This is a genomic window from Zemynaea arenosa, from assembly GCF_004614185.1.
Classification (GTDB): domain Bacteria; phylum Pseudomonadota; class Gammaproteobacteria; order Burkholderiales; family Burkholderiaceae_D; genus Telluria; species Telluria arenosa.
The window spans coordinates 1-57,671 of record NZ_SPVF01000161.1; the positions used below are offsets into that span (position 1 = coordinate 1).

Here is a 57,671-nt window from a genome sequence, read left to right on the forward strand (position 1 = left end):
GGCGCTGGCGCGGCAGGTGCCGGCGTGGGGTGAACAGGCGCTGGCGCGGCGACAGGTGCCGTCGGTGCCGGTGCCACGGGAGCGGACGCCGGGGCAGCGGTGGGCGGCGTGTATGCGGCAGGAGTCGGTGCCGGGGCTACGGCCGGAGAGGATGCCGCGGGGGCGGGGGCTGGCGCTGGCGCGATAATCGTCGGAGTCTGCGATACCGAAGCCGCAGGCTCACTGGCTTTCGGCTGCGGCGCCACAAAGGGCGTGTCGGCCGGCGTGGCCGGAGCTGGTGCGGCGGATGGCGGGACGGCGGTGTATGGCTCGGCGATCTCGCGCTCTGCCGGCGTAGCGGAGGCGGGCTGCGCGACGGGCGCCTGCGTTGCGGACGGAGCCTGCGGCGCGACGGGCGCCTGCAGTGCGGGTTGCGGGGCAACCGGTGCGCCGCGATCCCCTGCGTCGCTCACCGTTTCGCGCGCAGGCTCCACGGCGGGAGCCGCGGGCTGCTCGTCCGCCGTCTCGCCGCGGAAGAACGCGGTGATCGACGACATGAAGCCGCGCTTTTCAGGTTCTGGGGAAGGAGCGAGGGGTGCTTCAGCAGCGGGAGCGGAAGGCTCAACCTGTGTGGGCACCTGGCTCTCGGGTTCTGCCTTTTTTTTCTTAAAGAAGCTAAACATGAGCGAAAGTGGGAGGTCCTGCGGGACGCGCCCCGGCACAGCGGGGCACTCTGAATCGCGGTATTTTACCAGAGCGGTCCGCGCGCCCGAGGCCCCGGAGCAGTGCCCGAAGCCTCAGCAACACCGTCAGCCCGCCGCCTGGTGCCGTGCGCGCCAGATCGCCACGCAGCCCGCGATATCGTCCAGTCCCACCACGTGCACGCCCGCGAGATGGCGCCGGGCCGCCGCCGCCGACGCGCCGCCGGCCCAGACTTCGACCGCGTCGCCGAGCCGTTGGCGCAGTTCCGTCACGTTTTCGACGGTCGCGCGCACGGAAGTGGACAGGGAAAACGACAGCCCCACCACGTCCGCACGCTGGGAGCGCACGGCCGCCACGATTTCCGCGAGCGGCGTCTGCACGCCGAGCGAAAGCACGTGCGCGCCTTCGAGCACCAGGAGCGCCTCCGCCATCAGCAGCCCGATGCCATGGCGCTCGACTGGCACAGTGGTCAGCAGCACGCGCGGCGAGGGTGCCGCATGGGCCGCCCGTGCCGCCGCAGCGGCGATGGCCGCATGCAGCACCGACTCCAGCGCCTCCGCAAACAGGTGCTCCTCGAAGACCGCGATGTCCCCGGCCTCCCACGCATCGCCCACCATGCGCGCCAGCGGCGCCGCGACGTCGAGCACAAACGCCCGCAACCCGCGCGCCTCGACCGCGTGGCCAAGGCGCTGCCTCAACTCCGGAATCCGATGCGCCTTGAGCAGCTCGATGAAGCCGATGAGTTCCGCCAGATTCTCGGGCGGCGGGGGCGCTGCGGGCGCGAACTTGGCCGCCATCTCCGCCAGTTCGCTGGTCGGGTGATGCATGATCTTCCCCGGCCGGTAGCCGTGGTCGAGCAGCCGTTTCACCAGCCGCAGACGCTCCACGTCCTCGCGCGAATAAATGCGCTCCCCGTGCGGGTCGCGCTGCGGCTTCGGAAAGTCATAACGCCGCTCCCACACGCGCAGCGTCTCCTTCGCGATCGCGCACTCGCGCTCCACGTCGCTGATTGTCAGTTGGTCCATATCCTTCATGGAACGCAATTCTACCGCTTTCCCATTTTGTCCAGTACAAAACCCCCTGGGGTCAGGCACCGCTTCCCCCTTGGGGTCAGACCCCAGCCAGTTATCCACAGCTGGCTTCATTCGGAAAATGGGATATTCACACCCCCCGGGGTCAGGCCCCGGGCGGAAACGGCGAGGCCTGACCCCGGTTGAGGGGGCGCAAGCGGGGGAGGGGTTCCGCTTGCGGGGGATTATTTGGTGGCGGCCTGGGCGGCGGCGCGGAGGGCGTCGAGCGTGGCGTTGGGGGTGATCAGGTTGCCGTCGTAGCGCAGTTCGATCAGGGCGGGGAGGGAGGCGTCGCGGGTGTGCGCCAAGGCGCGCGCCAAGGCGGGGGCGAAATTGGCGGTCGTTTCGACCATCTCGCCGTGGGCGCCAAACGCGCGCGCCAGGGCGGCAAAGTCGGGGTTCGCCAAAGTCGTGCCGGAGACGCGGCCGGGATAGGTTTTCTCCTGGTGCATGCGGATGGTGCCGAACATCGAGTTGTTGAAGACGATGATCACCACGCCGGCCTTGTACTGCACCGCCGTCGCCAGCTCCTGTCCGTTCATCAGGTATTCGCCGTCGCCCGCGAAGGTCACCACGGTGCGCTCGGGGTGCACGATCTTGGCGGCGACGCCGGACGGCACGCTGTAGCCCATCGCGCCGCTGGTCGGGGCGAGCTGGGTGCGCATGCCGCCGTAGCGGTAAAAGCGGTGCGCCCAGGTGGCGTAGTTGCCGGCGCCGTTGGTGATGATGGTGTCATGCGGGACGGCCCGCATCAGCTCCTGCACCACCTGCCACAGGTCCAGCGGCGCGCTGCCGTCCTTGAAGATCGGCGGCTGTTCCTGCCACGCGGCCAGTTCCGCCCGCGCTTCCACGACTGCCGAGCGCCACGCGGAAGCATCCACCGGCTCCATCGCCGCCAGCATCGCGCAGGCCTGCGGTGCGCCGGACGCGATCATCAAATCGGCCTGGTAGACGCGGCCCAGCTCCACCGCGTCCGTATGAATGTGCACCAGCTTCTGCTTCGGCACCGGCGCATCCAGCAGCGAGTAGCCGCTGGTGGTCATCTCCCCCAGGCGCGGGCCGATGGCGATCACCAGGTCCGCGTTCTTCACGCGTGCAGCGAGTTTCGGGTTGATGCCGATGCCGACATCGCCCACGTAGTTGGGGTGGTCGTTGTCCAGCAGGTCCTGGAAGCGGAAGGTGCAGCCGACCGGCAGCGCATTGGCCTCGGCAAAACGGCGCAGGTCCGCGCAGGCCTGTTCATTCCACGTGCCGCCGCCCAGCAGGACGATGGGGCGCGAAGAAGCAGCGAGCATGGACCGCAGCTCCGCCATCTGCGCCGCCGACGGAGATGCCTGCACCGCCTGATAGCGCCGGGTATCGGCAACCGCCGCGCGGTCCACCAGCATGTCCTCCGGCAGGGCCAGCACCACCGGGCCCGGACGCCCGCTGGTCGCGACCTGGAAGGCATGCGCAATATATTCAGGGATGCGGTCCGCGCGGTCGATCTGCGCGACCCACTTGGCCATCTGCCCGTACATGCGGCGGTAGTCGATCTCCTGGAACGCCTCGCGCTCCACGAAGTCCCCGCCGACCTGGCCGATGAAGAGAATCATCGGCGTCGAATCCTGGTGTGCCGTGTGCACGCCGATGGACGCATTGGTCGCCCCCGGTCCGCGCGTGACGAAGCAGATGCCCGGCTGGCCGGTCAACTTGCCGTAGGCCTCGGCCATGAACGCAGCGCCGCCTTCCTGGCGGTTGATGATGAAGCGGATCCCCGAATCGTGCAGCGCATCCAGCACATCCAGGTAGCTCTCGCCCGGCACGCCGAAAGCGGTGTCCACGCCGTGGACCTTGAGTGCGTCGACCAAAATCTGGCCACCGGAGCGGAGCGGATGCGTCATTTCGTTCTACCTCAGGGATCAAGTGATCCGCCATTCTAGCCAGCCGCCCAGGCACCGGCTTTTGAAATAACGACACGCTTTTTCCAAATTCTTCACGGAACTGTTGCCCTCGAATGAGGGCTTTGATAATGTTGCCACCATGAAAGAAGACGATTTCGAAAAGCTGGTGCGCCGCCTGGAGGTGGACGCCACCATCAGCCCGCGCGCCTTCCGCACCAAGGTCGCGCTGATTTCCGTGGCGGCCTATCTCGTCCTGTTTGGCCTCATGGCCGCGCTGGCGACCTATCTGTATCTGTGCTGGACCTTCTTCCAGGGCCACGCGTGGGCGCTGGTTAAGCTCGGGGCGATCGGCCTGGCCGTCGCGATCCCGCTCTACATCGTGGTGCTGCGCGTGCTGTTCATGCGTTTCAAGCCGCCCACCGGGCGCGCCATCACGCGCGCCGAGGCCCCGCGCCTGTTCGAGACCCTCGACAAGCTGCGCGCCAAATTGAAGGGCCCGAAGATCGACCACGTGCTGATCGACCGCGACTTCAACGCGGCCATCGTGCAGCACCCGCGCTTCGGTCTCGCGGGCGGCCACACCAACTACCTGATTCTCGGCCTCCCTTTCCTGCTCGGGATGGCGCCCAACGAAATGCTGGCCGTGATCGCGCACGAATACGGCCACCTGTGCGGGAACCACAGTAAATTCTCGGCCTTCATCTACCGCCAGCGCCACACGCTGGGCGCCCTTCACGCGCAGGTCACGGAGACCAGCGAACCCGAATGGTCCGACCGCATCCTCGCCCGCCTGCTCGGCTGGTACGCGCCGATCCACAACGCCTACACCTTCGTCCTCTCGCGCCAGAACGAGTACGAGGCCGACCGCGCCGCCATCGAGGTGGCCGGGCCGGCCGCACATGCCGGTGGCCTGGTGCGCTCGCAGCTGCTGGGACGCTGGGTCGGGGAGCGCTACTGGTCGCGCATCTATGAAGAAGCCGAGCGGGCGATGCGGCCCGCCTTCATGCCGTATGCGTCGATGCGCACCGCCTTCAAGGCCTGCCACGACGAGTGGTGCACCTCCGAGCGCCTGGCCGAGGAGTGGGAGCGCAAGGCGGGCCTCGTGGACACCCATCCGTCCCTGCGCGAGCGCGTGGACGCCGCCGACATCGCGCCCCAGCTGCCCTCCGTGCCCTCGGTGACCGGGGCCGACGCCTTCCTGGGCGCGAACGCCACCGCCGCTCTCATCGCGGAGTTCGACCAGGACTGGTGGAAGGAAGAGCGCCCGTCGTGGGAAGAGCGCTGCAAGTACGTCACCCGCTCCAAGGCCCGCCTCATGGAGCTGAACGCGGTGCCGTTGACCAGCGTCCCGTTGATGGACCTGCAGGAGTTCGCGTACCTCACCTGGGAGTTCGACGGCGCCAAGGCGGCCAAGCCAATCCTCGAACACCTGATGCGCCAGCCGGGCGGCCCGTTCCCGCGCGCATCCTATGCCTACGGCCGCATCCTGCTCGATGAAGGTGCGCGCCGTGGCCTCGACTACCTGGAAGAAGCGGCCCGCAAGGACCGCACCCTCGCCGAAGCCTGCGTGCGCTCCGGCTGCGAGTACCTGATGGAGAAGGAGGGCCAGGACGCTGCGCAGGAGTGGTTCGAGCGATTCGCCGCCACCGCCACCGCCTGACGCCGCAGGCCCCGCAGCCCGCCGCGGTTTGCGGCGCCCCGTCCCCACGCGGTACAATGCGCGCCGATGCAAGCCAGACAGCCGCTGGCCAGAGCAGCAATGCGATGGCGGGAGGAAGGTCCGGACTCCATAGAGCAGGGTGACGGTTAACGGCCGTCCGCCGAAAGCCTCGCAAGAGGTATAAGGCGAGGAACAGGGCCACAGAGACGAGCGTATTAAGTTACGGTGAAACGCGGTAACCTCCACCTGGAGCAATCCCAAATAGGCACGCGATGAGGTGGCTCGCCGAGCGTGCGGGTAGGGAGCTTGAGCGCCTGAGCAATCCGGCGCCTAGAGGAATGGCTGTCATAGCGGATGCCGCAAGGCGGACGCCGTAACAGAATCCGGCCTATCGGCTTGCTTCACTTTCTTCTCAACGGGATGGGATGACGATGACACGCTATGTGCTCGCCCTCGACCAGGGCACCACCAGCTCGCGCGCCATCCTGTTCGACCTCCAGGGCCAGCCGGCCGGCATGGCGCAGGAGGAGTATCCCCAGCACTTTCCGCAGCCCGGCTGGGTCGAGCACGACCCGCTGGACATCTGGAGCAGCCAGCTGCGCGTGGCGCGCCAGGTCCTCAAGGACGCGCATGTGGACGCGTCCCAGGTCGCGGCCATCGGCATCGCCAACCAGCGCGAGACCACAGTGCTGTGGGATCGCGCGACCGGTGTCCCCGTGGCCCCAGCCATCGTCTGGCAGGACCGCCGCACCGCCGAGGCCTGCGATGCCTTGCGCGCCGCGGGCAAGGCGCCGCGCATCCAGGCCAATACGGGTCTTGAACTCGATGCCTACTTCTCCGCCACCAAGCTCGCCTGGCTGCTGGAGCACGTGCCCGGCGCCCGCGCGCGGGCCGAAAAGGGTGAGCTGTGCTTCGGCACCGTGGACAGCTGGCTCGCCTTCAAGCTCACCGGGCGCCACGTCACCGACGTGTCCAACGCCTCGCGCACCATGCTCTTTAATATCCACCTGCTGCGCTGGGATGGCGAGCTGCTGGACCTGTTCGGCATCCCGGACACGGTGCTGCCCGAGGTGGTGGCATCGAGCGAGGAGGTGGGTCTCACGCACGCACATTTGTTCGGCCACCCGATCCCGCTGACCGGCATCGCCGGCGATCAGCAGGCCGCGACCTTCGGGCAGGCCTGCCACCGGCAGGGCATGGTGAAGAACACCTATGGCACCGGATGCTTCATGCTGATGCACGCGGGCGCGCAGCCGGTGGCGTCGACCAATCGTCTCCTGTCCACGGTCGGCTGGAAGATTAATGGGCGCACCGACTATCTGCTGGAAGGCTCGGTCTTCATGGGCGGCGCCACCGTGCAGTGGCTGCGCGATGGCCTGGGCATCATCCAGCAGTCGGCGGACGTGGAAGCGCTGGCGCTGTCGGTGCCGGACAATGGAGGTGTGTATATGGTCCCGGCCTTCGCGGGCCTTGGCGCGCCGCACTGGGACCCGTACGCGCGCGGCACCCTGGTCGGCATGACGCGCGGGACCACCAAGGGCCACATCGCGCGCGCCGCGGTGGAGGCCATCGCCTATCAAAGCGCGGAGCTGCTGGACGCCATGCGGCGCGATGCCGCCTGCCCCGTGACGGAAATGCGGGCCGATGGCGGCGCGGCCCGCAACGACACGCTGATGCAGTTCCAGGCCGACCTGCTGGGCGTGCCGGTGGTGCGCCCGCGCGTGACCGAAACCACCGCCCTCGGCGCGGCCTATCTCGCCGGTCTGGCGGTCGGCTTCTGGCGCTCGCGCGAGGAAATCGCCGCGCAATGGCAGGCCGAGCGCCGCTTCGAACCCCGTATGGCGGACGACGAACGCGCCGAGCGCATGGCCCGCTGGGCGCGCGCGGTGGAACGTTCCACCGGATGGGCGGCACACGCATAGGCAGCCGCAGACGGCCGAGTTGCCTCCGCACCACGCTGTTGTCTTCGAGTCAGCTTTTCTTTCCCCTCCAGTGATCGCCCTCGGAGCGCAAAACCCATGTGTACACATGAGGTAGCACTTTCAGTCTCTTTCGTAAGTACCTAATTTTACAGCACATTTTCTTGAGCGCTCACTTCACAAAAAGTGTGCTAAGTCCTTGGTTTCATTGAAAATTTTTGTGTTTTTCCCGGGCAAAAACGCTTGACCCTGCCGATGGGTTCCCTTAAAGTGGGCGGACGTGTGAAAAAGTGGTGGATTGTGGGAGGAAGTCCCAGCGCCAACATCGCTTCACTGTACGTACAATCACCTCGGCCAAGGTCCAAAAATCGTGTTTCAAGGCGCATCCGCCATCAATCTCGATGCCAAAGGAAGGATGAGTATCCCTTCCAAGCATCGCGACGCACTGCAAGTCCAGTGCGAAGGACGCCTCACGCTCACGAAACATCCCCACGGTTGCCTGCTGCTGTTCCCCCGCCCGGTGTGGGAGCAGCACCGCGAACAGATCGCCAAATGGCCGATGTCGGCGCGCGCCTGGCAGCGCATCTTCCTCGGTAACGCCTGCGACGTCGAATGCGATTCGGCAGGCCGCATCCTGATCTCGCCCGAACTGCGTGCCGCCGCCGGCCTGGCCAAGGACGTCACGCTGCTCGGCATGGGCTCCCACTTCGAACTGTGGGACTCCGCCAAGCTGGCCGAAGACGAAGCCGACGCCGTTGCGGGCGGCATGCCCGAAGTCCTCTCCGATTTTTCTTTCTAAGAGGACGCGCGATGACCACCCCCGCGATGGCTGGCTTCCAGCATCGGACAGTCCTATTAGACGAAGCCGTGGACGCGCTCGACCTCACCGGTCCGCGCGCCGACGGCATCTACATCGACGGCACCTTTGGCCGCGGCGGCCATTCGCGCCTGATCCTGTCGAAGCTCGGCGCCAAGGCGCGCCTGTATGCCTTCGACAAGGACCCGCAGGCCATCGCCACCGCCCAGCAGATCGCCGACACCCGCTTCGAGATCGTGCATGACTCGTTTGCCACCATGCGCGAAGCGCTCGGCGAGCGTGGCGTGCACGCGGGGCAGGTGGACGGCATCCTCCTCGATCTCGGCATCTCCTCGCCCCAGGTGGACGACGCGGAGCGCGGCTTCTCCTTCCGCCAGGACGGCCCGCTGGACATGCGCATGGATACCACTCGCGGCATCTCCGCTGCGGAATGGCTGGCTACGGCCTCCGAACAACAACTGGAAAAGGTGATTCGCGATTATGGGGAAGAACGGTTTGCTTTTCAGATTGCAAAGGCGATTGTTGCTGGCCGGGCAGTCGAACCAATTCGTGGCACACGACAGCTTGCCGGTATCGTGGCAGGCGCGGTCAAGACACGCGAGAAGGGCAAGGATCCGGCCACACGGACCTTTCAAGCTATCCGGATTTTCATCAATCGGGAGCTTGAAGACCTCGAAGCGGGTCTAGACGCGGCTTACGCGATGCTCGCTCCCGGGGCGCGCCTGGCGATCATCTCCTTCCACTCGCTGGAAGACCGCATGGTCAAGCAGTTCCTGGCCGCCAAGGCCAAGGCCCCGCAGCCGGACCGGCGCCTGCCGATCAAGGCGGCCGATCTGCCGCAGCCGGAGATGAAGCTGATCTCCAAGATGAAGCCCTCGGATGAAGAAGTCGAGGCCAATCCGCGCGCCCGCTCGGCGGTGATGCGCGTGGCCCAGCGCCTGTCCGCAGCTTCGGGAGCCCTGCAATGACGGCCAAGATCAATGCGATCCTCTGCCTGCTGCTGGTGGCTTGCGCGCTGTCGCTGGTGAACGCGCAGTACAAGGCGCGCCACCTGTTCATTGAACTGGAACGCTCCAAGTCGGAGACCAAGAAGCTCGACGTCGAATGGGCCCAGCTCCAGCTGGACCAGTCGACGCTCGGCAAGAACGCGCGCATCGAGGAGATCGCGCGCACGCAGCTCAACATGGTGCCGCTGACGCCCCAGCGCACCCAGTATCTGACGAAAGGCCAGCCATGAAAGCGCGGGTCGCGGCTTCCAAAGGCGTCGCCTTCTCCAAGAGCCCCGTGCTGGCGGTGCGCCTGCCGAACTGGCGTTCGCGCGTCGTGCTGTTCGTGCTGTTCGTGGCCTTTGCCGCGCTGGCAGGGCGCGCCATCTGGCTGGGCGCCGTGACCGACCACTTCCTGCAGAAGCAGGGCGAGGCGCGCTACGCCTTCACCCAGGACCTGCCCGCGGTGCGCGGCAAGATCCTCGACCGCAACGGCCAGGTGCTGGCCTCGTCCACGCCGGTGAAGGCCGTGCTGGCGTTCCCGGAAGACGCGCGCAAGGCCGCGCCGGAAAAGCTGAAGGAACTGGCCAAGCTGCTGGAGATGACGGACGAGGAACTGGCCAAGAAGCTGGAGTCGGTCCGCACCACCTACCTGCGCCGCCAGGTCGAGCCGGAGATCGCCAAGAAGGTCGAGGAACTGGACATCGACGGCATCGAGACCCGCAAGGAATACAAGCGCTTCTACCCGCAGGGCGAAGTCGCGACCCACGTGGTCGGCTTCACCAACGTGGAAGACAAGGGCCAGGAATCGATCGAGCTGTCGATGCAGAAGGTGCTGGCGGGCCAGCCGGGCAGCCGCCGCGTGATCCGCGACCGCCTGGGCCGCATCGTGGAGGACATCGGCTCCATCAAGGAACCGCACGACGGCAAGGACGTGACGCTGGCGCTGGACTCCAAGCTGCAGTACATCGCTTTTACGCAGGTGAAGGAGGCGGTCGAGAAGTACCACGCGAAGGCCGGCGGCGCCATCGTGCTGGACGTGCACACAGGCGAGATCCTGGCGCTGGCCAACTGGCCTTCGTACAACCCGAACGACCGCTCCAAGCTGACCGGCGAGCAGCTGCGCAACCGCGTGCTGACCGATACCTTCGAACCGGGTTCCACCCTCAAGCCGCTGACCGTGGCGCTGGCGCTGGACAAGGGCCGCGTCACGCCGGACACGGTGTACGACACGGCGCCCGGCCGCATCGTCATCGGCGACAAGACCGTGCGCGACTCGCATGCGCATGGCCTGCTGACGGTTGCGCAGATCATCCAGAAGTCCTCGAACGTGGGCATGGCCAAGATTTCGCTGCCGATGCCGTCGCAGGATATGTGGGAGATGTTCACCAAGGTCGGCTTCGGCCAGCAGCCCAAGATCGGCTTCCCCGGGGCGGTCGCCGGCCGGGTGCGGCCCTTCAAATCGTGGCGCCCGATCGAGCAGGCCAACATGGCGTTCGGACAGGGCATCTCGGTGTCGCTGGTGCAGCTGGCGCGGTCCTACATGATCTATGCGCGCGATGGCGACATGATCCCGCTGTCCTTCCTCAAGGTGGACGAGAAGCCGCAGGGCACCCAGGTCATCTCGCCCAAGACCGCGGCCCAGATGCGCGCCATGCTGGAAACCGTGGTGAGCCCGGAAGGCACCGCGCCGCAGGCCCAGGTGCCCGGCTACCGCGTGGGCGGCAAGACCGGCACTGCGCAGAAGGTCATCAACGGCCGCTATTCGCAATCGCATTACATCGGCTCCTTCGCTGGCATCGTGCCGATGTCGAACCCCCGCTTCGTGATCGCGGTGATGGTGGACGATCCGATCGGCCCGATCCACACGGGCGGCGGCGTGGCCGCGCCGACCTTCGCGCTGCTGGCGGCGAACGCGCTGCGCGCGGCCAACGTGCCGCCGGATTCCAGCGTCACCAACATCATCATCCCCGCCAACTCGAACGAGGAGGCGTTCTGATGGCCGCACCCATGAACATCGACCAGATCTGCGCCTGGATCCGCGAGCAGGCCCCGCGCGGCGCACTGGCCTCGGACTCGCGCCGCATTCAGCGCGGGGACGTGTTCTTCGCCTACCCGGGCGATGCGGGCGACGGGCGCGCGTTCATCGAGAAGGCCATCGAATCCGGCGCCGCCGCGGTGGTGTACGAGGAGCGTGGCTACGCGTGGAACACCGAGTGGACCGTGCCGCACCTGGCCGTGCTTGAATTGAAGAAGAACGCCGGCCCGATCGCGCACGTCTGCCAGGGCATGCCGGACAGCGGCATGTTCACCGTCGGCGTCACCGGCACCAACGGCAAGACCTCGTGCGCGGTCTGGCTCGGCCAGGCCCTGTCCCGCGGCGGCGCGCCGGCGGCGGTCATCGGTACGCTGGGCGTGGGCATGTTCCGCGGCGCAGGCGAGGTGGAGTTCGACGTTACCGGCTACACCACGCCGGATGCGGTGCTGCTGGCGCAAAAGCTGGCCGAGGTACGCGATGCGGGGGCCAAGTCGCTCGCCATCGAGGTCTCGTCGATTGGTTTGGTGCAGGGCCGCGCTCTGGGCATGCATTTCGACGTCGCCATCTTCACCAATCTCACGCACGACCACCTGGACTTCCATGGCGACATGGAGAGCTACGAAGCCGCGAAGCGCCAGCTGTTCGACTGGCCGGGCCTCAAGACCGCGGTGCTGAACCTGGACGATCCGGCGGGCGTGCGCTTCGTCGAGCATCTGCGCGCCACGCGCCCGCAGGTGCAGGTGATCGGCTACACGCTGCATGATGTATCCGTGCAGCCGGACCTGGACGGTGTCTGGACCCTGCGCGCGGCGCAGTTCCGCAGCCGCCACGCGGGCACGGAATTCCAGCTGCAGTCGCCGCGCGGCCAGGCCACGGTCAAGACCCAGCTGGTCGGCAACTTCAATATCAGCAATGCGCTGGCCGTGATGGGCGCGCTGCTGGCCAAGGGCATGGCGCTGGACGAGGCGATCGACGCCATCGAAGCGCTGGTGCCCGCGCCCGGCCGCATGCAGCAGGTGGGCGGGCAGGATGCGCCGATGGTCGTCATCGACTACGCGCACACCCCGGACGCGCTGGAGAAGACTCTCGTCACGCTGCGCCAGGTGGCCAAGGACCGTGCCGGGGAACTGTGGTGCGTGTTCGGCTGCGGCGGCGACCGCGATCCGGGCAAGCGCCCGCAGATGGGCCGCATCGCGCAGATCGCGCAGCATGTGCTGGTCACCAGCGACAATCCGCGTAGCGAAGACCCCAACAGCATCATCGAGCAGATCGTCGCAGGCATGGATCCGCAGGCTGAGAACTCATCGTTCCAGGCCATCGAGGACCGTGCCGCCGCCATCCTGCATGCTGTGCGCCAGGCCGCGAAGCAGGATGTCATCCTGCTGGCCGGGAAGGGCCACGAGCCCTACCAGGAAATCAAGGGCAAGAAGCTTCCGTTCTCCGACGCCGACCACGCCGCGCTGGCGCTGGCCGCCCGGGCCACCATGTTGAGACCACACTGATGCACGGCTCCCTCGCACACATGATCGCGTCGCTCGCCGGCGCCCGGATGACGCAGAACGTGGCATTCGATGGCGTCTCGACCGACAGCCGCAGCGCGCCTGCGGGCTCGCTGTTCGTCGCGCTCAAGGGCGAGAACTTCGATGCGCACGACTTCCTGCTGCAGGTGGCACAGCGCGGCGTGGCCGCGGTCGTGGTCACTCATCTGCCGGAGGGCGTGAACCTCCCGGCCATCATCGTGCCGGACACGCTGGTGGCGCTGGGCCAGATCGCCAACTGGTGGCGCAGCAAATACCAGATCCCGCTGATCGGTGTCACCGGCAGCAATGGCAAGACCACGGTCAAGGAGATGATCGCTTCCATCCTCGCCGCGGCGCATGGCGAAAACGACCGCCTCGCCACGACCGGAAACCTCAACAACGAGATCGGCGTGCCGCTGACCGTGATGCGCCTCGAGCCGCACCACAAGTCCGCGGTGGTGGAACTCGGCATGAACCACCCCGGCGAGATCGCGCGCCTGACCGCGATCGCCGCGCCGACTGTGGCGCTGGTGAACAACGCGCAGCGCGAGCACCAGGAATTCATGCACACCGTGGAAGCCGTGGCGCGCGAAAACGGCTCGGTGATCGCGGGCCTGCCCAACAACGGCACCGCCGTGTTCCCGAGCGACGATGAGTACACGCCGATCTGGCGCGAACTCGCCGAACAGCGCGGCCAGCGCCAGGTCATCACTTTCGGCTTCGACGACAGCGCGACCGTAACATGCAACCATTTGGTTGCATATTCTGGCGGCACGCTGCATGTGACGGTGCGCGGTGCGCAGCCTGCGTCCTTCGACGTGACGCTCAACGCCTTCGGCCTGCACAACGTGCGCAACGCGCTCGCCGCCATCGCCTGCGGCCTGGCCGCTGGCATCGGCATCGACGCCATCCAGCGCGGGCTGGCAGCCTTCGCCCCCGTGAGCGGCCGCCTGCAGCGCAAGACCGCGACCAGCGGCGCCACCGTCATCGACGACAGCTACAACGCGAATCCGGATTCGGTCCGCGCCGCCATCGACGTGCTGGCGCAGGCTCCCGCTCCGCGCATCCTGGTGCTGGGCGACATGGGCGAGGTGGGCGACCAGGGCCCTGAATTCCACAAGGAGGTGGGCGACTACGCCGCCGCCCGTGGCATCGACACCGTGTACGCAACCGGGGAGCTGGCGCGCCACCTCACCGGCTCGGGCGCGGTGCACTTTGAGCAGTTCGACGAATTATTGGCAGCACTGGATTCAAGACTGGGCAGCAAATCTGACGCAACTGTGCTGGTAAAAGGCTCGCGCTTCATGAAGATGGAGCGCGTGGTCTCGCACCTGATTGGACTTCAACACACCGGCAAGGATGCCCACTAAATAACATGCTGCTCTGGCTCGCACAGTACTTCCAGCAAGACCTCGGACCACTCCGGGTCTTCAACTACATCACCTTCCGCGCGATGGCGGCGATGATCACCGCGCTGGTCATCGGCCTCGTGTGCGGCCCGCGCGTGATCGCCTACCTGACCCGCATGAAGGTCGGCCAGGCCGTGCGCGCCTACGGTCCGGAGACGCACCTGAAGAAGCACGGCACGCCCACCATGGGCGGGGTGCTGGTGCTGATCGGTATCGGAATCTCCACGCTGCTGTGGATGAACTTCTCGAACCGCCTGATCTGGCCCGTGCTGGTGGTGACCGCCGGTTTCGGCGCGGTGGGTTGGGTGGACGACTACCGCAAGGTGGTCTACAAGGACCCGGAAGGCATGCGCTCGGCCGAGAAGTACTTCTGGATGTCGCTGGTCGGCATCGCCGCTGCGTTCTACCTCGCGTTCTCGGTGTCCGCGGCCACGCCACGCGAAGTGGCGGAACTGATCTTCCAGTGGATCCAGTCCGGCTTCGCGATGAACCTGCCGCCCAAAGCCGACCTGATCGTCCCGTTCTTCAAGACCATCAGCTATCCGCTGGGCGTGTGGGGCTTCATCGCACTGACCTACTGCGTGATCGTCGGTTCCTCGAACGCCGTCAACTTCACCGATGGCCTGGACGGCCTGGCGATCATGCCGACCGTGATGGTCGGCTCCGCGCTCGGTATCTTCGCCTACCTCACCGGTTCGGCCACGTACTCGAAGTACCTGTTCATCCCGCACATCCCCGGCGCGGGCGAGCTGCTGATCTTCTGCGGCGCCATGGCCGGCGCGGGCCTGGCCTTCCTGTGGTTTAACGCGCATCCGGCCCAGGTGTTCATGGGCGACGTCGGCGCGCTGGCACTGGGCGGGGCGCTCGGCACCATCGCCGTGATCGTGCGCCAGGAGATCGTCCTGTTCATCATGGGCGGCATCTTCGTCGCCGAGACGCTGTCCGTGATCATCCAGGTCAGCTGGTTCAAATATACGAAGAAGCGGTACGGCACCGGGCGCCGCGTGTTCCTCATGGCGCCGCTGCACCACCACTTCGAACAGAAGGGCTGGAAAGAAACCCAGGTCGTGGTCCGCTTCTGGATCGTGACCATGATGCTGATCCTCGTTGGCTTGTCGACCCTGAAACTGCGCTAAGCGAATGAACTACACAGGCAAACACGTACTCGTGCTGGGGCTCGGAGAATCCGGGCTCGCGATGGCGCAGTGGCTGCACCGCTGCGGCGCGCGCGTGCGCTTGGCCGACACGCGGGAAGCGCCCGCGCGCCTGGACGCGCTGCGCACCGCGGTGGCGTCGGCGGAGTTCGTGCATGGCGAGTTTGGTCCACATCTGCTGGACGGCGGCATCGACTTCGTGGCCGTGAGCCCGGGCCTGGCGCCGACGCGCGAGCTGGCCCTCATCAACCCGGCGGCGCAGGAGCGCAGCATCCCGGTGTGGGGCGAGATCGAGCTGTTCGCCCAGGCGCTGGCGCACTTGAAAGAGCACGAGCACTACACGCCCAAAGTGCTGGCTATTACCGGCACCAATGGCAAGACCACGGTCACCAGCCTCACTGGCCTGCTGTGCCGCCGCGCGGGCTTGAGCACCAAGGTCGCGGGTAATATCAGCCCCGCCGCGCTGGATGTGCTGCGCGAGGCGCTGGACGCCAACGCGCTGCCGGCGGCCTGGGTGCTGGAACTGTCCAGCTTCCAGCTGCACTCGACCTATTCGCTGAACCCGGACGCCGCCACGGTCCTCAACATCACGCAGGACCATTTGGACTGGCACGGCAGCATGCACGCTTACGCCGCCGATAAGGAGCGCATCTTCGGCGCGGACACCATCCGCATCCTCAACCGCGACGATCCGACCGTGATGCAGATGGCCTTCGGCGCGACCGCGGGCAGCGTCACCTTCGGCACCGACGAACCCACTCTGCCGGAGACCTACGGCCTGGTGTTCGAGCGCGGCGTGACCTGGCTGGTGGAAGCCGTCGGCGCCGACGACGAGGCACCGAAGAAGCGCAAGAAGAACGAGCCGCCGCCGCCGGTCGAAGTCACGCTCAAGCACCTGATGCCGTCCGACGCGCTGCGCATCCGTGGCCTGCACAACGCTTCCAACGCGCTGGCGGCGCTGGCCCTGTGCCGCGCCATCGGCCTGCCGATGGTGCAGCTGCTGCATGGCCTGCGGGAATACCAGGGCGAGCCGCACCGCGTGGAACTGGTCGCGGCCATCGACGATGTCGAGTACTACGACGATTCGAAAGGCACCAACGTGGGCGCCACCGTGGCCGCGCTGCAGGGCCTGGGCAAGTCGTTCAACGCGAACCAGAAGATCGTGCTGATCGCCGGTGGCGACGGCAAGGGCCAGGAGTTCGACCCGCTCGCCGAACCCGTGAGCCGCTACGTGCGCGCGGTGGCCCTGATCGGCCGCGACGCCCCTGCCATCCGCGCCGCCCTGCAGGGCACTGGCGTTGAGCTGATCGACTGCGCCACGCTGCCGGACGCCGTGCAGCGCGCGAAAGAAGCCGCACAAGCCGGCGATGCCGTGCTGCTGTCGCCCGCCTGCGCCAGCCTGGACATGTTCACCAATTACGCGCACCGCGCGCAGGTGTTCGTGGAAGCTGTCCGTGAGATCGCGCTCGAGAAAGGGCAGGAGCTCTGATGGCCTTCCAGATGCCCTTCAAGTTCTCCGGTTCATCGGCCGACGCCACGATCGCCACGCGCGCGCGCCCGTCGCTGATGATGGAATACGACCAGCCGCTGGTCTGGGTGGCGATCATCCTCATGCTGTTCGGCGTGGTGATGGTGTATTCCGCCTCGATCGCGCTGGCCGATTCGCCGCGCTTCGCGGGCTATACCAGCACCTACTTCCTGCAGCGCCAGGTGTTCTTCGTGGTCTTCGCGATCTTTGTCGGTTTCATGACCTTCAAGGTGCGCATGGAGACCTGGCAGAAAATGGCGCCGCTCCTGTTCCTGGCCACGCTGTTCCTGCTGTTCCTCGTGCTCATCCCCGGCATCGGCCTGGTGGTCAAGGGCGGCCGCCGCTGGATCAACCTGCGCGTGTTCGGCCTCCAGCCCTCGGAGCTGATGAAGATCGTGATCGTGCTGTACGCCGCCGACTTCACGGTCCGCAAGCAGCAGTACATGCACAAGCTGACCAAGGGCTTCATGCCGATGGCCGCTGCCGTCGGCTGCGTGGGCTTCCTGCTGCTGATGGAGCCGGACCTGGGCGCCTTCGGCGTGATCACCTGCATCGCCATGGGCATCCTGTTCCTGGGCGGCTTCAACGCCGTCTGGTTTGGCGGCATCGGCGGCGTGCTGGTGATGGTGTTCTCGACCATCATCGCCTTCTCCAAATTCCGCCGCGAGCGTCTGTTCGCCTACCTCGACCCGTGGCAGGAAGAGAACGCGATGAACAAGGCTTACCAGCTCACGCACTCGCTGATTGCCTTCGGGCGCGGCGAGATCTTTGGCGTGGGCCTGGGCGGCAGCCTGGAAAAGCTGCACTACCTGCCGGAGGCGCACACCGACTTCCTCCTGGCCGTGATCGGCGAAGAACTGGGGCTGGTGGGCGTACTGGTCACGATCGCGCTGTTCTACTGGATCGTGAAGCGCGCCTTTGACATCGGTCGCCAGGCGATCGCGCTGGACCTGACCTTCAATGGTCTGGTCGCGAAAGGCATCGGCATCTGGATCGGTATCCAGACCTTCATCAACATGGGCGTGAACACCGGCCTGCTGCCCACCAAGGGCCTGACGCTGCCACTCATGAGCTATGGCGGCACCGGCGTGGTTGTCAACGGCATCGGCCTGGCGATCCTGCTGCGGGTCGACTACGAGAACCGCGTGAAGATGCGGGGAGGCTCGGTATGAAGCGCCTGATGATCATGGCAGCGGGCACCGGTGGCCACATCTTCCCCGGCATCGCGATCGCGCAAACGATGCGCCAGCGCGGCTGGGACGTGTCGTGGCTCGGCACCGCGCATGGCATGGAGCAGGACATCGTGCCGAAGCACGGCATTCCGATGGATGCGATTGAATTCTCGGGTATGCGTGGCAAGGGCTTGGGCCACACGATCTCCGGCGCGTTCAAGCTGGTACGCAGCTTTTTCACCTGCCTGGGCTACATCGGCAAGCGCCAACCCGATGTGGTGCTGGGCATGGGCGGCTACGTGACCGTTCCGGGCGGGATGATGGCGCGCTGGCGCGGCAAGCCGCTCGCGCTCGTGAACGCGGATGCGGCGCTGCTCCTGTCGAACAAAACGCTGGCACCGCACGCGCAGCGCGTGCTGTTTGGCTTCCCGGCCGATTTTGGCGTGGCCAAGGACAAGGCGGTCGTCACCGGCAACCCGGTACGCAGCGAGATCCTGGCCGTGGAACCGCCGCAGACCCGTTTCGACGACCGCAGCGGGCCGCTGCGCATCCTGGTGGTCGGGGGCAGCCTTGGAGCCAAAGCCCTGAACGACGCGGTACCGGCGGCGCTGGCGCTGATCCCGGCGGAGGTACGCCCGGTCGTGACCCACCAGTCGGGCAAGAAGAACATCGACGCATTGCGCGCCGCGTACGCGCAGGCAGGCGTGCAGGCGACGGTGCTGGACTTCATCGACGACATGGCTGGTGAATACGAGCGCGCGGACATCGTGATCTGCCGCGCGGGCGCCATCACCGTGTCCGAACTCACCGCTGCGGGCGTGGCCAGCATCCTGGTCCCGTTCGTAGCCTCGACCACCTCGCACCAGCGCGACAACGCGCAGTGGATGGAACAGCAAAAGGCGGCGCTGCACCTGCCGCAGCAGGCGCTCAACGCGCACGCGCTGGCGCAGACCCTGCAAGCGCTCACGCGTGAGCAATGTCGTGCGATGGCGATCGCCGCGCAGGCCGTAGGCCGCCGCGACGCCAACGAAGCCATTGCCAACGTGCTCGAACAACTCGCCGAGGGATCGGGGAAAGAAAAAACACAATGAAGCACAAGGTAAAGAACATTCACTTCGTCGGCATCGGTGGCAGCGGCATGAGCGGCATCGCCGAAGTGCTGCACAACCTGGGCTACAACGTGTCCGGCTCGGACCTGGGCAGCAATGCGACCACGCAGCGCCTGGCGGACCTGGGCATCACCGTGATGCAGGGCCACGCCGCCGACAACATCGGCGAGGCCGATGCCGTGGTGACCTCCACCGCCGTCAACGAAGGCAACCCGGAAGTGCAGGCCGCACGTGCGAAGAACGTCCCGATCGTCCCGCGCGCGGTGATGCTCGGTGAGCTGATGCGCCTGAAGCGCGGCATCGCCATCGCGGGCACGCACGGCAAGACCACCACCACCTCGCTGGTGGCCTCGGTGCTGGCGCAGGGCGGGCTCGATCCGACCTTCGTGATCGGCGGCCGCCTGAACTCCGCAGGCGCCAACGCCAAGCTGGGCTCCGGCGACTACATCGTGGCCGAAGCCGACGAATCGGATGCGTCCTTCCTCAACCTGGCTCCGATGATCGAGGTGATCACCAATATCGACGCGGACCACATGGACACCTACGAGCACGATTTCGAAAAGCTCAAGATGGCCTTCGTCCACTTCACGCACCGCCTGCCGTTCTATGGCCGCGCCATGCTGTGCATCGACGACGAGCACGTGCGCGCGATTCTTCCGCACGTGACCAAGCCGGTGACGACCTACGGCTTCGCGGCCGATGCCCAGGTGCGCGCCTTCAATGCCCGCGCGGAAGGCATCCAGATGCATTTCTCGGTGCGCCAGGAGGGCTACCCGGACACCGAATTCGTGCTGAACCAGCCGGGCATGCACAACGTGCTGAATGCCTGCTCGGCGATCGCCATCGCCCGCGAGATCGGCATCGAGGACAGCGCGACGCAGCAAGGCCTCGCAGGTTTCACCGGCGTGGGCCGCCGCTTTACTCGCTACGGCGAGGTGACCGCGCCCTCCGGCGCCACTTTCACCCTGGTCGACGACTTCGGCCACCACCCGGTGGAGATCGAAGTCACGCTGGCCGCCGCGCGCGCCGCCTATCCGGGCCGCCGCCTGTTGCTGGCCTTCCAGCCGCACCGCTACACCCGCACGCGCGACCTGTTCGAAGACTTCGCACGCGTGCTCTCCGCGCCGGACGCACTGGTGCTGGGCGAAGTCTACGCCGCCGGCGAACAGCCGATCATCGCCGCGGACGGCCGCGCGCTGGCGCATGCCATGCGCGCCGCGGGCCGCGTGGAACCTGTCTTTGTCGAGGCCATTGCCGATATGCCGCAGACCATCATGAACGTGGTGCGCGACGGCGACGTGGTCCTCACCATGGGCGCGGGCTCGATCAGTGGCGTGCCCGCCAAACTGACCAGTTTCGATAAGGCTTGAACATCGTGAGCGTTATCTCTCCTGAAGAAGCCAAGGCGCTGGGCAAGGTCGGCGTGCTCTTTGGCGGCCGCTCCGCCGAGCGCGAAGTGTCGATCATGTCCGGCACCGGCGTGCTCAATGCGCTCAAGAGCCAGGGCATCGATGCGCATGCATTCGACCCGGCCGAGCGCACCCTGGCCGACCTGGCCGCTGAAAAGTTCGACCGCGTCTTCATCGCGCTGCACGGCCGCTTCGGCGAGGACGGCAGCCTGCAGGGCGCCCTGGAGCAGCTGGGAATTCCGTACACCGGCAGCGGCGTGGCCGCATCGGCGATCGGCATGGACAAGATCGCGAGCAAGAACATGTGGCTCGCGCGCGGCCTGCCAACTGCCAAGTACGTGACCATCGAGCAGGGCGACGATCTGCAGCCGGTCCTGGCCGCACTCGGCCTGCCGCTGGTGGTCAAGGCGCCGCACGAAGGCTCGTCGATCGGCATCACCAAGGTGGAAAGAGCCGAAGACCTGCAGGCCGCCTACGCCGATTCGGCCAAGTACGACGACACCATCCTCGCCGAGCAGTTCATCGCGGGCCGCGAGCTGACCGTGACCATCCTGGGCAAGGGCAAGCAGGCGCGCGCGCTGCCGATCGTGGAGATCGTGGCCCCGGCCGGGAACTACGACTACAACAACAAGTACTTCACCGACGATACCCAGTACCATTGCCCGGCACCGGTCGATACCGCGCTGACCGCCCGCATCCAGAAAATTGCGGTGGATGCCTACAACGCTGTCGGCTGTGAGGGCTGGGCGCGCGTTGATGTGCTGCTGCGGTCCGCGGACAACGAACCGTTCCTGCTGGAGGTGAACACGTCCCCCGGCATGACCGGCCACTCGCTGGTGCCGATGGCGGCGCGCGCGACCGGCATGAGCTACGAAGCGCTGTGCGTGGAGATCCTGCGCTCGGCGTCCCTGAAACTGAGCAAAGGCTGAAGGCAAAGACGATGTGGCATGACGTCCGGCTCCTCAACGCGACTGCGAACACCCTCATGGGGTTGTCGCTGCTCGCGTGCGTGGCTGGCGGCACCTGGTGGGTCGCGCAGCGGCCGATGTTCACGCTGACCGGCATCACCGTGGAAGGGATCGACAACGCGGACCTCAAGCATGTGAACGTGCTGACCCTGCGCGAAGGCGTGGTTGGGAAGTGGAAGGGCAATTTCTTCACCACCAATCTCGAACAGGTGCGCGCCTCGTTCGAATCCGTCCCCTGGGTGCGCCGCGCCTCCGTGCGCCGCGAGTGGCCCAACCAGCTGATCGTCGCGATCGAGGAGCACGAGGCCCTGGGTACCTGGGGCGAAGAGGGCAAGCTGCTGTCCAAGAAGGGCGACGTGTTCACCGCCAACCTGGCCGAAGCCGAGGCGGACGAAGACCACGCGCTGCCCGAGTTCTCGGGCCCGGAAGGCAGCGAGAAGGAAGTGATGGCGCGCTACGCCGACCTGCGCCAGTGGTTCGCGCCGCTCAAGCTGACGCCAGAGGCGGTCGACCTGTCCAAGCGTTATGCGTGGACGGTCCGCTTCGATAACGGCATGAGCGTGGCGCTGGGCCGCGAGCAGGATGGCCGCACCTTGAAGGACCGCGTGGACCGCCTGGTGCAGGTGTACCCGCAGCTGACCCAGATGACACCGAAAATCGACACCGTGGACATGCGCTACCAGAACGGCCTGGCGATGTTCGCGGAAGGGATGAAGATTCAGGACCCCGCCAAGCCGGTGCGGGCCGTCGCAAAGAAACCGGCAAAACCGTCCAAAACCACAAAGCACATCTAAGAAGTAAACATGACTAAAGACGCGAAAAACCTGATCGTCGGTCTCGACATCGGCACCTCCAAGGTGGTGGCCGTGGTGGCGGAGGTGATGCCGGATGGCCGCCACGAGGTGATTGGCCTCGGCCAGCACGAGTCGCGCGGCCTGAAGAAGGGCGTGGTCGTGAATATCGAGGCGACCGTCGAGTCGATCCAGCGCGCCCTGGAAGAGGCCGAGCTGATGGCCGACTGCAAGATCCGCAACGTGTACGCGGGGATCGCGGGCAGCCATATCCGCTCCTTCAATTCGAGCGGCATGGTCGCCATCAAGGACAAGGAAGTCACCGCGACCGACGTGGCGCGCGTGATCGAGACGGCCAAGGCGGTCAACATCCCGACCGACCAACAGCTGCTGCACACGGTGCCGCAGGAATTCATCGTCGACAACCAGGAGGACGTGCGCGAGCCGATCGGCATGAGCGGCATTCGCCTTGAAGTACGGGTGCACATCGTCACCGGCGCGGTGTCCGCGGTGCAGAACATCGTCAAGTGCGTGCGCCGCTGCGGCCTGGAAGTGTCGGACCTGATCCTGCAGCCGATGGCATCGGCCGACGCGGTCCTGACCAACGACGAGAAGGAACTCGGCGTGGTTCTGATCGACATCGGTGGCGGCACCACCGACATCGCCGTGTTCTCGGATGGCGCGATCCGCCACACGGCCGTGATCCCGATCGCCGGCGACCAGATCACCAGCGACGTGGCGATGGCGCTGCGCACGCCGACGGGCGAGGCGGAAGAAATCAAGGTGCGCTACGGCGTGGCCAAGCAGGTCTTGGCCGATCCGGGCGAACACCTGGAAGTGCCGGGCCTCGGCGACCGCGGCCCGCGCACCCTGTCGCGCCAGGCGCTGGCTGCCGTGATCGAGCCGCGCGTGGAAGAGCTGTTCGCGATGGTGCACCAGGTGGTGCGCGAGTCCGGCTACGAGGGCGTGCTCTCGTCGGGCATCGTGCTGACCGGCGGTTCCGCGATCATGCCCGGCATGGTCGAAATGGCCGAAGACATTTTCCTCAAGCCGGCGCGCCTGGGCACGCCGGACTACCGCGGCCAGCTTGCGGACGTGGTGCGCAGCCCGCGCTATGCCACCGTCCTCGGGCTGCTGCTGGAAGCGAAAAAGCAGTATCTGCGCGGGCATATCGTGACGCGCCAGGATGGGTCGATGAAGGCGGTGTGGCAGCGGATGAAGGAGTGGTTCCTCGGGAATTTCTGATTGGGTGGTTGAGCGGTTGGTGGTGGTTTGGTTTTTCGGGTGGCGAGTTAAAACATTTTTTGGAAATACGCAGCAGTTTTCAATCTCCAGGTCTGATGCCTGGGCATGAGGCCTCGAGCTTGAAAACCGCGCTTTTGAATACAGGAGTTCATCATGGAGTTTGATATGGTCGATAACGCAACACTGGGCACGGTGATCAAAGTCGTCGGCGTGGGTGGTGCCGGCGGCAACGCGGTGCAGCACATGATCAACAAGGGCGTGAACGGCGTGGAGTTCATCGCCGCGAACACCGATGCGCAAGCGCTCGCGATGTCGACCGCGCACAACATCATCCAGATCGGCGAGACCGGCCTGGGTGCGGGCATGAAGCCGGAAGTGGGCCGCCAGCTGGCCGAAGATTCGCGCACGCGGATCGAAGACGCGCTGCGCGGCGCGCACATGGTCTTCATCGCGGCCGGCATGGGCGGCGGCACCGGCACCGGCGCCGCCCCGATCGTGGCGGAAGTGGCCAAGGCGCAGGGCGCGCTGACCGTGGCGGTGGTCTCCAAGCCGTTCTCGTACGAAGGCCAGAAGTGCATGGACATCGCCGAGTCGGGCCTGGAAGAGCTGTCCAAGAACGTGGACTCGCTGATCATCATCCTGAACGAGAAGCTGGAAGAGATCTACGAAGACGAGTCGATGATCGACTGGATGAAGCATGCAGACGACGTGCTGAATAACGCGGTGGCAGGTATCGCGGAAATCATCAACGTCCCGGGCCACATCAACGTGGACTTCAACGACGTCAAGACCATCATGGGCGAGCAGGGCAAGGCCATGATGGGCACCGCGACCGCATCGGGCGTGGACCGCGCGCGCATCGCGGCCGAGCAGGCCGTCGCTTCGCCGCTGCTGGACGGGATCGACCTCTCCGGCGCGCGCGGCGTGCTGGTGAACGTGACCGCGTCGCGTGGCCTGAAAGGTAAAGAGATCAAGGAAGTCATGGCCGCCGTGCGCGCGTTTGCGGCACCGGATGCCTCGATCGCACAGGGTATCGCGTACGACGACAACATGGGCGACGAGATCCGCGTGACCGTGGTGGCGACGGGCCTGGGCAAGGCCAAGAAGAACATGCAGCTGGTCCAGACCCCGATGCTGCGCACCGGGACCGACAACGCCCGCATGATGGCCGGCGGCGGCATCTCCAACGGTGCGGGCCTGTCCTCGGGCTTCGCCTCCGGTTCGGGCGACGTGGGCGGCATGAAGCAGCCGGCCGTGTGGCGCCGCGAGCAGGCCTCGGAGCAGGTGCTGGCGATGCAGAAGAATGGCGTTGAGACCTACGATATTCCGGCTTTCCTGCGCAAGCAGGCTGACTAATCCAGTCAATTAAGCCAGACACCGGGTAAGACGGGTGTTGCGTTGGACCGGCCGGGTGCTCCCGGGCCGGTCCTTTTTTTTGTCCGGGCGCGGCGCCTGCAGAAAACCGGAGGATCGGGCATACTGCGGCCCTTATCAACACTTCAAGACTGGGAGACCACCATGACCATCGCTATTGGCGAGCGCCTGCCGGAAGGCCAGCTGTCCGAATTCATCGAGACCGAAACCGCGGGCTGCTCGCTCGGCCCGAACACCTTCAACGTGGCCGACCTGGCCAAAGGGAAGACCATCGCCATCTTCGGCCTGCCGGGCGCCTACACTCCGACCTGCTCCGCGCAGCACGTGCCCGGCTATGTGCAGCACGCCGCCGAGCTGAAAGCCAAGGGCGTGGACGAGATCTGGTGCATCTCCGTGAACGACGCCTTCGTGATGGGCGCCTGGGGCCGTGACCAGAAGGCCACCGGCATCGTGCGCATGATGGCGGACGGGAATGCGGACTACTCCAAGAAGCTCGGCCTGGACGCCGACTTCTCCAAGCACGGCATGGGCGTGCGCTCGAAGCGCTACTCGATGCTGGTGGTGGACGGCGTCGTCAAGCAGCTCAACGTGGAAGAAGGCGGCAAGTTCGAAGTGTCGAACGCCGAAACCATGCTGAAGCAGCTGGGCTGATTTTACGGGGACCGCATGCTGACCATCGCGCAGGAAGATCCACGCCAGCCGGAGGCCATTGCCATGCTGGCGGCGCTGGATGCGTACTGCGCGGCCCTGTATCCGGCCGAGAGCAACCACCTTCTGACGGTGGACGCGCTGGTGCGGCCGGAGGTCAGCTTCTTCGTCGCGCGCGATGCGGCCGGGCGGGCGCTCGGCTGCGGCGCGGGCGTGGACTGCGGCTCCTATCTGGAAGTGAAGCGCATGTATGTGGACCCGGCCAGCCGCGGGCTCGGTGCGGGCCATGCGCTGCTGCGGGCTGTCGCCTCCGTGGCCGCTGCGCGCGGCTGCGGTGCGCTGATGCTGGAAACGGGCATCCACCAGCCGGAGGCCATCGGCCTGTATGAGAAGGCGGGCTTCGTCCGGCGCGGACCGTTTGGTTCCTATGCCGAGGACCCGCTCAGCATCTTCATGGAAAAGTCCCTGTGACTTCGTCCGGCCACGTCATCCAGGACAAGGGCAACCTGCACAGTATCCAGGCGATGCTGTTCGCGGTCGTCATGTTCGCCGGCATGGACGTGTGCCTCAAGTATCTCGCGGCCGGATATCCGGCCGTGCAGGTGGCGGCGCTGCGTGCGCTGGCCAGCCTTCCGCTGATCGCGGCCTACGTGGGCTGGCGGGGCGCATTGAAGGGCATCACGCGCGCGCCGTATGGCATGCATGCGCTGCGTGCGGCGCTGGGTATCGTGTCGCTCGCGCTGTTCGCGTACGGGCTGCGGCAGTTGTCGCTCGCCGAGGCGTACACCATCTTCTTCGTGGCACCGGGATTGATCACCGTGCTGTCCGTGTTCCTGCTCGGCGAGCAGGTGAACGGGGCCCGCTGGGTCGCCATCGTGGTCGGCCTGGTGGGCGTGGTGATCGTGCTGCGGCCCAGCGCCGAGGGCTTCCTGACGCTGGGTGGCCTGGCCGTGCTGGGCGCGGCGGCGGCTTATGCCGTGTCGAATGTCACCGGCCGCATCGTCGCGCGCACCGAACGCGGGGAGCACATGGTGTTCTGGCTGATGGTGCTGACCGCCCTCGGTGCCACCGCGTGCGCGCTACCGGTGTGGGTGCCGGTGCGGATGGAGCATGCGTGGCTGCTGCTCGGCCTCGCGCTGTTCGGCTTTTTCGCGCAGGTCGCGATCACCGAGGCGTTCGCGCATGGCGAGGCCTCGGTGGTGGCGCCGTTCGAGTACACCGCACTGGCGTGGGGCGTGGCGATCGACTTCGCGCTGTGGGGCGTGCTGCCGGACCGCTATACGCTGCTGGGAGCCGCCATCATCATCGGCAGCGGCGTGTATCTGATCCGCCACGAAACCCGGCACGACAGCGCGGATCACCCCTAGACACCGTCTGCGGCGGCGGGGAGAACCCGATATAATCGCCGGATGCTTAAACAGAGAACCATCAAACAGCTGGTGCGCACGACAGGCGTGGGCCTGCACTCGGGGACCAAGGTCGAACTGACTTTGCGGCCTGCGGCACCGGACACCGGCATCATCTTCCGCCGCGTGGACCTCGATCCGGTGGTGGATTTCCCTGCCAGCGCGGGCATCGTGGGCGATACGCGCATGGCGTCGGTGCTGATCAAGGATGCGGCGCGCGTGTCGACGGTCGAGCACCTGATGTCCGCGTGCGCGGGCCTCGGGATCGACAATTTGTATGTCGACGTGAGCGCGGAAGAGATCCCGATCATGGATGGTTCGGCATCGTCGTTTGTCTTCCTGCTGCAGCAGGCGGGCGTGCAGGAGCAGGGCGCGGCCAAGAAGTTCATCCGCGTGCTGAAGGATGTGGAAGTGCGCCAGGGCAGCGGCGACAATGAAAAGTGGGCGCGCCTGACGCCCTATGATGGCTTCAAGCTGGACTTCTTCATCGAGTTCAATCACCCGGCAGTCGATGGCACAGCGCAGCGCGCGGCGGTCGATTTCGGCGACGTCTCGTACGTGCACGATGTGGCACGGGCGCGCACCTTTGGTTTCATGCAGGACGTCGAAAGCCTGCGCGGCATGGGCCTCGCGCGCGGCGGATCGCTGGAGAATGCGATCGTGATGGACGAATACCGGATTTTGAATTCGGACGGCCTGCGCTACGACGACGAATTCGTGCGCCACAAGATCCTCGATGCGATCGGCGACCTGTATCTGATCGGTCACCCGCTGCTGGCCGGTTACACCGCCCACAAGTCTGGCCACGGCCTGAACAACCTCCTGCTGCGCGCCCTGCTGGAGCAGCCCGACGCCTACGAGGTCGTCAGCTTCGACGAGGTCTCCGCCGCCCCCACTTCCTACGTCCGCCAGATGCAGCGCGAGTGGGCGCTCACATAACCCGTCATCGCATCCCCAGCCGGCCCGCGCGCCGGCTTTTTTTTCGCCAACAAAAGTATCGTATTCCGCCACCGGGGTCAGGCACCTTTTTGAGCTTCCTCAACCTCCCGCAGGCGTTTCCCCCTGCCTTGGGCGCCGGTGCCAGACCCCGGTATTAAAAACAGGGGAATTTGATACCGGGGTCAGGCACCTTTTTGATTTTCCTCAACCTCCTGCAGGAGGATTTTCCCGTCGCGGAACTTGGTGCCAGACCCCGGTATTAAAAACAGGGGAATTTGATACTGGGGTCAGGCACCGGTTTGAGGTGGCGCAAAGGGCGGCGGGGGGAATTTTCGGGCGGGGAACTTGGTGCCTGACCCCGGTAGCGCGAGGCGATACCGGAGAGGGCTCAGCGGCGGCGCGCGGCCAGGCGCTCCAAGGCGGCGATCAGGGGAGCGTTGGCGGGAGTGCGGTCGAGGGATTTGCCGAGGTCTTCAAAGGCGTCGACGGCATTCGGGGGCAGGGACAGCTGGCGCGGGACGTAGTCGGGGGCCGGCGGCTGCACCACCTGCACCTTCAGGCGGATCGATTGCACGTCCCAGCCACGCGTCTGCAGCTTGGCCGTCAACCCTTGGATCTGCTGCTTGAGACGGGTGGCGACGGCAGCGTTGGGCACGGCCAGCACCAGCACGCCCCCCTCGCAGGACAGCACCGCGCACGCGGCGGCCACCGACGGCAGCGCGGCGGCGACGTCCTGCTGCAGCCGCCCCATGCGCATCGCGGCCGGGAGCAGGGCGGCCATCCGGTCGTTCGCGCGCAGGAAATCGGTCGCGCCAAACGAGGTTTGCCGGTTGCGTGTGCCAAAAATGGTGTAGGGGCGTTGATGCGGATCAGACGAGTGCATGGCCCACACGATATCACAGGCGGACAGGGCGATTCCAGCGTCTGTACGGCACTTGTTTTGTTCCCAAGCATCCCCATGTCGGAACTTGCCGCGTGCTAGAATCACAGGCTTTTCAGGCGCCGTTGCCCCGTAGTCATATCATTTTGATAATAAAATAGCATGTCTTTCCTGACCAAGATCTTCGGCAGCCGCAACCAGCGGCTGATCAAGCAGTACCGCAAAACCGTCGCGGCCATCAATGCGCTCGAACCGCAGATGGAACAGCTCAGCGACGCCGAGCTCCAGGCAAAGACCCCGGAATTCAAGGCCCGCATCGAGAAGGGTGAAACGCTGGACGACCTGCTGGTCGAGGCGTTCGCCGTCTGCCGCGAGGCCGCCAAGCGCGTGCTGAAAATGCGCCACTTCGACGTCCAGATGATCGGCGGGATGGTGCTCCACTACGGGAAGATCGCGGAGATGGGCACCGGCGAGGGCAAGACGCTGATGGCGACCCTGCCGACCTACCTGAATGCGCTGGCGGGCAAGGGCGTGCACGTCATCACGGTCAACGACTACCTCGCGCAGCGCGACGCCGAGTGGATGGGCCGCCTGTACGGCTGGCTGGGCATGACCACGGGCGTGAACCTGTCGCAGATGGATCACGACACCAAGCAGACCGCGTACGCCTCCGACATCACCTACGGTACCAACAACGAATTCGGCTTCGACTACCTGCGCGACAACATGGTCTATGACCCGTCCGAGCGCGTGCAGCGGACCCTGAACTTCGCGGTGGTCGACGAGGTGGACTCGATCCTGATCGACGAAGCGCGCACCCCGCTGATCATCTCCGGCCAGGCCGAGAACAACACGGAGCTGTACTACAAGATGAACGAGGTGCCCAAGCACCTCACGCGCCAGATCGGTGAAGAGACCCCGGACGGCAAGGGCAACGTGGAAGTCCCGGGCGACTACACGGTCGACGAGAAGGCGCACTCGGTGCTGCTGACCGAAGCGGGCCACGAGCACGCCGAAGAGATCCTCACCAAAATGGGCCTGCTGCCGGAAGGCGCTTCGCTCTACGATGCGGCCAACATCACCCTGATCCACCACCTGTACGCGGCCCTGCGCGCCCACGCGCTGTACCACAAGGACCAGCATTACGTGGTGCAGAACGGGGACGTGGTCATCGTCGACGAATTCACCGGCCGCCTGATGACGGGCCGCCGCTGGTCCGAAGGCCTGCACCAGGCCGTGGAAGCCAAGGAAGGCGTCAAGATCCAGAATGAGAACCAGACCCTGGCCTCGATCACCTTCCAGAACTACTTCCGCATGTACGGCAAGCTGTCGGGCATGACCGGTACCGCGGACACGGAAGCGTATGAATTCCAGGAGATCTACGGCCTCGAGACCGTGGTGATCCCGCCGAACCGCCCGTCCCAGCGCAAGGACCGCCAGGACCAGGTGTACAAGTCGGCTCAAGAGAAGCACATGGCCATGCTGAAAGACATCCAGGACTGCTACGAACGTGGCCAGCCGGTCCTCGTCGGCACCACCTCGATCGAGAACTCGGAAGTCCTCGCTGCGATCCTGGCCAAGGCCAAGCTGCCGCACAACGTTCTCAATGCGAAGCAGCACGCGCGCGAGGCGGAGATCATCGCGCAGGCGGGCCGTCCGAAGGCGATCACCATCGCGACCAACATGGCCGGCCGCGGGACCGACATCGTCCTCGGTGGTAACGTCGAAAAGCAGATCCAGTTCATCGAAGCGAACGCCGAGCTGTCGGAGGCCGACAAGGCCGCCCAATCGCAGAAGCTGCGCGACGAATGGCAGTCCCTCCACGACCACGTGGTGCGCGAGGGCGGCCTGCACATCATCGGCACCGAGCGCCACGAATCCCGCCGCGTCGACAACCAGTTGCGCGGACGTTCCGGCCGCCAGGGCGACCCGGGTTCCTCGCGCTTCTACCTGTCGCTGGACGATCCGCTCCTGCGCATCTTCGCGGGCGACCGCGTGCGCGCCATCATGGAGCGCCTGAAGATGCCCGAGGGCGAACCGATCGAAGCGGGCATCGTGACCCGTTCCATCGAGTCCGCGCAGCGCAAGGTCGAGGCCCGCAACTTCGACATCCGCAAGCAGCTGCTCGAGTACGACGACGTCGCCAACGACCAGCGCAAGGTGATCTACTCGCAGCGTAACGAACTGCTGGAGACCAAGGACATCGCGGAACTGATCGCGTCCCTCCGCCACGGCGTGTTCACCGACGTGGTGCGCGAGCACGTGCCCGCGGAATCGGTGGAAGAGCAGTGGGACATTCCGGCGCTGGAAACCGCGCTGGCCAACGAGTGGAACCTGCCGGTGCCGCTGCAGCAGATGCTCGGCGAGGACTCGACCCTCAACGACGACGACATCCTGGAGAAGGTGCTGGCCGCGGCCGACGCGTCCTACTCGTCCAAGGTGGAGATCGTGGGCAAGGAAGCCTTCGGCGGCTTCGAACGCAACGTCATGCTGCAGAGCCTCGACACCCACTGGCGCGAGCACCTCGCGGCACTGGACCACCTGCGCCAGGGTATCCACCTGCGCGGCTATGCGCAGAAGAACCCGAAGCAGGAATACAAGCGCGAGGCCTTCGAGCTGTTTGGCACCATGCTGGACCTGATCAAGAATGAAGTGATCCGCATGATCATGACGGTCCGCATCCAGACCCGCGAGGAGATCGAGGCGGCCGAAGCGGCGATGCAGCAGCACGTCGAAAACGTCAACTACCAGCACTCGGACTTCAACCCGAATGCGGCGCCGGAAGACCTGCTGGCCCCGAGCGCGGAAGGCGGTTCGAACGCAGCGCTGGCCGATCCGAGCCTGCAGTTCGGGATGAAGGTCGGCCGCAACGATCCCTGCCCGTGCGGCAGCGGCAAGAAGTTCAAGCAGTGCCACGGCAAGCTGGCCTGATAGCACCTGACGACGAATCGTACTGGGCGCAGATCGCCGCCCAGTACGACGTCTCTCCCTCCTTTCTCAATCTCGAAAACGGCTACTTTGGCGTCCAGGCCAGGCCCGTGTTCGAGGCGTTCCAGCGCTACGAGCGCACCGTCAACCGCGACAATTCTTTCTTCCTGCGCCGTGAGTGGCCTGGACGGCACGCGCACGTCCTGAAGCGGCTTGCCGCCTTCGCGGGCGTCGATGAGGGCGAGCTGCTCATCACCCGCAACCTGATGGAGTCGCTCAACATCATCCTGCAGGGCTACCCGTGGCGGGCGGGCGATGAAGTGGTGTGCGCCTCGCACGACTACGACGAGGTGGCCGAGACGCTGGAGATGGTGGCGCAGCGGCGGGGCCTGCGCGTGGCGCGGGTAGAGGTGCCGCTCAATCCCTCCGGCGATGACGAGATCGTGGCGGTGTACGAAGGGGCATTGAGCGAACACACGCGGGCGATACTGATCACGCACATGGTGCATCGCACGGGGCAGATCATGCCGGTGGCGCGGCTATCGGCACTGGCCCGTTCACGCGGGGTGGACACCATCGTCGATGCGGCCCATTCGTTCGCGCAGCTGGACTTCCGGCTGCCGGATCTCGGCGCGGACTTCGTGGGCGCCAACCTGCACAAGTGGCTGGGCGCGCCGCTGGGCGTCGGCCTGCTGTATGTGAAGCGGGAGCGGCTTGGCGAGATTGCTCCGCTGTTCGGCTCCATGGCGCACGCCGACGGCGGCATCGCGCGGCTGGGGAACGTGGGCACCGTGCCACCCGCGCCCGTCCTGGCCATTGAGGATGCGCTGGATTTTCATGAGTCCATCGGCAGCGCCAGCAAGGAAGCGCGCCTGCGCTACCTGACGCAGTACTGGGTGGCGCGCGTCCGCGGCCTGCCTGGCCTGCGCATGCTCACGCCATCCGACCCGCAGCGCTCCTGCGCGATCGCGGTGTTCGCCATCGATGGCTTGCCTGCCCAGCAGGTGTGCGACCGACTGCTGGAAGAATATGGCATCTTCACGGTCGTGCGGCCGGTGGCGGGCACTCATGGAGTCCGCGTCACGCCGCACCTCTACATCACGCCATCGGACCTTGACCGTCTGGTGGCTGCGTTGCAGGCCATGACCAGGGAGACTCAATGAACCAATGCAGTGCATTTCTCGCCGCCGTTGTGCTTCTCGCATCGGGCGCCGCCGCGGCAGCGGCACCGGACTACGACACCGACTACGCGGGCGGCAAAGACAGCCCGCTCATCTCGCGCTTCAAGGGTTCGACGCTTTTCATGTACGGCGATGAAAGTGCAGGCAGCGCGCGCGTGGTCGGCACGAACAAGGGCAAGCCGGTGCTGCTGCCGGTGGAGGGCCGCATCGCCAATCGCGTCTACTGGTCGCCGCGCGGCGCGAGCCCGCTGGAGGTGCACCGCAACTACCGCCAGGCGCTGGCGGCCGGGGGCTACGAGATCGTCTACGAATGCGAGGAGCTGCGCTGCAAGGCGGACAACACGCAGGATCTGGTCCACAACCTCCCCCGCGAAGTGAAATGGCGAGAGTTTCACCCGATGGTGCAGGGGATCTTCAACAGTGGCAACCGGCCCGGCTTCCACCTGGTCAGCGCGCGCAAGGCGGCAGGGCAGGGCTATGTGTACGTGCAGGTCGCGCTGGCACAGGGCAGTAGCGACAAGCCGTACGTCGGGCGCGTGCAGCAGTTCGTGCAGGTGGTTGAGCCGACGACCATCGAGACCGGCAAGGTCACCGTGGACGCACGGGCCATCGGCGAGGGCCTGAAACGGGACGGGAAGATTGCGCTCTATGGCGTGAACTTCGATTTCAATAAGGCCGTCCTCCGCGAGGACTCGGCGGCGCAGCTGGCCGAGATGGCCAATGCGCTCAAGGCCGCGCCGGCGCTGAAAGTCTTCATCGTCGGGCACACCGACAATCAGGGTGACTTCGAGAGCAACCTCGCATTGTCGCAGCGGCGCGCGCAGGCCGTCGCCGAGGCGCTGTCGAGCAAATATGGCATCGCGGCGGCGCGCATGACGGCGCGCGGGGTGGCCAATCTGGCACCGGTGGCCTCCAACGGCGATGAGCCGGGCCGCGCGCGCAATCGCCGGGTCGAACTGGTGGTGCGCTAGGCAGCGTGTTCCGGGGGCGGGCCATCAGAAAAGTTGGGCCGTCCCCAACAAAAAGTCATCGGCGCAGCGGGCGGCGCGCCGCCTGCGATGGCGGTACAATGGCGCCTTTGAATTTACGCGAACGTCAATCACCATGGCCGTCAATTCCCCCCTGCCTGTCGCCGCCGACCTGAAACCCGTCGCCGGCATCGAACTTGGATACGCCGAAGCCGGTATCAAGAAGCCGGGCCGCAAGGACGTGTTGGTGATGAAGCTCGCCGACACGGCCACCGTGGCTGGCGTCTTCACCAAGAACCGCTTCTGCGCCGCGCCGGTCCAGATCAGCAAGGCCAATCTGGCCGCGGGCGCGAAAATCCGCGCGCTGGTCGTCAACACTGGTAACGCCAACGCAGGCACCGGCGACGAAGGCTTGGCCCGCGCCAGGCAGACCTGTGAGGCGCTGGCACAGGAATTGGGCTGCGCGCCCGAACAGATCCTCCCGTTCTCCACGGGCGTGATCCTGGAGCCGCTGCCGGTGCAGAAGATCGTCGCGGCGCTGCCCGCCGCCATCCAGAACCTCAAGGCGGACAACTGGTTCAACGCCGCGGAAGCCATCATGACCACGGACACGCAGCCCAAGGCCGCGTCGCGCACCGTCAGCATCGGCGGGCACAGTGTGACGATGACTGGCATCTCCAAGGGCGCGGGCATGATCAAGCCGAACATGGCGACCATGCTGGGCTATTTGGCGTTCGACGCCAAGGTCGCGCAGCCAGTGCTGGATGAACTGGTGCGCCACGCGGCGGATCACTCGTTCAACTCCATCACTATTGACGGCGACACGTCCACCAACGACTCGTTCATCCTGATGGCCACTGGCGCGGGCACGCTGGAGATTACGTCGCTGGAGCAGCCGGAGTACGCGGCCCTGCGCGACGCGGTGACCGAGCTGTCCCGCACCCTGGCGCAGATGATCATCCGCGACGGCGAGGGCGCCACCAAGTTCATGACCATCACGGTAGAAGAGGGCAAGGATGTGGAAGAGTGCCGCAAGATCGCCTACTCGATCGCCCACTCGCCGCTGGTGAAGACGGCGTTCTTCGCGTCCGACCCGAACCTCGGCCGCATCCTGGCCGCCATCGGCTATGCCGGCGTGGACGACCTGGACGTGACCAAGCTGAATCTGTATCTGGACGACGTCTGGGTCGCCAAGAACGGCGGCCGCAATCCGGACTACAAGGAAGAAGATGGCCAGCGCGTGATGAAGCAGAGCGAGATCACCATCCGCGTCAAGCTCGCGCGCGGCGCCGCCACGGCCACCGTGTGGACCTGCGACCTGTCGCACGACTACGTTTCCATCAACGCCGACTACCGGTCCTGATTCTTTTTCGCTGTACCGCATGACGCCCCTGGAACAGCTGATCGCCCGCGCGGAAGCGGTGCTGGCGCGCGTGGAAGCCGTGCTGCCGCAGCCACCGCGCGAGCCGGACTGGCAGCGCAGCTTTGCCTTCCGCTGGCGCAAGCGCGCGAGTGGAGGCGCGAGCTGGCTGCAGCCAGTCGCGCATGTGGCGCAAATCCGGCTCGACGACCTCCACAACATCGCCGCGCAGAAGGCTGCGATCGAGCAGAACACGCGCCAGTTCGTGCAGGGCCGCCCGGCCAATAACGTGCTGCTCACGGGTGCGCGCGGGACCGGGAAGTCCTCGCTGATCAAGGCCTGCCTGAATGCGTTCGCGGACCAGGGCCTGCGGCTGATCGAGGTGGACAAGGCCGACTTGGCGGACCTGCCGGACATCGTCGACCTGGTCGCGGGACGCAAGGAGCGCTTCGTGATCTTCTGCGACGACCTGTCGTTCGAGGAAGGCGAGGGCGGATACAAGGCCTTGAAGGTTGCGCTGGACGGCTCGATCTCCGCGCAGTCGGACAATGTGCTGATCTACGCGACCTCGAACCGGCGCCACCTCATGCCCGAGAAGATGAGCGATAACGCGGGCACCACGCACGACGACGACGGCGATCTGCACCCTGGCGAAACGGTGGAGGAAAAGATCTCGCTGTCCGAACGCTTCGGGCTGTGGCTCTCGTTCTATCCCTTCAAGCAGGACGACTATCTCGACATCGCCGCGCACTGGCTGCGCAGCTTTGGCTGCGATGACGCGCAGATCGAGGCGGCACGAGCGGACGCCTTGCGCTGGGCCCTGCAGCGCGGCTCGCGCTCGGGGCGCGTGGCGTGGCAGTTCGCGAAGGCCCATGCGGGCAGGCTTCCCGATGCGTGAGGTGTCCGCCCGTCCGATCGATGTCGCCGTCGGCATCCTGATGAAGCCCAACGGCGATGTGCTGCTCGGCCAGCGGCCCGAGGGCAAGCCCTATGCGGGCTACTGGGAATTCCCGGGCGGGAAAGTGGAGCCGGATGAAGCCATCCTCGCGGCGCTCAAGCGCGAATTCGTCGAAGAGCTCGGGGTCGAGATCACCGAGGCCGAGGAATGGTGCGGCGTGGAGCATGTGTACGAGCATGCGCACGTGCGGCTGCACTTCTTCATCGCGCGCGCCTGGCGCGGCGAGCCGCAAAGCCTGGAAGGGCAGGCGTTCGCGTGGCAGGGCACCGTCGGCGTCGAGCCGCTGCTGCCGGCCACCATTCCACTGATTAGATGGCTCGACGCGCTGCGCTACGGGCCGCACGAATCCAAAACTACCTGAAGGACCGCTGTGAAAGTTATCGTTCTTGGCAGTGGTGTCATCGGCACCACGACCGCGTACTACCTGGCCAAGGCCGGGCATGAAGTCACCGTCATCGACCGCCAGCCGGGTGCGGGCCTGGAGACCAGCTTCGCGAATGCGGGCGAGGTCTCGCCGGGCTACGCATCGCCGTGGGCCGGGCCGGGCGTGCCGGCGAAGGCCGTCAAGTGGCTGACGATGAAGCATTCGCCGCTGGTGGTGCGGCCGTCGCTCGATCCGGCGCAGTGGCGCTGGATGTTTTCCATGCTCGCCAACTGCAACCAGAAGAGCTATGAGATCAACAAGGGCCGCATGGTACGGCTGGCCGAGTACTCGCGCGATGTGCTGATCCAGCTGCGGCGGGACACCGGCATCGCCTACGACGACCGCGCGCAGGGCACGCTGCAGGTGTTCCGCACGCAGAAGCAGCTCGATGGCGCGGCGGGCGACATCGCGGTGCTGAAGGAATACGGCGTGCCGTATGAGGTGCTGGATGCGGCGGGCTGCACGCGCGCCGAGCCGGCGCTGGCGCGGGTGCAGGACAAGATCGTGGGCGGCCTGCGGCTGCCGGGCGACGAGACGGGCGACTGCTTCATCTTCACGCAGCGGCTGGCGGAGATGGCGGCCGCGCTGGGTGTCAAGTTTGTGGCGGGCGTCACGATCCAGCGCGTGAAGTATGAGGGCGACCGGATCACGGGCGTGGTGACGTCCGCGGGCGAGCACAGGGCGGATAGCTACGTGCTGGCGCTGGGCAGCTACTCGCCGCTGATGCTGCGCGAGCTCGGGATCAAGATCCCGGTGTACCCGGTGAAGGGCTACTCGATCACGGTGCCGATCACGGATGCCGCAGGCGCGCCCGAATCGACGGTGATGGATGAGACCTACAAGGTCGCGATCACGCGCCTGGGCGACCGGATCCGCGTGGGCGGCACGGCGGAGCTGGCGGGCTACGACCTGACGCTGCGGCCGGCGCGGCGCGAGACGCTGGAGCATTCGGTGAACGATCTGTTTCCGCTGGGTGGCGACACGTCCAAGGCCACGTTCTGGTGCGGCCTGCGGCCGATGACGCCGGACGGCACGCCGGTGGTCGGCCCCACGCCGTACCGTAACCTGTTCCTGAATACCGGCCATGGCACCCTGGGCTGGACCATGGCGTGCGGTTCCGGCCGCGTGCTGGCCGACATGCTGTCCGGCCGCCAGCCCGAGATCAGCCTCGACGGCCTGTTCATGGACCGCTACCGCGCCAACACCCGCCCCCTGCACGTGCCCGCCAACATCACCGCCTGAACCGGGGTCAGGCCTGCCGCTCCCCCGCCGGGGTCAGGCCCCCCCCACAACCGGGGCCTGACCCCGGTAGCGGAATGCGCTACTTCGGCATTACGGCACGGATATGATTTCGGCCTCCGGCTGGGCGCTTGTCTCGGCTGAGGTGGGCAGATAGTGGAGGCCATGGCTGAGCCAGGCTGGCCGGTTGCTGAGGCCCATGTGCGCGCGATAGCTGCTCCAAGTCCATTCCTCAGGCTGTTGCACGAGGCAAGCCCGCACGGGGTTGAGCTCGACATAGCGGCAGGCCGCGATCAGATACTCGTCCCGATCCACCAGGTTGGCGTAATAGCGCCCCTGAAACACGTGGCCGCACGTGCCATGGCGCCGGTTGTACTTCTGCGTGTAGACCCCGTTCAAATAGTGCATCGCCTGCGCCAGGTTGGCCTCGGGCGTACTCAGCACGAAGTGGTAGTGGTTTCCCATCAGGCAGTACGACAGCACGCTGATCTTGTAGCGTTCGACTGTCGCGGCGAGCACGTCCAACATCATTGAACGGTCGTGCTCGTCATTAAAAATAGGCTCCTGGCGGTCCCCGCGGGACGTGACGTGGTAGATGGCGCCGGGAAATTGAATGCGGTTGCGTCTGGCCATGATGTCCTCCTGGTTGGGTTAACTCAGGCTTGGACGGCGCGTGCTACCTATGGTTCCCGAAAATTTGATGGGGTCTGACCCCGAGAGGGGAGCCAGGCCTGACCCCGGAGGTGTGGGGCGAACGGACGAGGCCGGCTCAGGGCGCGGGATCGGCGTCGGGATCGGCCAGGGGGTCGTCCGGCGGGCCGCCGGGGATGGTGTACTTCTCTTCGGCCCAGGCGCCCAGGTCGATTTGCTGGCAGCGCTCGGAACAGAACGGGCGGTAGCGGCTCTTCTCGGTCCACTCGACCTTGGCGCCGCAGGTGGGACAACTGACTATCGTGGGCATCGCAACCAACTCACACACTCAAAACGCAAACTCAAAAATTACACAGGGTGAGGTCGAATGGTACATCTTCCTCCAGCGCCTTGGGTTTCAGGTCGCCGCCCTGGGTGGTGAAACGCACCCACAGCATGTATTTATTGGCCGAGATCTCGGGAATCGCTCCCTGCCGCTCGTCCACCGTCAGCCGCAGCATCTGGTACACCTTCCCCTGCAGCATCTGCTGGTAGCTCCCGGCCACCGCGATCATCTTGACCGGCGTGCCGGACTCGCGCAGCAGCCGCAGCACCAGTGCCAGCGCATCGAACAGCGGCGCCAGCGGCCCGAACCAGCCCATGATGTCGGCGTAGCGCTGTTCGGCCGAGCGCCGCTGCCACGCGTGGTACGACGGCAGGTCGAACTCGCACGCGCCGCCTGGAATGATGGTGCGCCCGCGGATGCTCATCAGCCATTCGTTGTCGCGCACGTTCTGCCCGGTCTTGCCCTGCGCCGCTACCAGGTTGGCGGAGACGCTCTCCAGCTCCCCCAGCACCGCGTCGACCACGTCGCTGGCGACGTTGGGATTGGAGCGGAACGCGAGCAGGCTTTGCTTCTGCCGCTCCAGCTCCTGCAGCAGGTCCGACTTCAAGTCGGCCCGCCCCGCCACCTCGAGCATGTCGAAGATCGTGGCCAGCGCCACGTGGTGCTGCATCGGGTGCTCCTGATGCACAAAGAACTTGAATTTCTCGTACAGGTCCTCCAGCCGCAACAACGTGCGTATGCGCTCGTTGAAAGGGTATTCGTAGACGATCAAAATGACATCCCTGTTTTAATAGCCGGACAAGACCCCGTGATTCTGAACCAAGCGACGCAAAATTACAAACGCTCCCTCTGTGCGCGCCCCGCCAAAGCCAGATAGCGCCCATGCAGGGCGTCCACCAGCGGCGCCAGCGCCTCCCGCGGCCCGTCGTTGGTAATGACGTCGTCCGCCGCCGCGAGGCGCTGCTCCCGGCTGGCCTGGGCCGCGAGGATGGCCCGCACCTGGGCCGGCGGCAGGCCGTTGCGGGCAATGACGCGGGCGATCTGCACCTCCTCCGGGCAGTCCACCACCAGCACCCGGTCCACGCGCTCCTTCCACCCCCCCGACTCCACCAGCAGCGGCACCACGAACACCACGTACGGCCCGGTGGCCGCCGCCGCCGCGGCATGGGCCGCCGCGCGGATCATGGGATGGAGGATGGCTTCCAGACGCTGCTTGGCGCCGGCATCGGAAAACACGAGGGTCCGCATGCGGGCCCGGTCCAGGGAGCCGTCGGCCGCGACGTATTCGGGGCCGAAGGAAGCGGATATGGCGCCCATGGCCGGCCCGTGCGGGGCCGTCATCGCATGGGCGATGGCGTCGGTGTCGACGATGCTGGCACCCCGTTCCCCCAGCATGTCGGCCACCAGCGACTTGCCGCTGCCGATGCCGCCGGTGAGTCCCACCGTGAATGCTGTGCCGTCGTTCTTGTTCATTGTTGTAGGCCGGCGCGGTCAGAAGAAGGTCAGCCCGTGAAGCTCTGCGTGAACTGGGACAGTGGATGCCCGTAGAGGAGGGCGATCAGACCCGCCGCAGCGAGGTAGGGACCGAAGGGAATCGGCTTGTCCCGGCCGCGCCGTGCGAACAGGATCAGAGAAATCCCGACCACCGCGCCCACCACGGACGACAGCAGGATGATCACCGGGAGCATGGTCCAGCCCAGCCAGGCGCCGAGCGCCGCCAGCAGCTTGAAGTCACCATAGCCCATGCCTTCCTTCTTGGTCGCGAGCTTGAACAGCCAGTAGACGGACCACAGCACCAGGTAGCCCGCGGCCGCGCCGATCACCGCGTCCTTCAGCGGGACGATGGCGCCATTCAGGTTGACCAGCAGCCCGGCCCACAGCAGCGGATAGGTGAGGTCGTCCGGCAGCAGCTGGGTGTCGGCGTCGATGAAGGTCATCGCAATCAGGAGGTACAGGAACACCAGGGTTGCCAGGCCCACCACGCCGGAGCCGAAGGTCCACACCAGCAGGGCGGACAGCAGGCCGGTGGCCAGTTCCACCAGCGGGTAGCGCGCCGAGATCCGGGCCCCGCACTCGCTGCACTTGCCGCGCAGGATCAGCCAGCTGAGGACGGGGATGTTTTCCAGCGCCGAGATCTTGTGGCCGCAGTGCGGGCACGCGGAGCGCGGCGTCATGAGGTTGTACGTGTCCTGGTGCGGCAGTTCCTTGCCGCTTTCGTGGGCCACGTAGTTGTCGGAGTCGCGCTGCATCATCTTCGGCAGCCGGTGGATGACGACGTTCAGGAAGCTGCCGATCAGCAGGCCGAAGATGCCGGCCACGATGGCGGCCGGCAGGAAGCCCGGTGCGGCGAACAGGAGAGACTCCATGCGACTCCGATAATGTTGATGAGGTGGCGCGCAGTATAAACGACGCCTTACACCACCGCGCCCAGTTTGAAGATCGGCAGGTACATGGCCACCACCAGGCCGCCGATCAGCACGCCCAGGATCGCCATGATCAGCGGCTCCATCAGGGAGGACAGAGCGGACACGGCTTCGTCCACCTCCTCCTCGAAGAAGTCGGCCACCTTGCCCAGCATCGAGTCGAGCGCGCCGGACTCCTCGCCAATCGCCACCATCTGGGTGACGATGGACGGGAACACGTTCGCGTTCTGCATCGAGACGGTCAGCGAGGTACCGGTCGACACCTCGGTCTGGATCTTCTTGGTCGCCTCCACGTACAGCGCATTGCCCGAAGCGCCGCCCACCGAGTCGAGCGCCTCCACCAGCGGCACGCCGGCCGCGAACATGGTGGCCAGGGTCCGGGTCCAGCGGGCAATGGTGGCCTTGCGGATCACCTCACCGAAGATGGGCAGCTTGAGCATCAGGAGGTCCATGCGCCGCTGCATGACGGTCGAGCGCCGCCACGACTGGAAGAAGAAGTACAGTCCCGCAAACAGGCCGCCGAAGATCAGGTACCACCACTGCACGAAAAAGGCGGACATGTTCATCACGAACACCGTCGGTGCCGGCAGGTCGGCGCCAAAGCTTTCGAACACGCTCTTGAAGGCCGGGACCACCCAGATCATGATGACGGCGGTGACGATGAAGGCCACCGACAGCACCGCGATCGGGTAGGTGAGGGCGGACTTGATCTTGGCCTTGATGGCCAGGGTCTTCTCTTTGTAGATCGCGAGACGGGTCAGCAGGTCCTCGAGAATACCGGCCTGCTCGCCCGCGCCCACCAGGTTGCAGAACAGCGGGTCGAAGTACAGCGGGTACTTGCGGAAGGCGTTATTCAGCGAGGTACCGGTCTCGATGTCGCCGCGCAGGTCCATGATCAGCTTCGCCATCGACGGATTGGCGTGGCCCTTGCCGACGATGTCGAAGGACTGCAGCAGCGGCACGCCGGCCTTCATCATGGTGGCCAGCTGGCGGGTGAACATCGTGATGTCCTTGTCGGTCACCTTCTTGCCGCTGCGGTAGGCCTTCTTCTTGACCTTGGTGACCATGATGCCCTGGCGGCGCAGCGTCACGTTGACGATGGCCTCGCCCCCGGCGCGCAGCTCGCCCTTGACGGTCTTGCCGGATTTGTCCTTGCCTTCCCAGGCGTAGACCTGTTCCTTGACGCCGGCGCCGGCTTTTACGCTTGTCGTAGCCATATGCTTCCCATGTAACTCTATTCGTTGGTGCAGCCGAGGACTTCTTCGAGGCTGGTGAGGCCCTGCATGACCTTCATGAGGCCCGACCGGCGCAGCGAATTCACGCCCTCCAGCTCGGCCTGCGCGGCGATCTGCATCGCGTTGCCCTGTTCGAGGATCAGCTTTTCGATGGCGGGCGTGATCGGCATGATCTGGTAGATGCCCACCCGGCCCTTGTAACCGAGGCCGTTGCAGCGCTCGCACCCCACCGGGCCATACGGCTTCCACGAGCCATCCACCTCGGCTTCCTTGAAGCCCGCCTGCAGCAGCGCACTGCGCTCGATCTCGAGCGGCGCCTTGCACTGGCCGCACAGGCGGCGCGCCAGGCGCTGCGCCGTGATCATGATGACGGACGAGGCGATGTTGAAGGGCGCCACGCCCATGTTCATCAAACGCGTGAGGGTGGACGGTGCATCGTTGGTGTGCAGCGTGGAGAACACCATGTGGCCGGTCTGCGCGGCCTTGATCGCGATGTCGGCGGTGTCCAGGTCGCGGATCTCGCCGACCATGATGATGTCCGGGTCCTGGCGCAGGAAGGACTTCAGCGCGGCCGAGAAAGTCAGGCCCGCGCGGTCGTTCACGTTGACCTGGTTGATGCCGGGGAGGTTGATCTCGGCCGGGTCTTCCGCGGTCGAGATGTTGATGCCCGGTTTATTCAGGATGTTCAAGCAGGTGTACAGCGACACCGTCTTACCGGAACCCGTGGGGCCGGTCACCAGCACCATGCCGTACGGGCGGTGGATCGCTTCGAGCAGCAGCTCCTTCTGGCGCGCCTCGTAGCCCAAGGCGTCGATGCCGAGGGTGGCCGAGCTGGCGTCCAGAATACGCATCACGGTCTTCTCGCCGAACAGCGTGGGCAGGGTGGAGACGCGGAAGTCGATGGTCTTGGTGGGCGAGACCACCAGCCGCATGCGGCCGTCCTGCGGCACCCGCTTCTCGGAGATATCCAGCTTGGCCAGCACCTTGATGCGCGAGACCAGCTTTTCGCGGATCGCCACCGGGGGCTGGGCGTGCTCGCGCAGCACCCCGTCCACGCGCACACGGATGCGGTAGAACTTCTCGAAAGGCTCGAAATGGATGTCGGAGGCGCCCATGTTCAGCGCATCCAGCAGGATCTTGTTGAGGAACTTGACGATCGGCGCGTCTTCGATCTCGTTGGCGCCTTCGGCCGCGGTATCGGGCTGCGCTTCCTCTTCGGCGAACTGGATGTCGTCGGCGTCGCCGACCAGGTCGGAGATGCTTTGCTCGGCACTCTTGTTCAGCGCCGCCAGCAGCTGCAGCAGCGCGTCGTGCGGCACCACCACCGGCTCCACCGAGCTCTCGCTCTGGAACTTGATCTGGTCCAGCGCGGCGATGTTGGTGGGGTCGGAAATCGCCACCGACATCTTGTTGCCGCGCTTGGCCAGGGCGATCACGCGCTGCGCCTGCATCAGCTTGGCGTCGATGGCCTTCTGCGGCAGGAAGTCGAGCGCCAGCGCGGACAGGTCCAGCATCGGGTAGCCGAAGGTGTCGGCGCAGAACGCGGCCAGCGACCTGGCGTCGATCAGGCCGGCGCCCAGCAGGGCGTCGATGAAGGGGACCTTCTCGGCCACCGACTTCTTGATCACCGTGTCGATCTGCGGTCCGTTCAGGCGCCCGGCCTGCAGGAGCGCGCGCGCCAGCCCGGGCAGCTGGGTGCCGGGCGTGGTGCTGGGGAGGACTGCTGCCATAGTGCGCGCGAGTTGATGAGTAAGGGGCGAACGAACGCGGACGGCCCGTCAGCCGCCCAAATAGTTGCCTTGGATCATGCCTTCAGGGCTTTGATTTGTAAAGTCTTTTGGCCGGAAATCGCGGCTTGGATACCACGTGGACGATCTGCCATCGGCCGCTTAAATGGGCCTTTTGTTAACGGGCTTAATCAGCTTTACAACTTTGATGGACTGTTCGAGAACTTGCACGACTTCGATCACCACGCCATGCAGCCGGAGCGCGGTCGGATATTCGGGGATGTCCTGCAGATGTTCGAGCAGCAGGCCGTTCAGGGTCTTGGGTCCGTCCAGCGGGAAATCCAGCCCCAGCACCTTGTTGACGTCGCGCAGCGCGGTCGAGCCTTCCAGCAGGCATTCGCCCTTGGCGTTCCAGCCGAACGCCTCGCTGCGGCTGGTGCCGGGCATGGAGGTGGTGAACTCGCCAATCATCTCCTCGATGATGTCGTCCAGGGTCACCAGGCCCTGCACCTCACCGTACTCGTCCACGATGATGCCCAGCCGCTCCTTATTCTCCTGGAAGTACTGGAGCTGGGTGAACACGCCGGTCTCTTCGGGGATGAAGTAGGGCTCGCTGAGCAGCTCGCGGAAGTGGTCAGCGCTCAGTTCGTCGGCGTCCTGGTTCAGCAGGGCGATGGCCTTGCGCACATGCAGGATGCCGACGATGCGGTTGATCTCGCCTTCGTAGACGGGCAGCTTGTTGTGGTAGCAGGTGGTCAGCTGCTGCTTGATCTGTTCCACCGGCACGGCCAGGTCCAGCGCCTCGATCTGGGCGCGCGGGGTCATGATGTCCTCGACCGAGATCTTCTCCAGGTCGAACAGGTTGAGCAGGATGCTCTTGTGCTTCTGTGGAATGAAGGTGCTGCCTTCCAGTACCACCGAGCGCAGCTCCTCGGGCGACAGGCGGTGCTGATGGCTGTGGTCGCGGCCCTTGATGCGCAGCGGCCTGAGCACCACGTTCACGAACAGGTTGACGAACCAGATCACCGGCTTGGCCAGGCTCATCAGGGGCTTGAGCACCATCGAGCTGGGCAGGGCGATGGCTTCGGGGAAGGTGGCGCCGATCACCTTGGGCGAAATCTCGGCGAACACGATCAGCAGGAAGGCCACCACGGCGGTCGCGATGGTGATCACGCTCTCGTCGTGGCCGAAGAACAGGATGGCGATGGCCGTCACCAGCGCGGTGGCGATGGCGTTGATCAGGGTGTTGGCGATCAGGACCAGGGACAGCAGCTTGTCGGTGCGTTCCAGCAGCCACAGCGTGGTGGTGGCCTGCTTGCTGCCGCGCTTGGCCTGGTGGCGCAGGCGGTATTTATTGGCCGCCATCAGGGCCGTTTCCGCCATGGCGAAAAAGGCCGAACAGAGGATCAGGAGGGCGAGTGCAAGGATCAGCACCCATAAAGGAACGGTTTCCAAGGGGTCGGTGGAAGATGGAGATGACAGGATTCTAGCTGAAATCGGCAGCGGTCCCGGCGCGGGAAAGGCGGGCCCGGCTTTACAGGCGGAGGGCGCGGAGCGAATAATCGGGCCGTCTTCTTCCTCATGCGCCGATGAATACTCCTGCCGAACCGGGGTCTCCACGCCCCCGCCTGCATCCCCGCCTGTTCGTGATCTTCGCCAGCGAGGCGGACGAGGCAGTGATCTTTGCCCGCGGTCCGTCCGCGTGGTTCCAGCTGGTCCGCTGGGACACGCGGCATGACAGCTTCGAGCCCGGCGCCTGGATCCGCGGCACCATCTATCCCGAGCGCTGCGACCTCTCGCCCGACGGCCGCTTGCTGCTGTATTTCGTGTACCAGGGCCGGCGCGGCTGGACCAGCTACACCTCGGCCTGGACCGGTGTCAGCCGCTCGCCCTGGCTGACGGCGCTGGCGCTGTGGCCGTGGCGCAGTACCTGGGGTGGGGGCGGACGCTTCGAAGGCCACCGCAAGGTGGTGCTGGCCTCCAGCGTTCCGTGCGCGGCGCATCCCGACCATCCGCCGGCGGGGCTCACGGTCGCCTTCGGCTCAAGGCCGCGCCAGGTGATGGACGGGCCAGTGCCGGGCGCGCCCTGGTCGGGCGTGGACCAGCGCGGCCGGGTGGTGTTCGCGCACGATGGGCTGCTGATCTGGCGGCGCAAGCCCAATGACCATGTGGTGCTGGCCGACTTCAATGGCGACCGGCCCGATCCACAACCGGCGCCGGAATGGGCCACCCGGCCGCTGGCGTAAGCGCGCCTCAGCCGTTCCACCAGTGCGAAGTCGTGCCCATGGACGGCACGCGGGCCTGGGCCACACTGTGGACGATGCCCGCCTGGAGTGCCTCCTCGGCCGTGAACAGGCGCGCATTGCCGTTCAGGTTGGGGCGGATATCCTGCGGTTTGGGCGCGGATGCCGTCGCTTCATCGAAGATGGCGGCGTAGCGGTCGGCGTCGAAGTCCAGGCAGTCGCGCCATTCGGACACGCGAGAATGGTCGGCTGCCACCAGGTTGCCGAAGCCCCAGTGCAGCGGGTGCACCAGGAAGCGCGTGCCCGGGCAAGCGTAGCGTTTCTCGCCGGCCAGAAAGATCACCACGCCGACCGATTCCACGCTGCCGATGTTGTGCGTGGATAGCGGCAAGGGAAGGGATTTGAGGAAGAAGTACAGCGCAAAGCCCGCCGTCATGTTGCCACCCTCGGTGGACATGTGAAGCTCCAGCTTGGTCGCGCCGCTCTGCAGCGCCTGCAGGCAGAGGTTGCGTATCGTGCACACGGACCCGTGATTGATCGGGCCGATGAAATGAACAATATGCAACGACATGCGCTCCTCCCTGTTCAGTAATTAGCTCCCCCGATAGGTCGAGTATGACCACGGCGTCACCACCAATGGTACGTGGTAGTTCTGTTCGCTGCTCGCAACACCGAAGGCAATCGTGACGCGGTCCACGAACCGCGGATCGGGCAGGGTGACGCCCTGGGCCGCAAAATAGTCGCCGGCGTGAAACACCAGTTCGTACTGGCCGCGCTGCAGCGCCTCGCCTTCCAGCAGCGGCGCAGTGCAGCGGCCGTCCGCATTGGTGGTCTCCGTCTTGAGCAGCGTGCGTGCGCCAGCGTGGACGGCGTACAGTTCCACCTTGACCCCGGCGCCCGGCTTGCCCTGCGTGGTGTCGAGCACGTGCGTGCTGAGTTTTCCCATGGTTTTTCCTTTATGTGCTTATCAGCGGAATCTTATTCTGATTGAGCATCTGTCCATATAAGATAGCCGATATACCTTTCATCCGAGGACCCATGGACACCTACCGCAACTACCCGCGCGACCTCATCGGCTACGGCCGCACGCCGCCGCACGCCCGCTGGCCCGGCGGCGCCCGGGTCGCGCTGCAGTTCGTGCTCAACTATGAAGAGGGCGGCGAGAACTGCGTGCTGCATGGCGACCCGGCCTCGGAAACCTTCCTGTCCGAAATCATTGGCGCCCAGGCTTTCCCAATGCGCCACATGAGCATGGAGTCGATCTACGAGTACGGTTCGCGCGCCGGCCTGTGGCGCCTGCTGCGCATGTTCGAGGACCGCCAGCTGCCGCTGACCGTGTTCGGCGTCTCCATGGCGCTCAAGCGCAACCCGGAAGCGGTCGCCGCCTTCCGCGAGCTCGGCCATGAGATCGCCTGCCACGGCCTGCGCTGGATCTCGTACCAAAACATGGACGAGGCCACCGAGCGCGCCCACATGAAAGAGGCGGTGGACATCATCCGCGCGCTGACCGGGGCGGCCCCGCAAGGCTGGTACACCGGCCGCGACTCGCCCCACACCCGCCGCCTGGTGGTCGAGCACGGCGGCTTCACCTACGATGCCGACTATTACGGCGACGACCTGCCGTTCTGGGACAAGGTCGAGTACCGCGACCAGATGGGCGTGCTGCACACCAGGCCGCACCTGGTCGTCCCGTACACGCTGGACACCAACGACATGCGCTTCGCCGCCATGCAGGGCTTCAACTCCGGCACCCAGTTCTTCGACTACCTGAAAGACGCCTTCGACGTGCTCTACGCGGAAGGCGACCCCAACGGCCTGAACCGGCCTAAAATGCTCTCCATCGGGCTGCACTGCCGGCTGGTGGGCCGCCCGGCACGCGCGGCCGCGCTGGCGCGCTTCTTGGACTACGTGCAAAGCCACGAGCAGGTGTGGATCACCCGGCGCATCGATATCGCCAATCACTGGATCGCGCACCACCCGTGCGTCGAGTGACTGGTATGGCTTTCTGCTGATAGCCGACATCAGCGCAAGCTTATATGTAGGGATGGGCGGAATGTTAACCTGCCACGCTGGGAAAAAACCGAGGCAACCATGTCCGAACCGATCCGTTTCTATTACCGCGGCACCGTCCAGCAGGTGGATGGCGCAGCGCCCACGCGCACCGTGCTCCAGCACCTGCGCGAGGACCTGCACTGCACCGGCACCAAAGAGGGCTGCGCGGAAGGGGACTGCGGCGCGTGCACGGTGGTCGTCGGCACGCTGAAGGACGGCCAGGTCGAGATGCAGGCCGTGAACTCCTGCATCCAGTTCCTGCCCACGCTGGACGGCAAGGCCTTGTTCACGGTCGAGGACCTGCAGCAACACGACGGTGCGCTGCATCCGGTGCAGCAGGCGCTGGTTGAGTGCCACGGTTCGCAATGCGGCTTCTGCACGCCGGGCTTCGTGATGTCGCTGTGGGGCCTCTACCTCAAGCAGGAGGGCGCCAAGCCGTCCCGCTGCCAGATCGACGATGCCCTCTCCGGGAACCTGTGCCGCTGCACCGGCTATCGCCCGATCATCGACGCGGCCGAACGCATGGTGGAGCTGCCGCCCGCGCAGTTCGACGCGGATGACGTCGCCGCCCAGCTGCAGGCGCTCAAGCGCGAGCGCATGGCCGTGTACACCGGCGGCACCCACGATTTCTACGCCCCGCGCACCGTGGCCGAACTGGCCCAGGTTCGCGCCGACAAACCGGCGGCCACCATGCTGGCCGGGTCCACCGACGTCGGCCTGTGGGTGACCAAGCAGATGCGCGACCTCGGCGACGTGATCTACCTCGGCCACGTGGACGAACTGAAGACCATCGCCGAGCGCGATGGCATGCTCGAGATCGGCGCCGGCGCCTCGCTGAACGACGCCTACGCCGCCGTAGTGCGGCACTACGGCGAGCTGCAGGAGATGTGGCAGCGCTTCGCCTCCCTCCCGATCCGCAATGCGGGCACCCTGGGCGGCAACGTCGCCAACGGCTCGCCGATCGGCGACTCCATGCCCTGGCTGATCGCGCTGGGCAGCTCGGTCGTGCTGCGCAGCGTGCGCGGCGAGCGCGTGCTGGCGCTGGAGGACTTCTACCTCGGCTACCAGAAGAAGGACCTGCAGCCGGACGAATTCGTGCAGTCCGTACGCGTGCCGCTGCCGCGCGCGGGTTTGGGCGCGGTGTTCCGTACCTACAAACTGGCCAAGCGCTTCGACCAGGATATCTCCGCCGTCTGCGCCGCCTTCGCGCTCACGCTCGATGGCGATACCGTCACGTCGGCCCGCATCGCGTTCGGCGGTATGGCCGCCACGCCCAAGCGCGCCGCGCAGGCCGAGCAGGCGCTGACCGGCCAGTCGTGGAACGAGGCGACGCTGCACGCCGCGATGGCCGCACTGGCGCAGGACTACCAGCCACTGACCGACATGCGCGCCTCCAGCGAGTACCGCCTGCTGGCCGCCCAGAACCTGTTGCGCCGCTTCTGGTACGAGACCCGCACCGATGCGCCGCTGGCCGTCGACGCCGTCAATGCTTTCGCCGTGCGCGCGTGAGGAGCCTGAAATGAACCATCCCGTCGCCCCCGAACTGGCCGCCGCCTGGACCGCAGTCGGCCTGCCGCGCAAGCACGAATCGGCCGAGCTGCACGTGCTGGGCCAGGCCACCTACACCGACGACATTCTGGAAGTCCAGGGCACCTTGCATGCGGCTCTGGGCCTTTCGGCCAAGGCGCATGCCAAGTTCAGCACCATCGACCTCACCGCCGTGCGCGCGAGCCGCGGCGTGGTCGCGGTCTACACGGCCGGGGACATCCCTGGCACCAATGACTGTGGCCCGATCATCCACGACGACCCGATCTTCGCCGATGGCCTGGTGCAGTACGTCGGCCAGCCCTTGTTCGTCGTGGTCGCGGACACCCACGACAACGCCCGCCGCGCGGCGCGCCTGGCCAAGGTCGACTATGACGAGCTGCCCGCCGTCCTGACCCCGCAGGCCGCGCGCGCCGCGCAGTCATACGTGCTGCCGCCCATGAAGCTGGCGCGCGGCGACGCGCAAGCCGCGTTCGAGCGCGCGCCGCACAGGGTGCAGGGAGAGCTGCACGTGGGCGGACAGGAGCAGTTCTACCTCGAAGGCCAGATCGCCTACGCCATCCCGAAGGAAGGCAGTGGCATGCTGGTCCAGTGCTCGACCCAGCACCCGAGCGAAATGCAGCACGTCGTCGCGCATGCCCTCGGCCTGCATTCTCACCACGTCACGGTGGAATGCCGCCGCATGGGCGGGGGCTTCGGCGGCAAGGAGTCGCAATCGGCGCTGTGGTGCGCCGCTTCTGCGATCGCCGCGCATAAGCTCAAGCGCCCGGTCAAGCTGCGCGCGGACCGAGACGACGACATGCTCGTTACCGGCAAGCGCCACTGCTTCCACTACCTGTACGAAGTGGGTTATGACGACAGCGGCAAGATCGTCGCCGCCAAGGTGGACATGGTCTCGCGCGCCGGCTACTCGGCGGACCTCTCGGGCCCCGTCGCCACACGTGCCGTCTGCCACTTCGATAACACCTACTACCTGTCCGATGTCGACATCCGCGCCGCCTGCGGCAAGACCAACACGCAGTCCAACACCGCTTTCCGCGGCTTCGGCGGTCCGCAGGGCGCGATCGCCATCGAGTACGTGATCGACGACATCGCGCGCAACCTGGGCAAGGACGCGCTGGACATCCGCAAGCTGAATTTCTACGGCAAGACGGACCACAATGTCACGCCCTACGGCCAGATCGTGGTGGACAACGTGATCCACGAACTGGTGGCGCAGCTGGAAGAGTCGAGCGAATACCGCGCGCGCCGCACGGCTATCGCGCAATTCAACGCGGGCAGCCCGGTCCTCAAGAAGGGCCTGGCTCTCACTCCGGTGAAGTTCGGCATCGCCTTCAATGTGACGCACCTGAACCAGGCGGGCGCGCTGGTGCACGTGTATGTGGATGGCTCCGTACTGGTGAATCACGGTGGCACCGAGATGGGGCAGGGCATCAACACCAAGGTGATGCAGTGCGTGGCGCACGAACTGGGCGTCGATTTCGCGCGCGTACGCGTGAGCGCGACGGACACCAGCAAGGTGGCCAACACCTCGGCCACGGCGGCATCCACGGGCGCGGACCTGAACGGCAAGGCGGCGCAAGATGCGGCGCGCCAGATTCGTGACCGGCTGGCGGCGTTCGCGGCCACCAAACATGGTGGCGCGGCGGCGGATGTGCGCTTCGCGGACGATATCGTGTACGTCAACGGCATGGAGATCGACTTCCCGCAGCTGGTGCAGCAGGCCTACCTGGCGCGCGTGCAGCTGTGGTCCGACGGGTTCTACGCGACCCCTGGCCTGCACTGGGACCCGAAGACCATGACGGGCAATCCGTTCTCGTATTTTGCGTATGGGGCGGCGGTGTCCGAGGTGGTGGTCGATACGCTGACGGGCGAGTGGAAGCTGCTGCGTGCGGGCGTGTTGTATGACGCGGGCAATTCGCTCAACCCGGCCATCGACATCGGCCAGGTAGAGGGCGCCTTCATCCAGGGTATGGGCTGGCTCACGACCGAGGAGCTGTGGTGGAACGCGGGCGGGAAGCTGATGACGCATGCGCCGTCGACCTACAAGATTCCGGCGATTTCGGACTGTCCGGAGGATTTCCGCGTGCAGCTCTTCAAGAACCGCAATGTGGCGGATTCGATTCACCGCTCGAAGGCGGTGGGTGAGCCGCCGCTGCTGCTGCCGTTCTCGGTGTTCTTTGCGATTCGCGATGCGGTGGCGGCGGTGGGTGACAACACCGTCAATCCGCCGCTGAATGCACCGGCAACCTGCGAAGAGATCCTCAAGGCTGTCTGCGCGGTGCAGGCGCAGGCGGCGCACAAGGCTTAGTCATGAACGAGTGGCTGACAGGTGTCGCTGCGGGGCCGGCGGTGCTGGTGACCGTGGCGGCCGTCGAGGGCTCGGGCCCGCGTGAACCCGGCGCGAAGATGCTGGTGGGCGCGGCGCAGCTGTACGGGACCATCGGTGGCGGGCATCTGGAGCACAAGGCCATTGCGCTGGCCCGGCAGATGCTGGCGCAGGGCGTGGGCGAGGAGGGCGCGCAGCGGCGGTATGAACGCTATGCGCTGGGTCCGAGTCTCGGTCAATGCTGCGGCGGCGTCGTGTACCTTGCGTTCGAGCGCGCCGATGCGGCGCAGGCGGACGTGCTGCGCGCGCGTCCGCGTGTCACCACCTGGCGCTTGATCGCCCTCGATAGGGCGCCGGATGCCATCCTGCTCGACGAAACGCTGGCGCCACTGGGCACAGGCGTCGGCTCCGGTACCGGGGTCAGGCCCCTTTTGGGTGAACCGGGGCCCGACCCCTCTGCTGACCGCTCTGCCGGTGATGCGCAGCGCGCCGCGCTGGTGTTTGATCCGGCGCTGGGAACGCACGTCGCCACCGAGCCGGATGGCCGCCGCTGGCTCATCGACCGCATCGAGCCGCCGCACGCGCATCTGGTGCTGTTCGGCGCTGGCCATGTGGGCGCGGCCATTGTGCGGGCCCTGGCCGAGCTGCCATGCACCGTCACCTGGGTCGACGAGCGCGAGGACATGTTCCCTGCAGACGTCCCGTCCAACGTCACTATTGAAGCCACCGACACCCCCGAGTGCGTGGTCGCCACCGCGCCCCCCGGCGCGGCCTACCTGGTCATGACCCACAGCCACGCCCTCGACCAGCGCCTGACCGAAGCGATTCTGGGCCGAGCACACGTCGGCTGGTTCGGCCTCATCGGCTCCAAGACCAAGCGCGCTCAATTCGAACACCGCCTGCGCGCGCGCGGCGTCAATGACGACACCATCGCCACCATGGTCTGCCCCATCGGCATCCCCGGCATCCAGAGCAAGCTCCCCGCCGTCATCGCCGCCTCCGTGGCCGCGCAGCTGCTGGCCGTGTGGGAAGAGCAGGAGCGGCAGGAACAATCGCTCGAAACTGGCGCCCCGCCCATAAGACTGGTAGCCTCACGGCGCAACTAACCGAGATTCCCAATGCCCCAAGCATCGACGATGCAAGCCTACCGAGCGAGCTTGCTGCACTTTCACGCCGATCCGGCCTTCACCGAGAAGCCGGACGACGCCTACGCCTACCATGAGGACGGACTGCTCCTCATCGTGGACGGCAAGGTGCACGCCGCCGGCGACTACGCCACGCTCGCGCCCACGCTGCCGCAAGATGTCACTATTACTGACTACCGCGGCAAGCTGCTCACCCCCGGCTTCATCGACACCCACATCCACTATCCGCAGACGGACATGATCGCGTCCCCGGCCCCGGGCTTGCTGCCCTGGCTGGAGACCTACACCTTCCCGACCGAGCGCGCCTTCGCCGAGCCGGAGCACGCACGCGAGGTGGCCGACTTCTTCCTCGACGAGCTGCTGCGCTGCGGGACCACCACCGCGCTGGTCTACTGTACCGTGCACCAGGACTCGGTGGACGCATTCTTCGAGAAAGCCGAACAGCGCAATCTGCGCATGGCGGCCGGCAAAGTGCTGATGGACCGCCACTGCCCCGATTTCCTGCGCGACTGCGAGAACAATGGCATCCGCGCGTCCGAAGACCTGATCGCCAAATGGCACAAGCGTGGCCGCGCCATGTACGCCATCACCCCGCGCTTCGCCCCGACCTCCACCGAGGCGCAATTGCGCGCCACTGGCGAGCTGGCGCAGGCCTATCCGGACACCTTCATCCAGACCCACGTCAGCGAAAACCAGGACGAGTGCAAGTGGGTCAAGTCCCTGTTCCCCGAGGCCCGCAGCTACCTGGATGTGTACGACCGCTACGGACTGATGCGCCCGCGCGCCGTGTTCGGCCACTGCATCTGGCTGGACGACGAGGACTTCGCGCGCATGGCCGCCACTGGATCGGCCGCCGCCGTCTGCCCCACGTCCAACCTGTTCCTGGGCAGTGGCCTGTTCGACTTCGAGAAGGCCGATGGCCATAAGGTGCCGCTCTCGCTGGCCACCGACGTGGGCGCCGGGACCTCCTTCTCAATGTTGCAAACGATGAATGAAGCCTATAAAGTAGCGCGCTTGAAAGGCAGTTACCTGCCAGCCATCCGCATGTTCTACCTGGCCACCCTGGGCGCGGCGCGCAGCCTGCAGCTCGAAGGGACGATCGGCAGCTTCGCGGTGGGCGCCGAAGCGGACTTCATCGTGCTCGACCCGCAGTGCACGCCGCTGATGGCGCGCCGCACCGGCCGCCGTGAAAGCCTGGAAGAGCTGCTGTTCGCGCTGGCGCTGCTGGGGGACGACCGCGCCATCGCGGCCTCCTACGCGGCAGGGCAACTGGTCCACGAACGCCGTCCCAACTGAAAGCACATTCATGCAAAAGACCTTCTGCAGCCTGCTAATCGCCGCGGCGTTCTCGGGCAGCGCGCTGGCGCCTGCCGCCTTCGCCAAGCCCGCCGCCCCGGCCGCTGCCAAGTCCAGCAAGGCCAGCAAGGCCAACGAAGCGGCCACCGCGCGCCTGTACGCCGCGCTGGTCAAGGGCCCGGAGCCGAAGCTGGCCGAGCTGGCCATGTTCATGACCCAGCTGCCCAAGGGCGGCGACCTGCACCACCACTACTCGGGCGCCATCTACGCCGAGCAGTACCTGGAGTGGGTCGGCAAGATGGGTTACTGCGTGAACAAGATCAGCCTGCGCATCGAGACCGACAAGGCCGTGGCCGAATCGCAGAAGGCGCTCAAGCCAGCTGAAAAGACCTGCCTGAGCACCCAGGAAGTGCTGGCCGACGACTTCACCCTGAGCCAGGTGCTGCAGAAGTGGTCCAGCAAGGACTTCTATAACCACAGCGGCCCGCAGCTGCCACCGGACCGCACCTTCTTCGACACCTTCGGCTACTTCGGCCCGGTGTCCAACGATAACTTCAACGAAGGCCTGCAGGTGCTCAAGCGCCGCGCCATCGATGAGAACGTGGCCTATATCGAGACTATGTTCAAGATGGCCCCGCCGAACGCCGACGACGCGCAGTGGGACGCCGCCGTGCTGGCGGCGCCGGACGACGCCGCGCTCACGGCCCAGTTCAAGGCCATGCAGACGGCGCTCGACCAGGATCAGGCCTTCACGGCCCGCATGACCGACTTCGTCAACAAGGTGAAGGCCGCCAGCGCCGGCATCGACGACGACCGCTTCACCATGCGCTACCAGACCTACGTTCTGCGCCTGCTGCCGCCGTCGCAGGTGTTCTCGTCGATGGTGGGCGCGTTCAAGTCGGCCCAGCAGAGCGGCGGCCTGATCGTCGGTGTGAACATCGTCGGCCAGGAATCGCAGTACATCTCGATGCGCGACTACACCCTGCACATGAAGATGTTCCAGTACCTGCACGCCCTGTACCCGGACGTGAAGCTGGCCCTGCACGCGGGCGAGCTGTCGCTGGGCATGGTGCCGCCGGAAGGGATGAAATTCCACATCCAGCAGGCCGTGGACGTGGCGGGCGCCTCGCGTATCGGCCACGGCATCGACCTGGCCTACGAGGCCGATCCGGTCACGCTGATGAAGACCATGAAGGACAAGGGCATCGCGGTCGAGATCAACCTCACCAGCAACGGCTTCATCAACGGTGTGAGCGGCGCCAACCATCCGATCACGCTGTACCGCAAGTTTGGCGTGCCCTACGTGATCTCCACTGATGACGCCGGGGTGACCCGCCATACCTTGTCGCATGAATACGTGTTGCTGGCCAGCCGCTACCAGCCGGACTATGCCGAGGTGAAGCGCGTGTCTTATAACAGCATTCGCCACAGCTTCCTGGCCGGGGCCGACAAGCAGCGCCTGCTCAAGCAGCTGGATGCCCGCTTTGCCACGTTCGAAGCGGCCATGGCAAAGCGCCCCCACTGAGGGGGTGCCGCGTTTCTTGACAGGAACGTTTAGACATAAGGCGTATTTTTGATATAAATCAGTATCTTACGTAGCTGGTCCGCTTTTTGCTCTACAGGGCATGCCTATTTCATAAAGGAGAAAATAGACATGTCTGATCGTTCAACCGCACTTCTCAGCCGTACCGCTGTTGCCGGGGCCCTGGCCCTGGCACTGTGCAGCCCCTCCCACGCCTCGGTGATCCTCGCGGGCAATGCCGTCACCGGGAACCAGACCGGTACCTGTTCCTTCCAATGTAGTACGTCCAGCGTTGCCGAGAATTTTCACCTCGGCAGCAATGCGACGATCGAAAGCCTGACGGTCTACGTGTCCGCGTCGCCCGGCACCCCGCCGCCAGCCACCGCCCAATGGAGCCTGTTCGCTGGTACCGCCACGCCGGGCGCGCTGCTGGGGTCAGGCACCGTCACCGGCAGCTATGTGGACACTGGCGCCGATCTCGGCAATTTCCCAGGGTGGAACATCTACGCCCTGACGTTCGACATCGCCGACCTGTCCCTATCGGCAGGCGATTACTGGATGGGCCTGCATGTTTCGACCAACGGCCCGAGCGTGTTCTGGGCGGACACCACCACGGGTGACCACAAGTACGCGACCTCGACCGGGCAGGGCTGGACCGTCTACAGCGGCGTGCCGAACTACGCCTTCGCAGTCAATGGCAGCGTGAACGCCGTACAAGTGCCGGAGCCGGCCACGCTGCTGCTGTCGGGCTTGGGCCTGGCCGGACTGATGTTGGGCCGCCGCACCCGCCGCTGACCTGGGCATTCCTATCGGAAGGGCGCCTGCGGGCGCCCTTTTGTTATTTGGAAATCTTGCAAATAAGCTCACTGTGTGGCACTCATGCTACACAAATGGCTGTCTTCGCCGACCTTTGTTGAAAATCCCGATGAAAGGATTTCAGCGAGAAATGGCTCATTTATAATCCCGCCGAGACCGCCACCCTCGCAGAACCCTCCAGATCCACGGTATTTATTTCGCCGTCGTATAAATTCCGAACAGAAATCGAATTTGTCATCCGTGGGTCGCTCATGCATATTTGTCCAATCGTCATGAACTTTTGTCATGGGGATGACATATCGGAGCGCTAGAGTTCGGCGTTTGGCAGTGGGTAAGGCCTGAAAGTGTGTAGCAAAAGCAGGGGTCCCGCGCGGACCCACCATAACTAGTATTTTTTTGGGGTTACAACAATGATCAGTCAAAAACGGATTCAGCTCACGAAGCTGGCGCTCGCCCTGTCGATCGCTCTGTCCGCTACGCCATCGTTCGCGCAGAACACCACCTCGGCAGTCGGCGGCCGGGTCGTGGCCGCCGACGGCAAGCCGGCCGCTGGCGCGCAAGTGTCCATCGTCCACACCGAGTCGGGTTCGGTCAACAACGTGGTTGCTGATGCGGAAGGCCGCTACGTGGCCCGCGGCCTGCGCGCCGGCGGTCCGTACACGATCATCGTCACCAAGGATGGTGTCACCGACAAGCAC

General features: G+C 65.8%; 50 protein-coding genes and 1 other RNA gene (1 of these 51 running past the window's edge). 38 read left to right on the forward strand and 13 right to left on the reverse strand.

Annotation, left to right across the window (positions count from 1 at the left end; translation table 11 throughout):
• Positions 1-788: 788 nt before the first annotated feature.
• Positions 789-1,706 carry a MerR family transcriptional regulator gene (locus E4L96_RS12930; protein WP_229414450.1) on the reverse strand — a complete coding sequence of 306 codons (918 nt, stop codon included), beginning with the start codon at positions 1,704-1,706 and terminating at the stop codon, positions 789-791.
• Between the two features lie 230 nt (positions 1,707-1,936).
• Positions 1,937-3,634: a thiamine pyrophosphate-binding protein gene (locus tag E4L96_RS12935; protein WP_135207642.1), complete on the reverse strand. Its 1,698-nt coding sequence runs from the start codon at positions 3,632-3,634 to the stop codon at positions 1,937-1,939.
• Between the two features lie 139 nt (positions 3,635-3,773).
• On the opposite strand from E4L96_RS12935, the gene E4L96_RS12940 reads away from it, so the two are divergent.
• The 22 genes from E4L96_RS12940 (at position 3,774) to lpxC (ending at position 27,726) form a co-directional block, all read left to right on the forward strand.
• Positions 3,774-5,294, forward strand: coding sequence for a M48 family metallopeptidase (locus E4L96_RS12940; RefSeq protein WP_135207643.1), 1,521 nt, complete (start codon positions 3,774-3,776; stop codon positions 5,292-5,294).
• 65 nt (positions 5,295-5,359) lie between these two features.
• An RNA gene (gene rnpB, locus E4L96_RS12945) (RNase P RNA component class A) lies at positions 5,360-5,701 on the forward strand.
• Between the two features lie 24 nt (positions 5,702-5,725).
• A complete protein-coding gene (glpK, locus tag E4L96_RS12950) occupies positions 5,726-7,216 on the forward strand; it encodes a glycerol kinase GlpK (protein ID WP_135207688.1) in 1,491 nt (496 codons plus the stop codon).
• A 367-nt stretch (positions 7,217-7,583) separates the two neighbouring features.
• Positions 7,584-8,012, forward strand: coding sequence for a division/cell wall cluster transcriptional repressor MraZ (gene mraZ / locus E4L96_RS12955; RefSeq protein ID WP_135207644.1), 429 nt, complete (start codon positions 7,584-7,586; stop codon positions 8,010-8,012).
• An 11-nt stretch (positions 8,013-8,023) separates the two neighbouring features.
• On the forward strand, positions 8,024-8,998 hold the full coding sequence (gene rsmH / locus E4L96_RS12960; RefSeq protein WP_135207645.1) for a 16S rRNA (cytosine(1402)-N(4))-methyltransferase RsmH: 975 nt from the start codon (positions 8,024-8,026) through the stop codon (positions 8,996-8,998).
• On the forward strand, positions 8,995-9,267 hold the full coding sequence (gene ftsL / locus E4L96_RS12965; protein ID WP_135207646.1) for a cell division protein FtsL: 273 nt from the start codon (positions 8,995-8,997) through the stop codon (positions 9,265-9,267). Before rsmH ends, ftsL begins: the two co-directional genes overlap by 4 nt.
• Positions 9,264-11,015, forward strand: a complete 1,752-nt coding sequence (locus E4L96_RS12970) for a peptidoglycan D,D-transpeptidase FtsI family protein (RefSeq protein WP_135207647.1) — start codon at positions 9,264-9,266, stop codon at positions 11,013-11,015. The genes ftsL and E4L96_RS12970 overlap by 4 nt, the downstream gene beginning before the upstream one ends.
• Positions 11,015-12,556, forward strand: coding sequence for a UDP-N-acetylmuramoyl-L-alanyl-D-glutamate--2,6-diaminopimelate ligase (locus E4L96_RS12975; protein WP_370660744.1), 1,542 nt, complete (start codon positions 11,015-11,017; stop codon positions 12,554-12,556). The genes E4L96_RS12970 and E4L96_RS12975 overlap by 1 nt, the downstream gene beginning before the upstream one ends.
• Positions 12,556-13,944 (forward strand): UDP-N-acetylmuramoyl-tripeptide--D-alanyl-D-alanine ligase, encoded by a 1,389-nt coding sequence (locus E4L96_RS12980; protein WP_135207648.1) that lies wholly within the window; start codon positions 12,556-12,558, stop codon positions 13,942-13,944. Before E4L96_RS12975 ends, E4L96_RS12980 begins: the two co-directional genes overlap by 1 nt.
• A 5-nt stretch (positions 13,945-13,949) precedes the next feature.
• Positions 13,950-15,119 (forward strand): phospho-N-acetylmuramoyl-pentapeptide-transferase, encoded by a 1,170-nt coding sequence (mraY, locus tag E4L96_RS12985; RefSeq protein ID WP_135207649.1) that lies wholly within the window; start codon positions 13,950-13,952, stop codon positions 15,117-15,119.
• Positions 15,120-15,123: 4 nt separating this feature from the next.
• Positions 15,124-16,626, forward strand: a complete 1,503-nt coding sequence (gene murD / locus E4L96_RS12990; RefSeq protein WP_135207650.1) for a UDP-N-acetylmuramoyl-L-alanine--D-glutamate ligase — start codon at positions 15,124-15,126, stop codon at positions 16,624-16,626.
• Positions 16,626-17,837 (forward strand): putative lipid II flippase FtsW, encoded by a 1,212-nt coding sequence (gene ftsW / locus E4L96_RS12995; RefSeq protein WP_135207651.1) that lies wholly within the window; start codon positions 16,626-16,628, stop codon positions 17,835-17,837. Before murD ends, ftsW begins: the two co-directional genes overlap by 1 nt.
• Positions 17,834-18,928 carry an undecaprenyldiphospho-muramoylpentapeptide beta-N-acetylglucosaminyltransferase gene (gene murG / locus E4L96_RS13000; protein WP_135207652.1) on the forward strand — a complete coding sequence of 365 codons (1,095 nt, stop codon included), beginning with the start codon at positions 17,834-17,836 and terminating at the stop codon, positions 18,926-18,928. The genes ftsW and murG overlap by 4 nt, the downstream gene beginning before the upstream one ends.
• Complete coding sequence (murC, locus tag E4L96_RS13005; RefSeq protein WP_135207653.1) at positions 18,925-20,316, forward strand: UDP-N-acetylmuramate--L-alanine ligase; 1,392 nt, start codon at positions 18,925-18,927, stop codon at positions 20,314-20,316. The genes murG and murC overlap by 4 nt, the downstream gene beginning before the upstream one ends.
• Before the next feature lie 5 nt (positions 20,317-20,321).
• Positions 20,322-21,284, forward strand: coding sequence for a D-alanine--D-alanine ligase (locus E4L96_RS13010; RefSeq protein WP_135207654.1), 963 nt, complete (start codon positions 20,322-20,324; stop codon positions 21,282-21,284).
• Between the two features lie 11 nt (positions 21,285-21,295).
• On the forward strand, positions 21,296-22,117 hold the full coding sequence (locus E4L96_RS13015; RefSeq protein ID WP_135207655.1) for a cell division protein FtsQ/DivIB: 822 nt from the start codon (positions 21,296-21,298) through the stop codon (positions 22,115-22,117).
• 9 nt (positions 22,118-22,126) lie between these two features.
• Positions 22,127-23,359 carry a cell division protein FtsA gene (gene ftsA, locus E4L96_RS13020; RefSeq protein ID WP_135207656.1) on the forward strand — a complete coding sequence of 411 codons (1,233 nt, stop codon included), beginning with the start codon at positions 22,127-22,129 and terminating at the stop codon, positions 23,357-23,359.
• Between the two features lie 153 nt (positions 23,360-23,512).
• On the forward strand, positions 23,513-24,715 hold the full coding sequence (gene ftsZ, locus E4L96_RS13025; RefSeq protein WP_135207657.1) for a cell division protein FtsZ: 1,203 nt from the start codon (positions 23,513-23,515) through the stop codon (positions 24,713-24,715).
• A 162-nt stretch (positions 24,716-24,877) separates the two neighbouring features.
• A complete protein-coding gene (locus E4L96_RS13030) occupies positions 24,878-25,384 on the forward strand; it encodes a peroxiredoxin (RefSeq protein ID WP_135207658.1) in 507 nt (168 codons plus the stop codon).
• Between the two features lie 15 nt (positions 25,385-25,399).
• Entirely contained in the window at positions 25,400-25,852 is a 453-nt protein-coding gene (locus E4L96_RS13035; protein WP_135207659.1) for a GNAT family N-acetyltransferase, read from the forward strand.
• Positions 25,849-26,748: a DMT family transporter gene (locus E4L96_RS13040; RefSeq protein WP_307721642.1), complete on the forward strand. Its 900-nt coding sequence runs from the start codon at positions 25,849-25,851 to the stop codon at positions 26,746-26,748. Before E4L96_RS13035 ends, E4L96_RS13040 begins: the two co-directional genes overlap by 4 nt.
• A 42-nt stretch (positions 26,749-26,790) precedes the next feature.
• A complete protein-coding gene (gene lpxC / locus E4L96_RS13045) occupies positions 26,791-27,726 on the forward strand; it encodes a UDP-3-O-acyl-N-acetylglucosamine deacetylase (RefSeq protein WP_135207660.1) in 936 nt (311 codons plus the stop codon).
• Positions 27,727-28,114: 388 nt separating this feature from the next.
• Here the strand turns inward: lpxC and E4L96_RS13050 are convergent, their stop codons facing one another.
• Positions 28,115-28,609, reverse strand: a complete 495-nt coding sequence (locus tag E4L96_RS13050; protein ID WP_135207661.1) for a DciA family protein — start codon at positions 28,607-28,609, stop codon at positions 28,115-28,117.
• A gap of 159 nt (positions 28,610-28,768) precedes the next feature.
• Between E4L96_RS13050 and secA the strand changes: the two genes are divergently transcribed.
• The 7 genes from secA (at position 28,769) to E4L96_RS13085 (ending at position 37,667) form a co-directional block, all read left to right on the forward strand.
• Positions 28,769-31,537, forward strand: coding sequence for a preprotein translocase subunit SecA (gene secA, locus E4L96_RS13055; protein WP_135207662.1), 2,769 nt, complete (start codon positions 28,769-28,771; stop codon positions 31,535-31,537).
• Positions 31,516-32,697 (forward strand): aminotransferase class V-fold PLP-dependent enzyme, encoded by a 1,182-nt coding sequence (locus E4L96_RS13060; protein WP_167758683.1) that lies wholly within the window; start codon positions 31,516-31,518, stop codon positions 32,695-32,697. Before secA ends, E4L96_RS13060 begins: the two co-directional genes overlap by 22 nt.
• Positions 32,694-33,686 (forward strand): OmpA family protein, encoded by a 993-nt coding sequence (locus E4L96_RS13065; RefSeq protein ID WP_135207664.1) that lies wholly within the window; start codon positions 32,694-32,696, stop codon positions 33,684-33,686. The genes E4L96_RS13060 and E4L96_RS13065 overlap by 4 nt, the downstream gene beginning before the upstream one ends.
• A gap of 133 nt (positions 33,687-33,819) precedes the next feature.
• Positions 33,820-35,046 carry a bifunctional glutamate N-acetyltransferase/amino-acid acetyltransferase ArgJ gene (gene argJ, locus E4L96_RS13070; protein ID WP_135207665.1) on the forward strand — a complete coding sequence of 409 codons (1,227 nt, stop codon included), beginning with the start codon at positions 33,820-33,822 and terminating at the stop codon, positions 35,044-35,046.
• A gap of 19 nt (positions 35,047-35,065) precedes the next feature.
• Positions 35,066-35,941 (forward strand): ATP-binding protein, encoded by an 876-nt coding sequence (locus E4L96_RS13075; protein ID WP_135207666.1) that lies wholly within the window; start codon positions 35,066-35,068, stop codon positions 35,939-35,941.
• Positions 35,934-36,362 carry an NUDIX domain-containing protein gene (locus E4L96_RS13080; RefSeq protein ID WP_135207667.1) on the forward strand — a complete coding sequence of 143 codons (429 nt, stop codon included), beginning with the start codon at positions 35,934-35,936 and terminating at the stop codon, positions 36,360-36,362. The genes E4L96_RS13075 and E4L96_RS13080 overlap by 8 nt, the downstream gene beginning before the upstream one ends.
• 9 nt (positions 36,363-36,371) lie before the next feature.
• Positions 36,372-37,667 (forward strand): D-amino acid dehydrogenase, encoded by a 1,296-nt coding sequence (locus E4L96_RS13085; protein WP_135207668.1) that lies wholly within the window; start codon positions 36,372-36,374, stop codon positions 37,665-37,667.
• Between the two features lie 90 nt (positions 37,668-37,757).
• Here E4L96_RS13085 and E4L96_RS13090 read toward each other — a convergent pair whose 3' ends face one another.
• The 8 genes from E4L96_RS13090 to E4L96_RS13125 all read right to left on the reverse strand — a co-directional run bounded on the left by E4L96_RS13090 (position 37,758) and on the right by E4L96_RS13125 (position 45,480).
• Positions 37,758-38,297 (reverse strand): REP-associated tyrosine transposase, encoded by a 540-nt coding sequence (locus tag E4L96_RS13090; RefSeq protein WP_135207669.1) that lies wholly within the window; start codon positions 38,295-38,297, stop codon positions 37,758-37,760.
• Positions 38,298-38,433: 136 nt separating this feature from the next.
• The gene (yacG, locus tag E4L96_RS13095; protein ID WP_135207670.1) at positions 38,434-38,625 is read right to left on the reverse strand and encodes a DNA gyrase inhibitor YacG; all 192 of its coding nucleotides are present in this window, start codon (positions 38,623-38,625) and stop codon (positions 38,434-38,436) included.
• 31 nt (positions 38,626-38,656) lie between these two features.
• On the reverse strand, positions 38,657-39,412 hold the full coding sequence (gene zapD / locus E4L96_RS13100; RefSeq protein ID WP_135207671.1) for a cell division protein ZapD: 756 nt from the start codon (positions 39,410-39,412) through the stop codon (positions 38,657-38,659).
• 62 nt (positions 39,413-39,474) lie between these two features.
• Positions 39,475-40,113 carry a dephospho-CoA kinase gene (coaE, locus tag E4L96_RS13105; protein ID WP_135207672.1) on the reverse strand — a complete coding sequence of 213 codons (639 nt, stop codon included), beginning with the start codon at positions 40,111-40,113 and terminating at the stop codon, positions 39,475-39,477.
• Positions 40,114-40,142: 29 nt separating this feature from the next.
• Positions 40,143-41,006 carry a prepilin peptidase gene (locus E4L96_RS13110; protein ID WP_135207673.1) on the reverse strand — a complete coding sequence of 288 codons (864 nt, stop codon included), beginning with the start codon at positions 41,004-41,006 and terminating at the stop codon, positions 40,143-40,145.
• Positions 41,007-41,053: 47 nt separating this feature from the next.
• On the reverse strand, positions 41,054-42,280 hold the full coding sequence (locus tag E4L96_RS13115) for a type II secretion system F family protein (protein ID WP_135207674.1): 1,227 nt from the start codon (positions 42,278-42,280) through the stop codon (positions 41,054-41,056).
• Positions 42,281-42,297: 17 nt separating this feature from the next.
• Positions 42,298-44,028, reverse strand: a complete 1,731-nt coding sequence (pilB, locus tag E4L96_RS13120) for a type IV-A pilus assembly ATPase PilB (protein WP_135207675.1) — start codon at positions 44,026-44,028, stop codon at positions 42,298-42,300.
• Positions 44,029-44,187: 159 nt separating this feature from the next.
• Complete coding sequence (locus tag E4L96_RS13125; protein WP_135207676.1) at positions 44,188-45,480, reverse strand: HlyC/CorC family transporter; 1,293 nt, start codon at positions 45,478-45,480, stop codon at positions 44,188-44,190.
• A 134-nt stretch (positions 45,481-45,614) separates the two neighbouring features.
• Here E4L96_RS13125 and E4L96_RS13130 point away from each other — a divergent pair, with 134 nt between their 5' ends.
• Positions 45,615-46,271 (forward strand): hypothetical protein, encoded by a 657-nt coding sequence (locus E4L96_RS13130; RefSeq protein ID WP_220433429.1) that lies wholly within the window; start codon positions 45,615-45,617, stop codon positions 46,269-46,271.
• Positions 46,272-46,278: 7 nt separating this feature from the next.
• Here the strand turns inward: E4L96_RS13130 and E4L96_RS13135 are convergent, their stop codons facing one another.
• Together E4L96_RS13135 and uraH are read right to left on the reverse strand one after the other, a co-directional pair.
• Positions 46,279-46,839, reverse strand: a complete 561-nt coding sequence (locus E4L96_RS13135) for an ATP-dependent Clp protease proteolytic subunit (protein WP_135207677.1) — start codon at positions 46,837-46,839, stop codon at positions 46,279-46,281.
• Positions 46,840-46,860: 21 nt separating this feature from the next.
• A complete protein-coding gene (gene uraH / locus E4L96_RS13140; protein WP_135207678.1) occupies positions 46,861-47,214 on the reverse strand; it encodes a hydroxyisourate hydrolase in 354 nt (117 codons plus the stop codon).
• 92 nt (positions 47,215-47,306) lie between these two features.
• On the opposite strand from uraH, the gene puuE reads away from it, so the two are divergent.
• The 8 genes from puuE to E4L96_RS13180 form a co-directional block, all read left to right on the forward strand.
• Complete coding sequence (gene puuE, locus E4L96_RS13145; RefSeq protein ID WP_135207679.1) at positions 47,307-48,260, forward strand: allantoinase PuuE; 954 nt, start codon at positions 47,307-47,309, stop codon at positions 48,258-48,260.
• A gap of 99 nt (positions 48,261-48,359) precedes the next feature.
• Positions 48,360-49,829, forward strand: a complete 1,470-nt coding sequence (gene xdhA / locus E4L96_RS13150) for a xanthine dehydrogenase small subunit (RefSeq protein WP_135207680.1) — start codon at positions 48,360-48,362, stop codon at positions 49,827-49,829.
• A 10-nt stretch (positions 49,830-49,839) separates the two neighbouring features.
• The gene (xdhB, locus tag E4L96_RS13155; RefSeq protein ID WP_135207681.1) at positions 49,840-52,176 is read left to right on the forward strand and encodes a xanthine dehydrogenase molybdopterin binding subunit; all 2,337 of its coding nucleotides are present in this window, start codon (positions 49,840-49,842) and stop codon (positions 52,174-52,176) included.
• A gap of 2 nt (positions 52,177-52,178) precedes the next feature.
• Positions 52,179-53,300 (forward strand): xanthine dehydrogenase accessory protein XdhC, encoded by a 1,122-nt coding sequence (xdhC, locus tag E4L96_RS13160; protein ID WP_135207682.1) that lies wholly within the window; start codon positions 52,179-52,181, stop codon positions 53,298-53,300.
• Positions 53,301-53,330: 30 nt separating this feature from the next.
• The gene (gene guaD, locus E4L96_RS13165; RefSeq protein WP_370660745.1) at positions 53,331-54,635 is read left to right on the forward strand and encodes a guanine deaminase; all 1,305 of its coding nucleotides are present in this window, start codon (positions 53,331-53,333) and stop codon (positions 54,633-54,635) included.
• Between the two features lie 10 nt (positions 54,636-54,645).
• Positions 54,646-56,160 carry an adenosine deaminase family protein gene (locus E4L96_RS13170; RefSeq protein ID WP_135207684.1) on the forward strand — a complete coding sequence of 505 codons (1,515 nt, stop codon included), beginning with the start codon at positions 54,646-54,648 and terminating at the stop codon, positions 56,158-56,160.
• 129 nt (positions 56,161-56,289) lie between these two features.
• Positions 56,290-56,952 (forward strand): PEP-CTERM sorting domain-containing protein, encoded by a 663-nt coding sequence (locus E4L96_RS13175; protein WP_135207685.1) that lies wholly within the window; start codon positions 56,290-56,292, stop codon positions 56,950-56,952.
• A gap of 431 nt (positions 56,953-57,383) precedes the next feature.
• Positions 57,384-57,671 carry the 5' end (the start) of a TonB-dependent receptor gene (locus E4L96_RS13180; RefSeq protein WP_135207686.1) on the forward strand. It continues 3,129 nt past the right edge of the window, so only the first 288 of its 3,417 coding nucleotides appear in the window; the start codon lies at positions 57,384-57,386; the stop codon falls past the right edge of the window.

Coding starts and splice junctions, on each gene's coding strand:
- ftsL (WP_135207646.1), top strand. CDS start 8,995: ATGACGGCCAAGATCAATGCGATCCTCTGCCTGCTGCTGGTGGCTTGC.
- E4L96_RS13130 (WP_220433429.1), top strand. CDS start 45,615: ATGAATACTCCTGCCGAACCGGGGTCTCCACGCCCCCGCCTGCATCCC.
- E4L96_RS13030 (WP_135207658.1), top strand. CDS start 24,878: ATGACCATCGCTATTGGCGAGCGCCTGCCGGAAGGCCAGCTGTCCGAA.
- E4L96_RS13175 (WP_135207685.1), top strand. CDS start 56,290: ATGTCTGATCGTTCAACCGCACTTCTCAGCCGTACCGCTGTTGCCGGG.
- secA (WP_135207662.1), top strand. CDS start 28,769: ATGTCTTTCCTGACCAAGATCTTCGGCAGCCGCAACCAGCGGCTGATC.
- E4L96_RS12935 (WP_135207642.1), bottom strand. CDS start 3,634: ATGACGCATCCGCTCCGCTCCGGTGGCCAGATTTTGGTCGACGCACTC.
- lpxC (WP_135207660.1), top strand. CDS start 26,791: ATGCTTAAACAGAGAACCATCAAACAGCTGGTGCGCACGACAGGCGTG.
- E4L96_RS13035 (WP_135207659.1), top strand. CDS start 25,400: ATGCTGACCATCGCGCAGGAAGATCCACGCCAGCCGGAGGCCATTGCC.
- uraH (WP_135207678.1), bottom strand. CDS start 47,214: ATGGGAAAACTCAGCACGCACGTGCTCGACACCACGCAGGGCAAGCCG.
- coaE (WP_135207672.1), bottom strand. CDS start 40,113: ATGAACAAGAACGACGGCACAGCATTCACGGTGGGACTCACCGGCGGC.
- xdhA (WP_135207680.1), top strand. CDS start 48,360: ATGTCCGAACCGATCCGTTTCTATTACCGCGGCACCGTCCAGCAGGTG.
- murD (WP_135207650.1), top strand. CDS start 15,124: ATGAACTACACAGGCAAACACGTACTCGTGCTGGGGCTCGGAGAATCC.
- E4L96_RS13115 (WP_135207674.1), bottom strand. CDS start 42,280: ATGGCTACGACAAGCGTAAAAGCCGGCGCCGGCGTCAAGGAACAGGTC.
- E4L96_RS12930 (WP_229414450.1), bottom strand. CDS start 1,706: ATGGACCAACTGACAATCAGCGACGTGGAGCGCGAGTGCGCGATCGCG.
- glpK (WP_135207688.1), top strand. CDS start 5,726: ATGACACGCTATGTGCTCGCCCTCGACCAGGGCACCACCAGCTCGCGC.
- yacG (WP_135207670.1), bottom strand. CDS start 38,625: ATGCCCACGATAGTCAGTTGTCCCACCTGCGGCGCCAAGGTCGAGTGG.
- pilB (WP_135207675.1), bottom strand. CDS start 44,028: ATGGCAGCAGTCCTCCCCAGCACCACGCCCGGCACCCAGCTGCCCGGG.
- E4L96_RS12980 (WP_135207648.1), top strand. CDS start 12,556: ATGCACGGCTCCCTCGCACACATGATCGCGTCGCTCGCCGGCGCCCGG.
- E4L96_RS13135 (WP_135207677.1), bottom strand. CDS start 46,839: ATGTCGTTGCATATTGTTCATTTCATCGGCCCGATCAATCACGGGTCC.
- E4L96_RS13080 (WP_135207667.1), top strand. CDS start 35,934: ATGCGTGAGGTGTCCGCCCGTCCGATCGATGTCGCCGTCGGCATCCTG.
- mraY (WP_135207649.1), top strand. CDS start 13,950: ATGCTGCTCTGGCTCGCACAGTACTTCCAGCAAGACCTCGGACCACTC.
- E4L96_RS12970 (WP_135207647.1), top strand. CDS start 9,264: ATGAAAGCGCGGGTCGCGGCTTCCAAAGGCGTCGCCTTCTCCAAGAGC.
- murC (WP_135207653.1), top strand. CDS start 18,925: ATGAAGCACAAGGTAAAGAACATTCACTTCGTCGGCATCGGTGGCAGC.
- E4L96_RS12975 (WP_370660744.1), top strand. CDS start 11,015: ATGGCCGCACCCATGAACATCGACCAGATCTGCGCCTGGATCCGCGAG.
- argJ (WP_135207665.1), top strand. CDS start 33,820: ATGGCCGTCAATTCCCCCCTGCCTGTCGCCGCCGACCTGAAACCCGTC.
- ftsZ (WP_135207657.1), top strand. CDS start 23,513: ATGGAGTTTGATATGGTCGATAACGCAACACTGGGCACGGTGATCAAA.
- E4L96_RS13110 (WP_135207673.1), bottom strand. CDS start 41,006: ATGGAGTCTCTCCTGTTCGCCGCACCGGGCTTCCTGCCGGCCGCCATC.
- xdhB (WP_135207681.1), top strand. CDS start 49,840: ATGAACCATCCCGTCGCCCCCGAACTGGCCGCCGCCTGGACCGCAGTC.
- rsmH (WP_135207645.1), top strand. CDS start 8,024: ATGACCACCCCCGCGATGGCTGGCTTCCAGCATCGGACAGTCCTATTA.
- E4L96_RS13090 (WP_135207669.1), bottom strand. CDS start 38,297: ATGGCCAGACGCAACCGCATTCAATTTCCCGGCGCCATCTACCACGTC.
- guaD (WP_370660745.1), top strand. CDS start 53,331: ATGCAAGCCTACCGAGCGAGCTTGCTGCACTTTCACGCCGATCCGGCC.
- puuE (WP_135207679.1), top strand. CDS start 47,307: ATGGACACCTACCGCAACTACCCGCGCGACCTCATCGGCTACGGCCGC.
- murG (WP_135207652.1), top strand. CDS start 17,834: ATGAAGCGCCTGATGATCATGGCAGCGGGCACCGGTGGCCACATCTTC.
- E4L96_RS13075 (WP_135207666.1), top strand. CDS start 35,066: ATGACGCCCCTGGAACAGCTGATCGCCCGCGCGGAAGCGGTGCTGGCG.
- E4L96_RS13050 (WP_135207661.1), bottom strand. CDS start 28,609: ATGCACTCGTCTGATCCGCATCAACGCCCCTACACCATTTTTGGCACA.
- E4L96_RS13170 (WP_135207684.1), top strand. CDS start 54,646: ATGCAAAAGACCTTCTGCAGCCTGCTAATCGCCGCGGCGTTCTCGGGC.
- E4L96_RS13065 (WP_135207664.1), top strand. CDS start 32,694: ATGAACCAATGCAGTGCATTTCTCGCCGCCGTTGTGCTTCTCGCATCG.
- ftsA (WP_135207656.1), top strand. CDS start 22,127: ATGACTAAAGACGCGAAAAACCTGATCGTCGGTCTCGACATCGGCACC.
- E4L96_RS12940 (WP_135207643.1), top strand. CDS start 3,774: ATGAAAGAAGACGATTTCGAAAAGCTGGTGCGCCGCCTGGAGGTGGAC.
- ftsW (WP_135207651.1), top strand. CDS start 16,626: ATGGCCTTCCAGATGCCCTTCAAGTTCTCCGGTTCATCGGCCGACGCC.
- xdhC (WP_135207682.1), top strand. CDS start 52,179: ATGAACGAGTGGCTGACAGGTGTCGCTGCGGGGCCGGCGGTGCTGGTG.
- E4L96_RS13015 (WP_135207655.1), top strand. CDS start 21,296: ATGTGGCATGACGTCCGGCTCCTCAACGCGACTGCGAACACCCTCATG.